The 57671-nt window shown below is 62.8% G+C and carries 48 protein-coding genes and 1 pseudogene (1 of these 49 running past the window's edge); 31 read left to right on the top strand and 18 right to left on the bottom strand.

Annotation, left to right across the window (positions count from 1 at the left end; translation table 11 throughout):
• The 6 genes from AC07SI_RS27290 to pbpC form a co-directional block, all read right to left on the bottom strand.
• A protein-coding gene (locus tag AC07SI_RS27290; protein ID WP_495006899.1) for a pilus assembly protein TadG-related protein crosses the window boundary here: on the bottom strand, positions 1 to 1499 show its 5' portion. The gene continues 460 nt to the left of window position 1, outside the view; only the first 1499 of its 1959 coding nucleotides appear in the window; it begins with the start codon at positions 1497 to 1499; its stop codon lies off the left edge, out of view.
• Between the two features lie 163 nt (positions 1500 to 1662).
• Complete coding sequence (locus AC07SI_RS27285) at positions 1663 to 2220, bottom strand: DUF4136 domain-containing protein (protein WP_315411838.1); 558 nt, start codon at positions 2218 to 2220, stop codon at positions 1663 to 1665.
• A gap of 45 nt (positions 2221 to 2265) precedes the next feature.
• On the bottom strand, positions 2266 to 2868 hold the full coding sequence (locus AC07SI_RS27280; RefSeq protein WP_065900305.1) for a DUF4136 domain-containing protein: 603 nt from the start codon (positions 2866 to 2868) through the stop codon (positions 2266 to 2268).
• A 24-nt stretch (positions 2869 to 2892) separates the two neighbouring features.
• A complete protein-coding gene (locus tag AC07SI_RS27275) occupies positions 2893 to 3642 on the bottom strand; it encodes a methyltransferase (RefSeq protein WP_201143461.1) in 750 nt (249 codons plus the stop codon).
• Positions 3635 to 3943, bottom strand: coding sequence for a MazG-like family protein (locus AC07SI_RS27270; RefSeq protein ID WP_016972502.1), 309 nt, complete (start codon positions 3941 to 3943; stop codon positions 3635 to 3637). Before AC07SI_RS27270 ends, AC07SI_RS27275 begins: the two co-directional genes overlap by 8 nt.
• A 141-nt stretch (positions 3944 to 4084) precedes the next feature.
• Entirely contained in the window at positions 4085 to 6400 is a 2316-nt protein-coding gene (gene pbpC / locus AC07SI_RS27265; protein ID WP_495006898.1) for a peptidoglycan glycosyltransferase PbpC, read from the bottom strand.
• 234 nt (positions 6401 to 6634) lie between these two features.
• Here pbpC and AC07SI_RS27260 point away from each other — a divergent pair, with 234 nt between their 5' ends.
• Complete coding sequence (locus AC07SI_RS27260; RefSeq protein ID WP_065900299.1) at positions 6635 to 6928, top strand: hypothetical protein; 294 nt, start codon at positions 6635 to 6637, stop codon at positions 6926 to 6928.
• A gap of 47 nt (positions 6929 to 6975) precedes the next feature.
• On the opposite strand, the gene AC07SI_RS27255 is transcribed toward AC07SI_RS27260, so the two are convergent.
• Positions 6976 to 11877: an alpha-2-macroglobulin family protein gene (locus AC07SI_RS27255; RefSeq protein WP_495006897.1), complete on the bottom strand. Its 4902-nt coding sequence runs from the start codon at positions 11875 to 11877 to the stop codon at positions 6976 to 6978.
• A 225-nt stretch (positions 11878 to 12102) separates the two neighbouring features.
• Between AC07SI_RS27255 and AC07SI_RS27250 the strand changes: the two genes are divergently transcribed.
• The gene (locus AC07SI_RS27250) at positions 12103 to 13440 is read left to right on the top strand and encodes an MATE family efflux transporter (protein WP_495006896.1); all 1338 of its coding nucleotides are present in this window, start codon (positions 12103 to 12105) and stop codon (positions 13438 to 13440) included.
• On the opposite strand, the gene AC07SI_RS27245 is transcribed toward AC07SI_RS27250, so the two are convergent.
• The 5 genes from AC07SI_RS27245 to AC07SI_RS27225 form a co-directional block, all read right to left on the bottom strand.
• Entirely contained in the window at positions 13385 to 14278 is an 894-nt protein-coding gene (locus AC07SI_RS27245; RefSeq protein WP_495006895.1) for an alpha/beta hydrolase, read from the bottom strand. The genes AC07SI_RS27250 and AC07SI_RS27245 overlap by 56 nt on opposite strands.
• 154 nt (positions 14279 to 14432) lie before the next feature.
• Entirely contained in the window at positions 14433 to 16346 is a 1914-nt protein-coding gene (gene speA / locus AC07SI_RS27240) for an arginine decarboxylase (RefSeq protein ID WP_065900291.1), read from the bottom strand.
• A 211-nt stretch (positions 16347 to 16557) separates the two neighbouring features.
• Positions 16558 to 16929: a translation initiation factor Sui1 gene (locus tag AC07SI_RS27235; RefSeq protein WP_495006894.1), complete on the bottom strand. Its 372-nt coding sequence runs from the start codon at positions 16927 to 16929 to the stop codon at positions 16558 to 16560.
• Between the two features lie 274 nt (positions 16930 to 17203).
• Positions 17204 to 17740: an NUDIX hydrolase gene (locus AC07SI_RS27230; RefSeq protein WP_106805276.1), complete on the bottom strand. Its 537-nt coding sequence runs from the start codon at positions 17738 to 17740 to the stop codon at positions 17204 to 17206.
• Positions 17741 to 17742: 2 nt separating this feature from the next.
• Positions 17743 to 18720 (bottom strand): DUF2333 family protein, encoded by a 978-nt coding sequence (locus AC07SI_RS27225; protein WP_371322043.1) that lies wholly within the window; start codon positions 18718 to 18720, stop codon positions 17743 to 17745.
• Between the two features lie 387 nt (positions 18721 to 19107).
• Here AC07SI_RS27225 and AC07SI_RS27220 point away from each other — a divergent pair, with 387 nt between their 5' ends.
• The 13 genes from AC07SI_RS27220 (at position 19108) to AC07SI_RS27160 (ending at position 36047) form a co-directional block, all read left to right on the top strand.
• A complete protein-coding gene (locus AC07SI_RS27220; RefSeq protein ID WP_065900285.1) occupies positions 19108 to 20778 on the top strand; it encodes a response regulator in 1671 nt (556 codons plus the stop codon).
• 53 nt (positions 20779 to 20831) lie between these two features.
• Positions 20832 to 22793: a methyl-accepting chemotaxis protein gene (locus AC07SI_RS27215; RefSeq protein ID WP_106805277.1), complete on the top strand. Its 1962-nt coding sequence runs from the start codon at positions 20832 to 20834 to the stop codon at positions 22791 to 22793.
• Between the two features lie 264 nt (positions 22794 to 23057).
• Positions 23058 to 23513 carry a type II 3-dehydroquinate dehydratase gene (gene aroQ, locus AC07SI_RS27210; protein ID WP_012721999.1) on the top strand — a complete coding sequence of 152 codons (456 nt, stop codon included), beginning with the start codon at positions 23058 to 23060 and terminating at the stop codon, positions 23511 to 23513.
• Positions 23514 to 23537: 24 nt separating this feature from the next.
• The gene (gene accB, locus AC07SI_RS27205; RefSeq protein ID WP_065900279.1) at positions 23538 to 24002 is read left to right on the top strand and encodes an acetyl-CoA carboxylase biotin carboxyl carrier protein; all 465 of its coding nucleotides are present in this window, start codon (positions 23538 to 23540) and stop codon (positions 24000 to 24002) included.
• Positions 24003 to 24019: 17 nt separating this feature from the next.
• Positions 24020 to 25381 carry an acetyl-CoA carboxylase biotin carboxylase subunit gene (gene accC / locus AC07SI_RS27200; RefSeq protein WP_065900276.1) on the top strand — a complete coding sequence of 454 codons (1362 nt, stop codon included), beginning with the start codon at positions 24020 to 24022 and terminating at the stop codon, positions 25379 to 25381.
• 190 nt (positions 25382 to 25571) lie between these two features.
• On the top strand, positions 25572 to 26450 hold the full coding sequence (prmA, locus tag AC07SI_RS27195; RefSeq protein ID WP_106805278.1) for a 50S ribosomal protein L11 methyltransferase: 879 nt from the start codon (positions 25572 to 25574) through the stop codon (positions 26448 to 26450).
• A 30-nt stretch (positions 26451 to 26480) separates the two neighbouring features.
• Positions 26481 to 27707 (top strand): DUF3426 domain-containing protein, encoded by a 1227-nt coding sequence (locus tag AC07SI_RS27190; RefSeq protein ID WP_065900273.1) that lies wholly within the window; start codon positions 26481 to 26483, stop codon positions 27705 to 27707.
• Between the two features lie 185 nt (positions 27708 to 27892).
• Positions 27893 to 28906, top strand: coding sequence for a tRNA dihydrouridine synthase DusB (gene dusB, locus AC07SI_RS27185; protein ID WP_016976994.1), 1014 nt, complete (start codon positions 27893 to 27895; stop codon positions 28904 to 28906).
• On the top strand, positions 28903 to 29223 hold the full coding sequence (gene fis, locus AC07SI_RS27180) for a DNA-binding transcriptional regulator Fis (RefSeq protein WP_002555375.1): 321 nt from the start codon (positions 28903 to 28905) through the stop codon (positions 29221 to 29223). The genes dusB and fis overlap by 4 nt, the downstream gene beginning before the upstream one ends.
• Before the next feature lie 82 nt (positions 29224 to 29305).
• Positions 29306 to 30913, top strand: a complete 1608-nt coding sequence (gene purH / locus AC07SI_RS27175; protein WP_065900272.1) for a bifunctional phosphoribosylaminoimidazolecarboxamide formyltransferase/IMP cyclohydrolase — start codon at positions 29306 to 29308, stop codon at positions 30911 to 30913.
• 177 nt (positions 30914 to 31090) lie between these two features.
• Positions 31091 to 32383: a phosphoribosylamine--glycine ligase gene (gene purD, locus AC07SI_RS27170; RefSeq protein ID WP_065900269.1), complete on the top strand. Its 1293-nt coding sequence runs from the start codon at positions 31091 to 31093 to the stop codon at positions 32381 to 32383.
• Between the two features lie 101 nt (positions 32384 to 32484).
• Entirely contained in the window at positions 32485 to 35256 is a 2772-nt protein-coding gene (locus tag AC07SI_RS27165; RefSeq protein WP_495006893.1) for a hybrid sensor histidine kinase/response regulator, read from the top strand.
• Between the two features lie 194 nt (positions 35257 to 35450).
• Positions 35451 to 36047 (top strand): MarC family protein, encoded by a 597-nt coding sequence (locus tag AC07SI_RS27160; protein ID WP_003217330.1) that lies wholly within the window; start codon positions 35451 to 35453, stop codon positions 36045 to 36047.
• On the opposite strand, the gene AC07SI_RS27155 is transcribed toward AC07SI_RS27160, so the two are convergent.
• The 5 genes from AC07SI_RS27155 to cobG all read right to left on the bottom strand — a co-directional run bounded on the left by AC07SI_RS27155 (position 36044) and on the right by cobG (position 41392).
• Positions 36044 to 36823 (bottom strand): hypothetical protein, encoded by a 780-nt coding sequence (locus AC07SI_RS27155; protein WP_065900265.1) that lies wholly within the window; start codon positions 36821 to 36823, stop codon positions 36044 to 36046. The genes AC07SI_RS27160 and AC07SI_RS27155 overlap by 4 nt on opposite strands.
• Positions 36824 to 37058: 235 nt before the next feature.
• Positions 37059 to 38696: a precorrin-3B C(17)-methyltransferase gene (gene cobJ / locus AC07SI_RS27150; protein WP_495006892.1), complete on the bottom strand. Its 1638-nt coding sequence runs from the start codon at positions 38694 to 38696 to the stop codon at positions 37059 to 37061.
• Complete coding sequence (locus AC07SI_RS27145; RefSeq protein ID WP_065900262.1) at positions 38696 to 39427, bottom strand: precorrin-2 C(20)-methyltransferase; 732 nt, start codon at positions 39425 to 39427, stop codon at positions 38696 to 38698. Before AC07SI_RS27145 ends, cobJ begins: the two co-directional genes overlap by 1 nt.
• Positions 39427 to 40053: a precorrin-8X methylmutase gene (locus tag AC07SI_RS27140; protein ID WP_495006891.1), complete on the bottom strand. Its 627-nt coding sequence runs from the start codon at positions 40051 to 40053 to the stop codon at positions 39427 to 39429. Before AC07SI_RS27140 ends, AC07SI_RS27145 begins: the two co-directional genes overlap by 1 nt.
• Positions 40046 to 41392: a precorrin-3B synthase gene (gene cobG, locus AC07SI_RS27135; RefSeq protein WP_495006890.1), complete on the bottom strand. Its 1347-nt coding sequence runs from the start codon at positions 41390 to 41392 to the stop codon at positions 40046 to 40048. Before cobG ends, AC07SI_RS27140 begins: the two co-directional genes overlap by 8 nt.
• Before the next feature lie 38 nt (positions 41393 to 41430).
• On the opposite strand from cobG, the gene cbiE reads away from it, so the two are divergent.
• The 4 genes from cbiE (at position 41431) to AC07SI_RS27115 (ending at position 44249) form a co-directional block, all read left to right on the top strand.
• Positions 41431 to 42636, top strand: a complete 1206-nt coding sequence (gene cbiE, locus AC07SI_RS27130) for a precorrin-6y C5,15-methyltransferase (decarboxylating) subunit CbiE (RefSeq protein WP_282397049.1) — start codon at positions 41431 to 41433, stop codon at positions 42634 to 42636.
• Positions 42633 to 43355 carry a cobalt-precorrin-6A reductase gene (locus AC07SI_RS27125; protein WP_495006889.1) on the top strand — a complete coding sequence of 241 codons (723 nt, stop codon included), beginning with the start codon at positions 42633 to 42635 and terminating at the stop codon, positions 43353 to 43355. The genes cbiE and AC07SI_RS27125 overlap by 4 nt, the downstream gene beginning before the upstream one ends.
• A gap of 130 nt (positions 43356 to 43485) precedes the next feature.
• Positions 43486 to 43764, top strand: a complete 279-nt coding sequence (locus tag AC07SI_RS27120) for a hypothetical protein (RefSeq protein ID WP_120447528.1) — start codon at positions 43486 to 43488, stop codon at positions 43762 to 43764.
• Positions 43761 to 44249, top strand: coding sequence for a PIN domain-containing protein (locus AC07SI_RS27115; protein ID WP_495006888.1), 489 nt, complete (start codon positions 43761 to 43763; stop codon positions 44247 to 44249). The genes AC07SI_RS27120 and AC07SI_RS27115 overlap by 4 nt, the downstream gene beginning before the upstream one ends.
• 256 nt (positions 44250 to 44505) lie before the next feature.
• On the opposite strand, the gene AC07SI_RS27110 is transcribed toward AC07SI_RS27115, so the two are convergent.
• Entirely contained in the window at positions 44506 to 44757 is a 252-nt protein-coding gene (locus AC07SI_RS27110; RefSeq protein ID WP_262133156.1) for a DUF6124 family protein, read from the bottom strand.
• Between the two features lie 519 nt (positions 44758 to 45276).
• On the opposite strand from AC07SI_RS27110, the gene AC07SI_RS27105 reads away from it, so the two are divergent.
• The 12 genes and pseudogenes from AC07SI_RS27105 to urtA all read left to right on the top strand — a co-directional run bounded on the left by AC07SI_RS27105 (position 45277) and on the right by urtA (position 57583).
• Positions 45277 to 45579, top strand: coding sequence for a type II toxin-antitoxin system RelE/ParE family toxin (locus tag AC07SI_RS27105; RefSeq protein WP_495006887.1), 303 nt, complete (start codon positions 45277 to 45279; stop codon positions 45577 to 45579).
• A gap of 3 nt (positions 45580 to 45582) precedes the next feature.
• Positions 45583 to 45870, top strand: a complete 288-nt coding sequence (locus tag AC07SI_RS27100) for an addiction module antidote protein (protein ID WP_120447525.1) — start codon at positions 45583 to 45585, stop codon at positions 45868 to 45870.
• Between the two features lie 96 nt (positions 45871 to 45966).
• On the top strand, positions 45967 to 46362 hold the full coding sequence (locus tag AC07SI_RS27095; RefSeq protein WP_065900253.1) for a DUF2946 domain-containing protein: 396 nt from the start codon (positions 45967 to 45969) through the stop codon (positions 46360 to 46362).
• A 47-nt stretch (positions 46363 to 46409) separates the two neighbouring features.
• Positions 46410 to 46892, top strand: a complete 483-nt coding sequence (locus tag AC07SI_RS27090) for a copper chaperone PCu(A)C (RefSeq protein ID WP_120447524.1) — start codon at positions 46410 to 46412, stop codon at positions 46890 to 46892.
• Between the two features lie 11 nt (positions 46893 to 46903).
• On the top strand, positions 46904 to 47293 hold the full coding sequence (locus AC07SI_RS27085; RefSeq protein ID WP_495006886.1) for a DUF2946 domain-containing protein: 390 nt from the start codon (positions 46904 to 46906) through the stop codon (positions 47291 to 47293).
• A 93-nt stretch (positions 47294 to 47386) separates the two neighbouring features.
• Complete coding sequence (locus AC07SI_RS27080; RefSeq protein ID WP_495006885.1) at positions 47387 to 49447, top strand: TonB-dependent copper receptor; 2061 nt, start codon at positions 47387 to 47389, stop codon at positions 49445 to 49447.
• Positions 49448 to 49532: 85 nt separating this feature from the next.
• Positions 49533 to 50915 (top strand): PepSY-associated TM helix domain-containing protein, encoded by a 1383-nt coding sequence (locus AC07SI_RS27075; RefSeq protein ID WP_495006884.1) that lies wholly within the window; start codon positions 49533 to 49535, stop codon positions 50913 to 50915.
• Between the two features lie 152 nt (positions 50916 to 51067).
• Positions 51068 to 53175 (top strand): annotated as a pseudogene (locus tag AC07SI_RS27070) (TonB-dependent receptor).
• A gap of 128 nt (positions 53176 to 53303) precedes the next feature.
• Entirely contained in the window at positions 53304 to 54092 is a 789-nt protein-coding gene (locus tag AC07SI_RS27065; protein ID WP_065900242.1) for an ABC transporter ATP-binding protein, read from the top strand.
• The gene (locus tag AC07SI_RS27060) at positions 54089 to 55036 is read left to right on the top strand and encodes an ABC transporter substrate-binding protein (protein WP_065900240.1); all 948 of its coding nucleotides are present in this window, start codon (positions 54089 to 54091) and stop codon (positions 55034 to 55036) included. The genes AC07SI_RS27065 and AC07SI_RS27060 overlap by 4 nt, the downstream gene beginning before the upstream one ends.
• Entirely contained in the window at positions 55033 to 56043 is a 1011-nt protein-coding gene (locus AC07SI_RS27055; RefSeq protein WP_065900238.1) for a FecCD family ABC transporter permease, read from the top strand. The genes AC07SI_RS27060 and AC07SI_RS27055 overlap by 4 nt, the downstream gene beginning before the upstream one ends.
• A gap of 274 nt (positions 56044 to 56317) precedes the next feature.
• Complete coding sequence (urtA, locus tag AC07SI_RS27050; RefSeq protein WP_065900237.1) at positions 56318 to 57583, top strand: urea ABC transporter substrate-binding protein; 1266 nt, start codon at positions 56318 to 56320, stop codon at positions 57581 to 57583.
• The last annotated feature ends 88 nt before the right edge of the window (positions 57584 to 57671 follow it).

The raw sequence follows: 57671 nt of genomic DNA, 5'->3' as shown, positions 1-57671 counted from the left end.
ACGAGAGCGAGGGGCTGAACAGTGGCCGCCGCTGTCGAGGAGAATGCCTGCACCGGGTCAACTTTCCCCACCGACACATCCGCCAGCGCCGTACTCGCCATCACCGTCAGTGACTTCGTCGCACTGCTCGCACAACTGAAATCCGTGACATAAGACGTAGCGCTCGCCACTTCGATGTTGATGTCCAGGCCATTCAGCAACTGTACATCGGTATGGTCGCAAGGTTTCAACACCAGGCACAAAAGCGGGTCCAGCAGACCGACAAGATTCAGATGCAGCAGGTTATTGACGACGCTCGTCACTGGCGTGGTCAGGGACGAAACCGCCGACGTCAAACTGTTCACCGTGTTGAGCACAGGCAGCTGGATAGACACCAGCGTGCGAACTTGCGCCGTACGCACAAAGATCTGATCTTTTGGCGGGGTTTGCGACAATCCCGCCTTAGCCTTTGCAGGGTTGCCGACGGCCGACAGCTGCGGAGGCTCAATCACTTTGGTTTGCACCGACACATTGCCGATCAGCGGAATATTCAATTGAGTAGCGGCACTCACCGCACTCTTGCTGCTGGACAGTTGTGCCACGGTCTGCAGTAACTGAAACAACTGGACACTGGTATTCAACGCGGCGGCCGGTGTTCCTGTGGCGACTTTGAGCAGATCTCCAACGGTCAACAGCTGGGTATTTGGCGCGATGGCTTTTACTGAGATCACGTCGTTGATGACTGCCGTCGCTACCGAGCCGTTTTTTTGCAACACCTTTACGGCTGCGTCGATTAATTGACTAGCGGATACAGCGGTGCTCAACAGCGCGTCGTAATCACCGGCCTTCACATTCAACTGAATGGCCAGTTGGTCCAAGTAGCTGAGCATATTCAGGTTTGTCGTCAGCAAGCCATTCCAGCTCGCGGCTGTCAGGGACAGGTTGCCACCGAGCAGATTACCGATGACCAGGTTCAGTATCGGCGACTTCGTGGAATCCACCGACGCCAGGCTGCTGCGGATCGTCAGCTGTGCCACCGGCGGTGCATACGCGGCCACGGCGGTCGCGCTCAAGGTCATCTGGGTGGACACCGGCACGCCGCTGAACATGTTCCAGAGACCACTGGCGATACTGGTCACCACGCTGCGCGTGGCGATCACTCGCACGGCATCGTTTTTTGTGGGGTCGGCGCTAAACACGCGGACATTGCTGGCATTGGTCACCAGCGAGCCGCAGGTAACTGCCAAGCCACGACTGGTGTCGCCCGCGACCACTTTGAAACCATTGCGGGTAGCGTTCTGCACCGCATAGTCATTGGCGGTAGTCGAGGGCGTGCACAGGCCGCCACGACCGGCGGCTTCCAGGGCGGCGGTGTCGGCGATGGACTGCAGCCGGCGCTTTTCCATATACAAGCGACCGCTGTCCACTGCCAGCAGCATGAACACCAGGGCTACCGCCAGGGTACCCGCCGCCATCAAGCCAATTGCACCACGCTGCCGGGAACCAAGTCGGGGAGACATCAGGCACTCCTTAGCGCTTACTCTCCGTAGTTGGTGTGAAGTGTAGACAAGGCTTGGAGGGTGCGCTGGCCCGGCGCCACCCGGGTGACTAACGGGAATTCACCGGCTGCAGCAGGCCTCATGTGGGAGCAAGCCTGCTCCCCCATGAGGTAGGTGGTGGTTTTTAGTGAGGGGGATAGCTGGAAAGGACGCGACTTACCGTGGTACGGATGGCTTTGTCGCGGTCCTGCGGGTTGGGCGAGGTGGCCATCATTTGCTCGTCACTGCCGCGCCACACCAGCTTGCCGTCCTTGCCGTCGAGGAGGTCGATCTGGATGGTGGCGACTTTGTAAGTCACGTTGCGGGTTTCGTTGTACATCGGCCCGCCCCAGTAGCCATTCCAGGGGCCACCCCAGGCGCCGCCGTAGTTGGTGGTGACTTGCTGCTGGCGGTCCTCGACGATGAGATAGGCCTGCACGCTCAAGTCAGCCTTGGTGCCGGCCGCAGCCGGGCGCAGGCCGCGCTGGTCGAGTTGCTCACCCACCGCCTGGCGAATGCGTTGCTCGGTAAGGTCGCTCTTGATCCGTGGATCATCCGGGCGGTATTGCAACGCCGGGTCTTTCCAGGCCCAGCTGCGGTAGGCGCCGAAGTCCCGGCTGGCATCAAAATCGTGGTTGACCTGGGTATTCTGGCAACCGCCCAGCAGCACAACAAACGCGAGCGTAGCGATACGACGAAACATGGTTGTTCTCCAAAGAGCGACCTGCACTTGAAATGAGAATAGCTGTTAACTCGGAGGATAGGCCGTCATTGCCTTCTGCACCGCCTGGCGCAAGGCATCTCCCCGCTCACTGAGGCTTCCCTGGCTGCCCGTCTCCGCGCTTGCACTCCACACCGGCTGGCCCGTGCGGGCATCGAACAGATTGACGCGAACCACCACCACCTGGACTTCATAGGTGCGCACGATCGGCACGGAGTTGTACATGCCATAACCATTGCCATAGCGGTTGTAGCCGCCGTAACCATAGCCGTAGTCATCCTGGACTTGCTTGAGGCGCTTCTCCAGGCGCACATCGGCGCTCACGAACAGGTCGGCCGGACGGCTGTCGTGCAAGGGCCGCAGGCCACGCTGGTCAAGGGCACCGCTGACCGCCTCGGCAATTTGCGCCGAATCCGCCCAGGCTGTGCCGGCCGGCAGTTGGCCGTTGCGCCAGGCCCAATTGCGGTAGGCGCCATAGTCACGCACCGGCGCCGGGTAGGCGCTGGCATCGAAGGTGTTGGCGGCCTGCGCGGGGGCGGGCGGGATCGGCGCTGAAGCAGCCACATAAGGGTTGGGACTGGAACAGGCGCCCAGCCCAAGGGACAACAGGATCAAACAGAGACGACGCATTTCGACCTCCGCAGACTGGGCCGCTTATACCGGACGGCAGATCCAGTGCAAATAACGCCCAAGTCCGGCAAAGCTTGGGTGACGACGGTGAGCGAGTTCCATCTCTACAAGGTCCTGTAAATCCGCGCGGGCCTGGAATTCCACCGGCATATAGTCGTGGAAAACCCGCACGCCACTCTGGCTTTCGACCTGCCAAAGCCCCTCGAGTTGCGCCGCCAACTCACGTGGGTCCAGGGGTTGTTGCGGGGTCAGGCTCTGCTTTTCGCCGGCCAGGTCATTCTTGCGCATTTTGCGGAAGTGGCCCTTGAGCAGATTGCGATAAATCAGCGCATCACGGTTGTAGAACGCCAGCGACAGCCAGCCGCCTGGCACCGTGAGCTGGTGCAGCACCGGCAGGATGGCGTGGGGTTCGGCCAACCACTCCAGCACGGCATGGCACAGCACCAGGTCGTAGGGTTCGGTCAGTTGGCCCAGCAGGTCTTGCCAGGGCGCATGGATGAAGGTCGCCGTTTGTCCGGCCTCGGCAAACCGTTGGCGTGCGCCCTCGAGCATCGGCTCGGCGGGTTCGGCCAGGGTCACCTGATGACCGCGCTCGGCCAGCCACAGCGACATGTGCCCAAGGCCCGCGCCGATATCCAGCACACGCAGCGGGCGGTCCGGCAGCGCTTCGGCCAGGTCGGCCTGGAGTACCGCCAGGCGAATCGCGCCTTTGGCGCCGCCGTAGATCTTTTCGGCGAAGCGCGTGGCCAACTGGTCGAAATGGCGGTCACTCATGGGCGAACCGCCGTTCACTGTCGGCCAGCTTGGCGCGCACCACCTCGTTCATGTCCAGGCCCAGCTCACTGCACAGCAACAACAGGTACAACACGATATCGCCGACTTCCTGCCCGGCGTGGGCGAGTGTGTCGGCAGGCAACTGGCGGGACTGGTCTTCGGTCAGCCATTGGAAGATTTCGACCAGTTCGGCCATTTCCACGCTGGCGGCCATGGCCAGGTTTTTCGGGCTGTGGAACTGCTTCCAGTCGTTGGTATCGCGAATGCGGTGCAGGCGTTCGGTGAGGTGTTCGAGGTTCATGCGGGGGCTCCTGAAGGTGGATAGCTTCGGGGGGAATGGCTTTGAAGGCAAGTGAACCTTTGAGGCGCTATCACCGGCAAGCCGGCTCCTACGGTTTGGAATGCATTCCCCTGTAGGAGCCGGCTTACCGGCGATGGCGGTTCAGTCGACGACGCTGAATTCGAGCCGGGCGGTCTGTCCGGCTTCGTCGAGAACGCTGAGCTGGTAGCGGCCCAGGTGCTCGAAGCTGGCATTGATAAATTCCTGGTTGGCGCTGTCACCCAACGGTGCGCCATTGAGGAACCACCAGCGCCGGCCACTGCCGCCCAGGGCGGAGAGTTTCAGGCGCAGGGCTTGTTGGCTGGCGGCCGGCAGGCGCAATTGGTCACCTTCGCGCACGCCGACGATGGACAGCGGCGACGAAGCGGCCAAGGCCGGTGGCGGGCAATCAGGGTCGGCCGGCGGAATCCGCGCTTCACGACGCTCCACCCTGGGCAGCCAGGGTTCCAGCGGCGCCGGCCACAAGGCTATGTTTTTCGCCACCGCGCCAGGGCAATGGGCATCCACTCGCAGGCCCTTGGCATTGACCCAGACGCTTTCCATCAAGCCCACGCTCAACGGTTGATCCAACGCCTGCAAGGTCGGCGGCGTGGTGTTGTCCAGCGTCCAGGCAAACCGCTGGCGACGGCAATTAGGGTCGCTGCGGCTCATGGGCTGGCCCAGTGGCCAACAGATCGCGGCCACGCCGACATTGGCCGGCACCGGTTTGTCCGCTGCGCTGATACCGCGCTGGCTGTCGCGGTTGGTCAGTACATCGTGCACCTGCAGCATCAACGGCGCCGCCGACGCGAGGCCGAACTGCCCCGGCACCGGCGTGCCGTCCGGGCGGCCAATCCACACGCCGATCAAATAGCGCGGCCCGACACCAATCGCCCAGGCATCGCGAAAACCGTAGCTGGTGCCGGTTTTCCAGGCCAATACCGGGCGCTGTACCAGTTCGGCGCGCGGGTCACGGTCGGGCCGTGCCTGGCCGCTGAGGATGCGGCGGATGATCCAGGCGGATCCTGGCGACAACATTGGCCGCTCTCTGAGCGTATCGTCCGGCTGTAAACGGAGAGTGGCGCTCTTGCCATCCCGGGCGAAGGCACTGTAGCCACTGACCAGGTCTTCGAGGCGGCTGCCCGCGCCGCCCAGGATCAACGCCAGGTTGGGCTCGGCCAACGCCGGCAAGGCCAAGGGCACACCGCCGATACGCATTTGCGCGGCAAAGCGCTTGGGCCCGTAGGCTTCCAACAACTGCACCGCGGGCAAATTCAGCGAGCTGGACAGCGCCGTGCTCGCCGGCACCGCGCCGGTGAACCCCATGGAGAAGTTGCCCGGCCGGTAATCGCCGTAACGTCGGGGCACGTCCTGCAACAGGGATTCGGAATGAATCAGCCCGTCGTCCAGGGCCATGCCATACAGGAAGGGTTTCAACGTGGAGCCTGGCGAGCGCAGCGCGCTGATCATGTCCACATGGCCGAAGCGCTTGGTGTCGTTGATATCCACCGAGCCCAGGTAGGCGCGCACGGCCATGGTTTCCTCTTCCACCACCAGGATGGCGGCGGAGGTGTGTTCCGGCAGGCGCGCGCGCCAGCCCAGCAGCAGGTCTTCGAGCCGGCGTTGCAGGGTGGCGTCCAGGGTGGTGCGGATCAGCGGCGGGCTGTCCGGACGGTTCAGGCGCCGAGCGAGCAAGGGCGCCAGGCTCGGTTCCAGGCGCGGGGCGAGCAGCAACGGTTCTTCGAGAGCTTCGTCCACCGCCGGCTGCGGCCATACCTGGAATTCGGCAAGGCGACGCAGCACCTTGTCGCGGGCTTCCTGGGCGCGCTGCGGGTGACGGTCGGGACGCAAGCGGCTGGGTGCCTGGGGCAACACCGCGAGCAGGGCGGCTTCGGCATGCGTCAGTTGCGCCGGCGATTTACCCAGGTACGCCCAACTGGCGGCGGCCACGCCCTGCAACGTGCCGCCAAACGGCGCGCGGTTCAGGTACAGGTTGAGGATCTGTTCCTTGGACAGGTGCCACTCCAACTGCGCCGTGCGCCACAACTGGCGCAGCTTGCCGTGGAAAGTCCGCGAGTGGGGGTCGAGCAGGCGCGCGACCTGCATCGACAAGGTGCTGCCGCCGGACACCACGCGCGCGCCCGTCAGGTTCTGCCACGTCGCCCGCACCAGCGCCAGCGGGTTCACCCCGGGGTGCTGATAAAACCAGCGGTCTTCGTAGGTGAGCAATGCGTCCAGGTAATACGGCGACACTTCGGCGGTCTGCACCGGGTAGCGCCATACACCATTGGCATCGGCAAATCGCCACAACGGCGTGCCATCCTCAGCCAGCACCACCCGCGCCAAGTCATCCTCGGGCAGCGGCAACGGCCAGATCCGATCCGCCAGCCACAGCAGCGCCACCAGCAACACCACGGCGCCCAAGCCCCAACGCAACACCCGTAGGAGCCGGCTTGCCGGCGATAGCGGTGGTTCAGTGGGTAAATGCGTCACAGGCCCACCGCTCTCGCAGCATGGCGGCGACCCGACAAGCCAGCCCCCATACTGAAATGCGTACACCAAAAACAAAGGAAACCCATTATTAAACCTGCAAACCTCTATGCTTCACGGAACTAGCCTGTCGCAATAACAACCAACGCACAGATACGCCCACCTTCTTATCAGGACACACACATGCAGGTAGAAAGCTTCTTCGAATGGTTGGGCCAGGCGCTCGGCTCCGTCATCCGCTTTATCGTCGACGGGCTCAGCGGGTTGTTCGGCGCCTTGACCCACGCGGGCGGCAACTTTATCGAAGGCCTGTCGCGCACGCTGGGCATGGACACGTCGATCATCAGCATCCTCACCCTGATCGTCGGCCTGCTCTTCCTGTACTCAGCCGTACGCGCCTTCATGCGCGCCTCGATCATCTTCGGCATCATTTGGCTGATGCTCGGCCTGTGGCTCCTCAGTTGGGTCGTCCACTAAACCAAAAACCAAAAACCCCTGTGGGAGCGCATTTCAGGTCGAGACCTTCAACGCCCCTTGATCACCAGATCCGCCGGCGTCTCCCCCACCGCCTGCCAGTTCGGCCGGTACATCGACTCCACCTGCGGCGGCGGCACCCGGTAAGTCCCCGGCGTCACTGCCCGTGCCAGGTACAGCAGGTGCGTGGTGCCATACCCGTCGAGGTTCATCGCCGCCACATAGCGGTCATCCCTGAATTCCTGGTGCTTGAGCGATGCATTCTGCATCGACTCACGCCACTCCTTGACCTGGCTGCTGGCGTTTTCCAGGCTCGCCGCGCTTTGCGCCAGGTTCTGGTTTTCCAGCTCCAGTCCCGCGGGCAGCAAGTCCACCACCAACGCGTCCGGCACCCGTTGCTTGGCGCTCACCGCCAGGTGCACCAGCACCAGGTCACCGCTATTCAGCGTACGCAGGTTCAGCGGCTGACCATTCATGCCGAGGTATTCGCGGCGGATGCTCAGGTTGTCGCCACCGGCTGCCGGCGGCACTTGTGGATAACCCGACAGCGTCAGTTGCTGGTAAACCGGCGTGTCACCCTGATTGCTCAAGGTCAGGTCGCTGGACAGCTGCTTGCCGTCCAGCGCCAGGGTCGACTGCTGGTTATTCAACGCCTGCACACCGCCACTGCCGGTAAGCGACACCTGCCAGTTCGCCTCGGGCTGCGCGAACCCAAGACGCCCGGCCAGGAACAGCGAGTTACGTTCCTGGGTCGACAGGTAAGGGCTGGCCGCCAACTGATCCGACAGTGTGAACAGGCGCTCTTCACGCTTGCCCTTGGCCAGGTCATTCTCTTCCAGCAAGGCCAGGATCATCGCCTGGTCGCGCAGCGGGCTGCCGTAATCGGCCAGCCACTCATTGGCACTGCGCTGGGTTGCCAGCCCCGCCTGCAGCGCCTGGTCGGCGCGCGGCTGATCGCCCATCTTCTGCAGGGCGATGGACAGCTGCACCAGCGGCAGCCCCGAACGTGCTTCGCTGCGTCGTTCGAAAATACTCCGCAGCGCGCCCAACGGTGCCTGCTGACTGCGCGCCAGGACCATGCCGGCGTAGGCCTGCACGGCGAAACGCGTGTGGTCGGCGTTGTCGCTGTAATCGACTTCGATCAGGTTACGTTCCTGCACATACCGCAGCAGGCGTTCGCTGGCCTTCTTCAAGGCCTCGGGCGGAACCGCAAAGCCCTGGTCACGGGCGCGCAGCAGGAAGTCGGTGACATACGCGGTCAGCCAATACTCTTCCTCACCATCGGCGCCCCACAGCCCAAAGCTGCCGTTGTAGCGCTGCATGCCCAGCAGGCGCTCGATGCCCAGCTCGATCTTGCGTTTGCGCGCGGCATCCGGCTCGCCTATCACCCCCAGGCGCTTGAGCAAGGCGTCGTCGGCGTAGAGCGAGGGGTACAAGCCACTCGCGGTTTGCTCCAGGCATCCATAGGGGTAGGCCTTGAGCGCACTGATCTGCGCGCCCAGGTTCAACGGCGGTCGGCTCGACAGACTCAGCAACGCCTCGCGTCCCGACGCATCGAACTGCTCCAGCGTGCCAGCGGGCAGGCTCCACGGCTCGCTTTTGAGCACCGCGCGATAATGCTTGAGCAGTGCCGGATACGCCGGGCGCACGCCCAGGGTCCATTCGCGGCTGAACGGCGGCAGGTTTTCGCCGGGCAGGTCCAGGCCATTCACGGTGACCTTGACCTTGCCCTGGCCCAGGCCACCCCAGGCTTTGACCGGGATGCGCAGCGTGGTGCGCTGGCCCTGCTTGAGCTCGACGGATTGCGCGCCGCTGTTGACCAGCTCCAATTGCCCTTCGGCGCTCAGTTGTACATCCAGCTTCTGCGCCTTGCCCGACAGGTTGGACAGGTCCAGCGCCAGCGTGGTCTGGTCACCTCCGGCGAGAAAGCGCGGAGCCGACAGTTCGGCAATCAGCGGTGCGGCAATCACCGTCTTGCCCTCGGCCATGCCGTAGCGGTCATCGCTCCAGGCCTGGGCCATCAGGCGCAACTCGCCGTTGAAGTCGGGGATATTGACGCTGACTTCGCCCTCGCCTTGCTCATTCAGGGTCACCGGTGCGCTTTGCAGCGCAACGATAGTGACGCTGGTATCCGGACGCTTGCCGCCCTTGGCCAGCGCCGCGTCACCACCGAAGGCCAGGCTGGCCAGGCGGCCCTGTCCGGCTTCGATCAACTGGCCGTAGATGTCGAACTGGTCGACACCATAGGCCTTGCGACCGAACAGGCTGGAGTACGGGTCCGGTGTCGGGTATTCGGTGATATTGAGGATGCCCACGTCCACCGCGGCCACCAGCACGTGCACCTGTTTGGGCACGCTGCCGTCCGCATTTTTCGCGGCAATCTTTACCGTCAGCGGTTGTTTGGGACGCATTTTTTCCGGCGCGGTCAGGGTCACGCCGAGCTTGCGCTGGGTGCGGTCCAGCGGCAGGTGCAGCAGGCCCACCGCGCGTTTAGGGGTGATATTGGCTTTGCGCTCGCCGGGGCGAATCACCAGCGCACTCACATACAGATCATGGCGTGACCATTTCGGGTCGAGCTTCACCGCGAAGCTTTTGCCTTCGGCCGGCACGTCGATTTCCTGCCACCACAGCGGCCCTTCGGCGGACTCCACCAGCAGGTAGCCTTTACCGGCAGCCGGCGGCGTGACCGTGACGTTGGCGGTATCGCCGTCGCCATACGCAGGTTTGTCCAACGCCAGCTTGACCTGGTCGGGCCGTACGGCGCCGCCCTCGGTATTGTCCTGGGCCTGGTAACCGGCCCAGAAACGCAGGCTGCTGACCAGGCCGGTCTGCGGGTCTTCGACCTCCACGCGATATGGACCCCACTCCACCTGGAAGCTGACCTTGGCAGTGTCGCCGGCCTTGATGTTCAGGGTCTGTTCGTCGAGGTTGAGGAATTTTTCGTTGTAGTGATAGCTCCAGCCATCGCTGTCGGAGTAGTTCCAGTAGTAGTCACGACGCTCGCGCACCAGGCGCACCTTGAGGTTTTGCGCGGCGAGTTTCTGCCCGTCCTGATTGGCCACCAGCACTTCGAATTCCGCCGGGCCGTCGCCGTTGGTTTCCTTGCCGTCAAACAACCCGCGCAGGCCCGGCAGCTGTTCGGCCGGCCAGATCGGCTGCACCAGGCGCCGGGTGATCGGGCGCCCGCCCGACTCTTGCAGGCTGGCTTGCACGATCAATTGCAGCGGCGACTTGGCGTCGGCCCATTTGCTCTCCAGGGTGAGGTCTTCCTGGCCTTTGGCGTCGAGGACGCTTTCGTCCAACTCGAAGTCCTGGCTCAGCTCTTCCTCGGTGACCGAACCGAACTGGTAGCCCGGCAGTGCCTTGACCGCTTCACGCAGCGGGCGCACATAGACCTGGCCGCTGACCCGGTTGCCCGAGGCCGGCGCGCCGTAGAGGTAGCGACCATTGACGTGAATGACCGGGTTATCCGCCGGGCTCAGGGCCGTGTCGCTGCCCTTGAGCTCTAGGGCCAGGCGCTCGGGCAGGAAGTCTTCGACTAGGAACTCATACAGCTGCGGCTTGCCGTCACCCAGGTCGAATACCAATTGCCAGCGCCCGGTCGGCGCTTCGCCCGCCAGTTGCAGTTGATACTGGTACAGGCCGGACGCATCGGCATCCCACACGAACTTGCGGCTCACCTGCTCATCCGGGCGACGCACTTCGACGCTCACCGGCTGCGGCTTGACCGCGTTGCCATCCTTGTCGCGCAGCAGGGCGTTGAGCAGCACGGTTTCGCCAGGGCGATACAAATCGCGCGGGCCGAACACAAAGAACTGCAACGGGTGGGACGGCTGGCCGCCGATGTCGAACTCGGCCAGATCCAGCGCGGCGCTGTCGAGGCGCAGCAGGCTGGTCTGTTCGCCTTGCTTGGCGAGCAGCACCTGGGCTTTTTTCGGCAGTGGCAACTCGGCGTGACCACCCTTCTCGGTCTTGCCCTGGCCCAGCACCCGGCCATTGGCATCCAGCACTTCGAGGTCGACGCCGTCCAGGGCCTTGCCGCCTTCGAGTGCCTGGGTGAACACATCCAGGCGGTTGGCATAGCGGTGCACCGACAGGCCGATATCACTCAAGGTGAACAACGTGGCCGGCTGCGAATAGTTGTAGGTGCCCGAGGCGCGCATTACCGCCAGGTACACGCCCGGCTGCTGCAATGGCTTGAGGCCGGCGATCGGCAACAACAGGGTTTCGCGGGTATTGCGCGCAGGGTTCAGGTCGAAACGCCCGCCGTAGACCAGGTCGGCCATAGGTAGCAGTTCGCGCGATTCATACCCTTGCAGGCTGGAGTTGCGGCCCCACTGCGCGAGAAACGACGGCAGCGATTCAGGCTTGATCCGGAAGAATTCGACGTCGATCTTGTCGACGTTCAGCGCGATCACCGGCAAGCCTTCGGCCAGGCGCGTCGGCAGTAAGGTGCCACGGCTGGCGAAGCCGACGGTGGCTTGCAGATCACGGGTTTCCAGGCGCGCGCTGTATTCGGCAGCAAGTGTGTTGTCGTTGACCGCCTTCACCCCGGCATCGACCGTGAGCACCAGTTTGCGCTGCGGCTCCAGGTGGCGCAGGCGCAGCTCCATCAGGTTATCGGAGAGTTCCCAGGCACCATCGACCTTGCCGGACTTGGCATCGACCAGGTGCAGTTTGTCAGCGAATTTCTGTTCGGGATCCAGTGGAATCGAAAAGCTCACCGACAGGGTGCTGGCGCCATCCAGCTGCACCTCGGAGACGTCCACCACACTCAACTCACGCCCCGCATAGCGCTGCTTCAATGCCGCCACATCCACCGCCGCCTTGGCCGGCTTCGGTGCGGTACTCGTCGCCGCTGCTGGAGCGGCCGGGGCTGCCGGTTTATCGGAAGAGTCGCAAGCGCTCAGCAGGGCCAGCGCACAGGCCAGGAACAGTCCTTTGTTAAGCATGGGGCACTCGTAGTGAGAGGGATCCGAGGGGTGAACTATATATCAGCGCCAGCCAAGCCGATGTGGCGCTGGTCACATTGACCGACGGAGGGCAGTTTGGTTCTCGAACGGCTCAAGCCCAGCCAAATCCCACAACCAACACCAACCCCCTGTGGGATCCGGCTTGCCGGCACCGACATTCGTCCTGCGGGACAGTTACAATGCCGCTCCCCCGTAGGAGCCTCCATGAATTCCCTGCTCACCGACTGGCGCCACCGCCCCACTCACCGCCGCGTCTGGGCCCTGGCCGCGCCGATGATCCTGTCGAACATTTCGGTGCCGCTGGTGGCACTGGTCGACAGCATGGTGATCGGCCACCTGCCGCACGCCCACCAACTCGGCTCGGTGGCTGTCGGTGCCAGCCTCTACACCTTTCTGGCCTGGGCCATGGGTTTCCTGCGCATGGGTTCCACCGGATTCGCCGCCCAGGCCGCCGGGCGTAATGATGGAGCGGCGCTGCGGCAAATCCTGCTGCAGGGTTTGCTGCTGGCACTGGGGTTGGCGATGCTGCTGGGAACCGTCGGCATCCCCCTGAGCCATCTGGCGCTGGAGTGGATGCAACCGTCGCCCGAACTCAACCAACTGACTCGCGACTTCTTCCACACCCGCCTGTTTGGCCTGCCCGCCGCGCTGGCCAGTTACGCGCTGGTCGGCTGGTTCCTCGGCACGCAAAACGCCCGGGCGCCGCTGGCGATCCTGCTGACCACCAACCTGGTGAATATCGCCTTGAACCTGTGGTTCGTACTCGGCCTGGATTGGGGCGTGGTCGGCTCCGCGCGCGCCTCGGTCATTGCAGAATGGACCGGCGCCCTGCTCGGCCTGGCCCTGACGCAAAAAGCCCTGCGCGCCTACCCCGGGCACATCGCCTGGGCAGCGTTGAAGGTGTGGCAAAGCTGGCGGCCGCTGCTGGCGGTCAACCGCGATATTTTTATCCGCAGCCTGGCGCTGCAATCGGTGTTTTTCATGATTACCGTGCAAGGCGCACGCCTGGGTGACGCCACCGTGGCCGCCAACGCACTGCTGCTCAACGGCCTGCTGCTGACCGCGCATGCCCTCGACGGCCTGGCCCACGCAGTCGAAGCGCTGTGCGGCCACGCCATCGGCGCGCATGATCGCCAGGCCCTGCGCCGTTCATTGGTGGTCGCCTGCGGATGGTCGCTGATCGCCAGCGTCGGCTTCGCCCTGCTGTTCACGTTCGCCGGGCACCTGTTTATCGCAATGCAGACCGACATCCCCAGCGTGCGCGAAACGGCTGACATCTACCTGCCATACCTGGCGGTGCTGCCATTGATTGCGGTGTGGAGTTATTTACTGGACGGCCTTTTCATCGGCGCCACGCGTGCGCGCGAAATGCGCAATGGGATGCTGCTGACCGTGCTGATCCTGCTGCCGTTCGCGTGGCTGTTGCAGGGCTACGGCAACCACGGCCTGTGGATAAGTTTCCTGCTGTTCATGGCATTGCGCAGCCTCACTTTGTGGGCGATTGCCTGGCGCCTGAATCGGCAGAATCAGTGGCTTGGATGAAGTCCACGACCCGGTCCAGCACCGGTGCCAGCCAGCGCAACGGTTTGGAGATGGCCGCCACCAGCGTCTGGTGGTTGGTCCTGCCGAAGTAGAACTCCTCCACCGGCACACCGGCCGCCCGTAACGCGTTAGCCAGCCCGCCGGTGTTGCGCGTGGGGTTGACCAGTGTGTCGGACGAAGAGGCGATCAACAGGCTCGGCGGCGCGCCGGCACTGACATGGTTGATCGGCTGGGAGTCCGGGGGTGAGTGGGGGAAGAAAAACACCGGCTTCACGTCGGGGTTTTCAATCGGCAAAAAGTCATACGGCCCGGCCAGACCGATCCAACCCTTGAGCATCGACGGCGACAGGTTCGCTTCGTTGAGCCAGCGCGCATCCAGCGCCAGCATCGCGGCGTTGTAGGCGCCGGAACTGTGGCCCATTACATACAGCTTGTGGGGATCGCCGCCGTATTCGGCGCTGTGCTGATACGTCCAGGCGACCGCTTGGGCACCGTCCTGAAGAAACAGTGGGTAACGCACTTGCGGGTAAAGCCGATAATCGGCGATCACCACCACAATGCCGCGCGAGGCCAGGGCTTCGCCGACAAAACCGTAATCATCCTTGGAGCCACTGTTCCAGCTGCCGCCATAGAAAAACACCACCACGGGGGCGTTCGGCGAAGCATTGGCCGGGCGGTAGATATCGAGTTTCTGGCGGGGATCATCGCCGTAGGCGACGGAGGAGGTTTTGGTGAAGGTGCTGGAGGGCGTGAGTGCGTTGAGCACCTTGATGGGCGAGCAGGCTGCGAGGAAGGCAGCGAATGCCAGGGTGAAGGCTTGCAGCCATTTGCTCGACATCTTCCAGACCTCACATAGAAGGTACTACCTGATGAAGATCCAAATGTGGGAGCTGGCTTGCCTGCGATAGCGGAGTGTCAGCCCCCACATTGCACACTGACACACCGCCATCGCGGGCAAGCCCGGCTCCTACATTTGAGCCGGGTCACTTCTGTTACGAAGACAGGTACGAAGACCGCGTCAGGCCCAGGCGCAGCGCGTCCAGGAACTGCGTACGCTCATTGGCGCTGATCTTCGCGCTGGCGCACTTGTCACGGTAGTGCGTCATCAACTCCTCCGGCGACAAGTGCACGTAGCGCAGCATGTCTTCGATGGTGTCGTGGGTCTCGATACCGGCGCTGTACACCGAACCGTCTTCGCGCTGGTAGATGTTCACCGAGTCGGTGTCACCGAACAGGTTGTGCATGTCGCCGAGGATTTCCTGGTAGGCCCCCACCAGGAAGATACCCAGCAGGTAGTCCTCGCCTTCGTTCAAGGCGTGCACCGGCAGGCTGGTCTCGATGCTCTGCTCGTCGACGTACTGCTTGATCTTGCCGTCGGAGTCGCAGGTCAAATCCTGCAGGACCGCGCGGCGCAGCGGCTCTTCGTCGAGACGGTGCAGCGGCAGGATCGGCAGTACCTGGCCGATAGCCCAAGTGTCCGGCAGGCTCTGGAACACCGAGAAGTTGCAGATGTACTTGTCGGCCAGCTTGTCGTTGAGTTCGTCCAGCACCTGGCGGTGCGAGCGCTGGCGGGCTTTCAACGAGTTGTGCAGGCGGCGGCAGACGGCGAAGTAGCACTGCTCGGCCAGGGCTTTTTCCGCCAGGGTCAGCTTGCCATCGGCGTACTGGGTGGCCACGTCGCTCATGTAGTGGGTGGCACGCCAGTAGGTCTCGGTGACCATCTCGATGTCGGTCGGGCCCAGCAGGTCCACCAGCCACTGCACGGTTTCCGGCAGGCTTTCCTTGTTTTCGATCTCCGGCACGTCGTCGTTATGCTTCTCGACGTCAGTGACCTGCACCACCAGCATGGCGTGGTGGGCAGTCAGAGAGCGACCGCTTTCGGAGAAGATGTGCGGGTGCGGCAGGCTCTGCGCATCGCAGAATTCCTTGAGCATGCCCACGACCACGCCGGCGTAGTCGTCCATGTCGTAGTTGATCGAGCTGGCGTTACGCGAGTGGGTACCGTCGTAGTCCACACCCAGGCCGCCGCCGACGTCGATGTGGTCCACCGGCAGGCCGAGGTTGCGCAGCTCGCCGTAGTAACGAATGGCTTCCTTGAACCCGTGCTGGTAGTCGGCCAGGTTGGCAATCTGCGAACCCATGTGGAAGTGCAGCAGGCGGATGCCCTGGTCCAGGCCGGCAGCGCGGAAGCGCTCGACCACGGACAGCAGCTGCGCCGCCGACAGGCCGAATTTGGATTTCTCGCCACCGGTGTCCGCCCACTTGCTCGACGCCAGGGACGACAAGCGCACGCGCAGGCCGACCTGCGGCTTGACCTTGAGGCTGGCAGCCTCTTCGATCACCAGCTCAACTTCGGATTCTTTCTCGATCACGATAAACACGTTGTGGCCGAGCTTCTGGCCCATCAGCGCCAGGCGGATGAACTCACGGTCCTTGTAACCGTTGCAGACGATGGTGCCGCCCTTCGGCGCCAGGGCCAGCACGGCCAGCAGCTCGGGCTTGGAGCCGGCTTCGAGGCCAATGGACACGTTCTGGGTTGCGATGATGTTCTCGATCACCGCCTCCTGCTGGTTCACCTTGATCGGGTACAGCGCGGTGTATTGGCTCTGGTATTCCAGGCGCTCGATGTTGGCATCGAAGGCACCGGTCAGCTGGCGCACGCGGTCTTGCAGGATGTCGGGGAAACGCACCAGCAACGGCAAGGACAGGCCGCTTTTGCGCAGCTCGTCTACTTGCTCGTACAGGTCGACGGGCGTGCTGTTCGGGCCGTTCGGACGAACTTCAACGCGACCGGCATCATTGATCGCGAAATACCCGGCCCCCCAATGGCGGATCCCGTAAACACTGCGGCTGTCCGCAACTGTCCATTGGCTGCCATCGTCTTTGCGTGTGCGTCGTACGGACATCGAAGTCCCCTATAAATGAAGTCGAAGACGCCGCCTCTCTCTGAGGCTGGCGCAGTCTAAAGAATGAAAATGACGATTTGCCTGTAAGGAAGGTAGACCCCACTCGCAGGACAGAGTTTAGACACCGGTCAGGAACAGGCTCTGTGAAACCCATGGAGACGACAGTTCGCGTTCAGCGAACCGGCGGTCGGGGTGGGTTTCACAGAGGCTGCTAGCCGCCGGATTTCTTCGCCTTGTAACCCAGCTTGATCAGCTCGGCCAACAGCAACTCGACGTGGTCGCCCTGGATCTCGATGACGCCGTCTTTGAGCGCGCCACCGGTGCCACAGCGCTTTTTCAGCGTCGTGGCCAGCTCCTTCAGGGCATCTTCGGCCAGGGGCACGCCGGTGATGGTCGTCACCGTCTTGCCGCCACGGCCCTTGCTCTCGCGTCGCACGCGGGCAATGCCATCGCCTTCAGGGATCAGGGTCTGTTTGCAGGTACACGAATCCACGGGCTGACGACAGTCCGGGCAGTGTCGACCTGCGTCGGTGGAAAATACCAGGCCACCAGGGGCGGCGAAGGATGCGGCTTTTTTGGCCACCGGCAATCCTCTTGGGAGGACAAAGACTGATCGATCAGACTGACCGACCGCGAAGCCCCACTCAGGCAGGGGCAGCGCTACCGTACCGCCCTGTTTCAACCCCACCGGTAGCCGCCGGCTTGCCAGCGATGGCGTCCTAAAGATAGCCATCGCCGGCAAGCCGGCGCCTACAGTGATACCCGGGTGAAACAATCGTAGTACGGGTGAAAAGTCGCGCAGTGTAACGGCAAAAACGCGACTTGCTAAGGGCCAAATGGCGCCAATTTATGCAACTTTAGCGACGCGAGGCCAGATAGCGGCGCAAGCCCTCCTGGGCATCCGGGCAGTAGGGCTTTTGCTCGGCCTCCTGCAGGACCGTTTCAATCGGTAAAAAGCGTGCTTCCATGACTTCTTCGGGCTGCAGGCTGAGCGGCCCGTCCCACGTCGCCGAGTAGGATTTGCACCAGAGCCGGCTGTCGCCATCTTCGAAATAGAAGTGGTCATGTTCGACCAACTCTACCCCGCCGACGCCCAGCTCTTCTTCCAACTCACGGGCGGCCGACACCGCATACGACTCGCCTGCCGCGACCATCCCGCCGGCTGCCGTGTCCCAGAAACCGGGATACAACGCCTTGCTCAGGGTGCGCCGATGCACGCACAGCTCGCCCTTGGAATTGAACAGGAAGATAAATGTGCACCGGCCAATCAGGCCGCGCTGGCGCAGGTCGGACCGCACCAGGTGGCCGAGCAGGTTGTCCTGCTCGTCGACCCAGCAGATCAGTTCGGCATCGGAGGCCGCACGGTGCGCGGCCTCGTTTTGAGCAGCGTCCATCATCAACCCTGGTTGAGCAGCTGACGCAAGTCGATCACCGCCGCGTTGGCCCGGGAAATGTAGTTGGCCATGACCAGCGAATGGTTGGCCAGCACACCGAAGCCGCTGCCGTTGAGGATCATCGGGCTCCAGACAGGCTCTTGCGAGGCCTCCAGTTCACGAATGATCTGGCGCACGCTGACGGTGGCGTTTTTCTTGGCCAGGACGTCGGCGAAATCGACTTCGATAGCACGCAGCAGGTGGGACAGGGCCCACGCCTGGCCACGCGCCTCGTAGAACACGTTGTCGATCTGCATCCACGGGGTTTCGACCACTTCTTCGTCGACCTGTGGCACTTCACCCGGCGCCAGCGCTTCGGTTTTCAGTGCAGTGTTCAACTTGACCCGGCCGACGCTGGCCGACAGGCGTTGCGACAGCGAGCCCAGGCGGGTAGCGACATCGCCCAGCCAGTTGTTCAGGTTGTCGGCCCGCGCGTAGAACAGCGCGCCTTTCTGGTTAGGGTCCGACAGGCGCGCCTCGTAGCGGCTCAGGGAATTGATGCCTTCCTGGTATTCCGACTCACTGGATGGCAGCACCCAGCTCTTGTTGTCGAAGTTGAAGCGCGGCTCGGCCTTGGCCAAGTCAGCGTCTTCCGCCGATTGCGACTGGGAACGGGCGAAGTCTTTACGCAGGGCTCGGGTCAGGTCACGTACCTGCACCAGCACGCCGTATTCCCAGCTGGGCATGTTGTCCATCCACAGGCCCGGCGGGAAGCGGTCGTTGGAAATGTAGCCACCCGGCTTGTTCAGCAGGGTGCCGACCACGGTCTTGAGGGTTTCGACGGTGGTGAAGCCCACCACCATCTGCTTGCCGTCTTTTTCAGCGGCAATCTGCGCATTTTGCTGGACCGGGAACAGCGCCGGCTCTTCGCTCCAGTACCAACCCAGGGCACCGGTGACCAACAGGTACAGGCCGAGCACGCTCAGCACGGCACGGCTCATCAGCACCGTGCGAAAATAGCTGCGGTTGGCCGACTTGGGCTCAGGGGCGGGGCCTTTGGCACTGCCTGCACGGTTTTTCCAGTCCAGCATGGCGATATCCTTTCAATCACTTGAGTTCATGCACTTCAATGGTCCGGGTGCGTTCAAACACTCCGACCACAACCCTACCCCATCGTGCCCGCCGGTGCGGTGCTTTTAATCAAACGGGGGACGAGGAAGGTTCGACTATAAAGGATGCAGGTTTTTTACGCTGCGCGACCATCGGGTCAATAACTGAATACCCGGGACACGCAGTTAATTGACATATGACACTCATCCCATGGAAAAGAGGTGCTAGCATAGAGCCATCAGTCGACCTCAGCATGCACCCTAACTAGTAGTCAGGATATGACCGAGCCAGAAGACCCCAGCCGTGAGCGTCTCAAGCAGCATTTTGCCCAGCGGGTAATTCATCAGGCACGTCAAATTCTTGAGATCTGGCAGCGCCTGCAACGCAGCGAATGGTCGGGCGCCGACCTGTCCGAACTCAGCGAAGCCAACCTGCGCCTGCTGCGCTTTGCCGAGCGTTTCGAACAGCCGGAACACAGCCAGCTCGCCGTGCACATCGGCGAATCCCTCAAGGCGGTGGACGAAAACCGTGGCCGCCTGAGCAGCCACCTGATCACCGAACTCAACCGCCTGATGCAGCGCCTGTCCCGCACCGGACTGCGCCAGGGCGACCAGCTCGAGCAAACGTTCCTGCCGCCGATGCGCAAGCCGATCTACGTGATGCTCGCCGATCACGACCGCGCCGAACGCCTGGCCAAGCAGCTGGAATTCTTCGGCATGAGCGCGCAGTCGCTGGACAGCGTGGCAGCCTTTCGCGCCGCCATGGCCGAGCGCCTGCCCTCGGCGATCGTGATGGACGTGGACTTCTGCGGCGCCGGCCTGGGCCTCAAGCTCGCCGCCGAAGCCCAGGAAGGCCTGGAGCAAAAGCTGCCGCTGCTGTTTTTCAGCCTGCATGAAACCGACACCCCGACCCGCCTGGCCGCCGTGCGCGCCGGGGGCCAGGAGTTCCTCACCGGAACACTGGAGGCGTCCAGCCTGCTGGAAAAAATCGAAGTGCTCACCTGCGTCGCCCAGTACGAACCGTATAAAGTGCTGATCATCGATGACTCGCGGGCCCAGGCACTGCACACCGAGCGGCTGCTCAACAGTGCCGGCATCGTCACGCGCACCCTGATCGAGCCGATCCAGGCCATGGCCGAGCTGGCGGACTTCCAGCCCGACCTGATCATCCTCGACATGTACATGCCCGCCTGTACCGGCACCGAACTGGCCAAGGTGATTCGCCATAACGACCGCTACGTCAGCGTGCCGATCATCTACCTGTCAGCCGAAGACGACCTCGACAAGCAACTGGACGCCATGAGCGAAGGCGGCGACGACTTCCTCACCAAGCCGATCAAGCCGCGCCACCTGATCACTACCGTGCGCAACCGCGCCGCCCGTGCGCGCAACCTCAAGGCGCGGATGGTGCGCGACAGCCTGACCGGCCTGTACAACCACACTCACATCCTGCAATTGCTCGAAGACTGCAGCTTCCGTGCGCGCCGCGAGAACAAGCCGCTGAGCTTTGCCATGCTGGACATCGACCACTTCAAGCGGGTCAATGACAGCCACGGGCATCCCATGGGCGACCGCGTGATCAAGAGCCTGGCGCTGTTTCTCAAGCAGCGCCTGCGCAAGACCGACTATATCGGGCGCTATGGCGGTGAAGAGTTCGCCATCGTGATGCCCGACACCGACCTGGAGTCGGCCTGCAGGGTGCTGGATGAAATTCGCGGGCGCTTTGCCGAAATCCACTACCCGGCCCAGCCGCAGGATTTGTGGTGCACCTTCAGCGCCGGGCTGGTGGAGCTGTGCGACGGTTCCGACAGCCTGATGATGGCCGCCCAGGCCGACGAGGCGCTGTACCGCGCCAAGGACGCCGGGCGCAACCGCGTACAAGCGGCGCGAACGTCAAAGCAAAGTGCCATCTTTTCACCGGAATCGACTGATTCCGTCATAACTCTGTAATGCAAACGCAATAACTTCAGGCACTTACCTTTTGCTGTCGGTTGAAACCCCGCATGCGCCTGAAGCTGCTGACCAATCTCAATACCCTCCTCTTGGTGGCTGTGTGCCTGGCCCTGGGGGCCACACTCTGGTGGTCGCAACGCGCGCTGGAGCGTCCCTATCTGTTGATGGAGCGCTACCTGGGCCTGTCGCAGACCTTTCAGAATCAGGCCGCGCGCAATATCGACGACTACCTGGCCAGCGGCGATGCCCTGCGCCTGAGCAGCGCCAGCCAGAGCCTGGAAAACCTCCTGCAGCACCTGGATGAACTGCCCGCCGACCTCGCGCAGAACCTGCGCCCCAGCCTGGTGGACCTGGATACCTTCAGCAAGACTGACCTGCTGGCTGCCGGCAAGCTGGCCGGCGACCCGCAAGCGCTGTTACTGCAAGCCGAACGCGAACTGGGCGCGAACCTGGAGCAACTGGGTCAATACGCCCTGAGCGTCAATTCGCCGCAAGCCGCGCGTTACCTGCCGCCGTTGCTGGCCGCGTCCCAGCACTTGGGCAAACTGTCCCTGGCCCGCGACAAGCTGGTGAGCAGCGGGCGCGCGGAACTGGCCGATGATGTGGAGCGTGAAGTCGGCAATATCCGTAGCCAGGCCGACCTGCTGGAGCCGTTGCCATTGCTCGGCGTCAAGGCCAGCGCCGACTCCAGCGCCGACGATTTTTCTGCCTTGATGGGCCTGGAAAACACCGAGAAGACCGAGACCCAGGACACCGGCGTCGACCTCAAGCGCGAACTCAACAGTCTGCTCACCCGCTACCCCGGCGAACTCAAGCGCACCCGCGAGCAGATCCAGCAACGCACCGACCTGGCCGCAAGCACCCACCTGAAAATCGCCGCCGTACAGCAGGCCATTGCCGGCCTGGAACCGGTGGTGCGCGCGCAACATGCCCAGATCCAGGGCGAAGTGCGCCTGATGCAAGGCGTGATGATCGGCCTGATCCTGCTGATTGCCCTGCTGATCGATACCCTGCAACGGCGCTTGGCACGGGTGCTGACCAACCTGGCGCCGGCCCTGTCGACCTGGGCCGAAGGTGACTTCAGCCAGCCGATTGCCTTGGGCAAGACCAACCGCGAGCTGCACGATATCGAAGCCTCCCTCAACCGCTTGCGCGCCTATCTGGTCGACCTGGTGGGCACCATTCGCGGGAATGCCGAAGAGGTCGCCGGCAGCAGCCGTGCCCTCGCCGAGTTGAGCAGCGGCCTGCACGACGGCGCTGAACGCCAGGCCGGGGACACCGCGCAGATCCGCGATTCGCTCGGCGAGCTGGAGGCAACCATCCAGCAAGTCGCCGGGGATGCCAGCCAGGCGGCCGGGGCCAGCCGCAGTGCGGGCCAGGCGGTGGAGCAAGGCCAGCGCGTGATCGGCCTGAGCCTGACCGGGCTGCACGCGCTGGTGGGTGAAGTGCAGCAGAACGCGCAGATGATCGAAAAACTCGCCGAAGAATCCGCCACCATCGGCGGCGTACTCACGGTGATCCGCTCGATTGCCGACCAGACCAACCTGCTGGCGCTCAACGCCGCCATCGAGGCCGCCCGTGCCGGCGAGGCCGGGCGCGGGTTTGCGGTGGTCGCCGACGAAGTGCGCTCCCTGGCCCAGCGTACAGCCGGCGCCACCGCTGAAATCCAGGGCCTGATCGCCGGCCTGCAAAGCGCCGCCCACCAATCGGTGCAAGGCATGCGCGCCCAAGTCGAACACGCCGAAGCCACCGCCCAGCAGGCCCAGGCGGCAGATGGTGCGCTGGATGAAATCGTCGGCGCGATCCAGACCATTGCCGACACCGCCGTGCGCATCGCCGATGTGACCGCGCAGCAAAGTGGCGCTGTCAGTGAGATTCGCGACAACAGCGAGCGGATCCACCAGTTGGGCGAGGACAATCTGCTGCGCATCGGCCAGGGCCGCAGCCAAGGCGAACACCTGCTGGTGCTGGGCGGGCAGCTCAATACGGCGGTCCAGGCGTTTCGCGTCTGACCGGATCTAAACGTGGGTTACGACTAAATGTGGGGAGCTGGCTTGCCTGCGATGGCGGTGAACCAGGCGACATCTCCCTGTGCTGACACACCGATATTGCAGGCAAGCCAGCTCCCACACTGACCGAACTCGCCCTCACAGTCACAAATTTCGCGCTATCCTCGGTAATCGTGCTGGCTACTGCATAGAACTGGACAGTCACAAAGGCTTTGCGGCATAGTCGCCGGGTTCTGCCGTACCCACATCAATAACAAGGAACAGCCGATGGCGACCTTACTGGTTCTTCACGGACCCAACCTGAACCTGCTCGGCACCCGCGAACCGGGCGTCTACGGGGCAGTCACCCTGGACCAGATCAACCTCGACCTGGAACGACGGGCGCGTGAAGCCGGCCACCATTTGCTCTACCTGCAAAGCAATGCCGAGTACGAATTGATTGATCGTATCCATGCCGCGCGCGGCGAAGGCGTGGACTTTATTCTGATCAATCCCGCCGCTTTTACGCATACAAGCGTTGCATTACGTGACGCGCTGCTGGCGGTGAGCATCCCATTCATCGAAGTGCATTTGTCGAACGTGCACAAACGCGAACCTTTCCGCCATCACTCCTACTTCTCCGACGTAGCGGTAGGAGTGATCTGCGGCCTTGGCGCCAGCGGTTACCGACTGGCCCTGGAGGCCGCCCTGGAACAGCTTGAACAACCGGCCAAGCGCCCCTGACCGACCCTTGGGAGTTGATGATTCATGGATATCCGTAAAGTTAAGAAACTGATCGAACTGCTGGAAGAATCCGGTATCGACGAGCTGGAAATCAAGGAAGGCGAAGAGTCCGTACGGATCAGCCGTCACAGCAAGACCCCGGCCCAGCAGTTCTACGCGCCACAAATGCAAGCGCCGGCTCCGGCCGCTGCTGCTCCGGCCGCCGCACCTGCCGCCGCCGCTGCGCCAGCAGCACCTGCTGCGCCAGTGCTGAACGGCTTCGTGGTCAAGTCGCCAATGGTCGGTACCTTCTACCGCACCCCGGCACCGACCTCGCCAGCCTTCGTTGAAGTCGGCGCAACCGTGAAAGTGGGCGACACCATCTGCATCGTCGAAGCGATGAAAATGATGAACCACATCACCGCTGAAAAAGCCGGCGTCATCGAATCCATCCTGGTAGAAAACGGTCAGCCGGTTGAGTACGACCAGCCGCTGTTCACCATCGTTTGAACCGCGGAGCGCCTTCGATGTTGAAACCTGCGAAGAAACTGCAAAAAGTCCTGATCGCCAACCGCGGCGAGATCGCGCTGCGTATCCTGCGCGCCTGTAAGGAAGAGGGCATCAAGACCGTCGCTGTTTACTCGACGGCCGATACCGAATTGATGCACGTGAAACTGGCGGACGAAAGCATCTGCATCGGCCCGCCACTGGCCACGAACTCGTACCTGAAAGTCTCGAACATCATCGCCGCCGCTGAAGTGACCGGCGCCGATGGCATCCACCCAGGCTACGGCTTCCTCGCGGAAAACGCCGATTTCGCCGAACAGGTGGAAAAATCCGGGTTTGCCTTCATCGGCCCGAAAGCCGAAACCATTCGCCTGATGGGCGACAAGGTCTCGGCCAAGGACGCGATGATCGCTGCTGGCGTGCCAACCGTTCCAGGTTCCGACGGCCCACTGCCTGAAGACGAGGCCACCGCCCTGCGCATTGGTCGCGAAGTCGGTTACCCGGTGATCATCAAGGCCGCCGGTGGCGGTGGTGGTCGCGGCATGCGCGTGGTGCACAAGGAAGAAGACCTGATCGAAGCCGCCAAGCAGACCCGCTCCGAAGCGGGCGCCTGGTTCGGCAACCCGATGGTCTACCTGGAGAAGTACCTGACCAACCCACGTCACGTGGAAGTGCAGGTATTGTCCGACGGCCAGGGCCACGCCATCCACCTGGGCGACCGCGATTGCTCGCTGCAGCGCCGTCACCAGAAGGTACTGGAAGAAGCTCCGGCACCGGGCCTGGATGAAAAAGCTCGCCAGGAAGTACTGGCTCGCTGCGTCAAGGCGTGCATCGACATCAACTACCGTGGCGCCGGTACCTTCGAGTTCCTCTACGAGAACGGTCGTTTCTACTTCATCGAGATGAACACTCGCGTGCAGGTAGAGCACCCGGTTTCGGAGATGGTCACCGGTATCGACATCGTCAAGGAGATGCTCAGCATCGCCGCCGGCAACCCGCTGTCCTTTACCCAGGACGACGTGAAGATGCACGGCCACTCCCTGGAGTGCCGCATCAACGCCGAAGACCCGAAGACCTTTATCCCAAGCCCTGGCCTGGTCAAGCATTTCCACGCGCCCGGCGGCAACGGCGTCCGTGTGGATTCGCACCTGTACAGCGGCTACAAGGTTCCGTCCAACTACGACTCGCTGATCGGCAAGCTGATCACCTGGGGCGCGACCCGCGACGAGGCCATGGCCCGTATGCGTAACGCCCTGGACGAAATCGTGGTCGACGGCATCAAGACCAACATCCCGCTGCACCGGGAACTGGTCCGTGATGAAGGCTTCTGCGAAGGTGGTGTGAACATTCACTACCTGGAACACAAGCTGGCCAACCAGTAAGTGCTCCACCCAACAAAGCCGCCTTCGGGCGGCTTTGTTGTTTGTGAGCCCTGTGAAATTGGCTCTTGTGGCGAGGGGGCTTGTCCCCTCGCCACAACAAGCTCCCTCGCCACAGGTCATGCTCTCGCGTAAACTTGCGCGCTTTCGCGACCCAGCAGTCGCACATTCATTTTATTCAAAGGTGCCCGCCATGCCTTGGCTGCAAGTCCGTCTCGCCATCAGCCCAGAACAAGCCGAAACCTACGAAGACGCTTTCCTCGAAGTCGGCGCCGTCTCGGTGACCTTCATGGACGCCGAAGACCAGCCGATCTTCGAACCCGAACTCAATACCACCCCGCTGTGGTCCCACACCCATCTGCTGGCCCTGTTCGAGGACGGCACCGATGCCGCCGCCGTGCTGGCCCATATGGAACTGCTCACCGGCGGCCCGCTGCCCGAGCACCACAGTGAAGTCATCGAAGACCAGGACTGGGAACGCAGCTGGATGGATAACTTCCAGCCGATGCGGTTCGGCCAGCGCCTGTGGATCGTGCCGAGCTGGCACGCCGCGCCGGAGCCGGACGCAGTCAACCTGCTGCTTGATCCGGGCCTGGCCTTCGGCACCGGCACCCACCCCACCACCGCGCTGTGCCTGGAATGGCTGGACGGCCAGGACCTGACCGACAGCCACGTGCTGGACTTCGGCTGCGGCTCGGGGATCCTGGCGATTGCCGCCCTGCTGCTGGGCGCCAAGGAAGCCGTCGGCACCGACATCGACGTGCAGGCCCTGGAAGCTTCGCGCGACAACGCCGGGCGCAACCACATTCCCGAAGATAAATTCCCACTCTATCTGCCCGAGCAATTGCCCCAGGTGCAGGCCGACGTGCTGGTGGCGAACATCCTCGCCGGCCCGCTGGTTTCCCTGGCGCCGCAGCTGTCGAGCCTGGTCAAGCCGGGCGGCCGCCTGGCGCTGTCGGGCATCCTTGCCGAGCAGGGTGAAGACGTGGCCGCTGCCTACGCCAAGGATTTCGAGCTGGATCCGATCGCCAACCGTGATGGCTGGGTACGCATCAGCGGTCGTCGGCGCTAGAATGAGCGCTTGCCTGAATCGGATGGCCGCATGACCGACAGTTTCGTCACCCAGTGCCCGCATTGCCAAGCACGCTTTCGCGTTAACCACGCTCAATTGAGCGTGGCCCGCGGCGTGGTGCGCTGCGGCTCGTGCCTGCAGGTATTCAATGCGGCACGCCAGCTGCTGGAGCAGCGCGCCCAGCAGACGCCGGCACCGGAACCGGTCGAGCCAGCCGCAGAGGCCCCGCGGGCGATCAGCCAGAAACAGTGGACCGCCGAAGAACTGGACCTGGACAACCTCGACCTCGACGTGGAGCTGGCCAAGCTGGAACGCCGCGAGATTCAGCACACGCAGCCCTCGGGCGCGGAGCGTCGCCAGGGCGGTTCCGACCGTCGGCAAAAGGAAGAGGCCCTCAGCGCCAGCCGCGATACGGTCAAGGCCGAGGAAGAAAAGTGGGCAGCCAGCCTGTTCAGCGAACCACCGGAAGAACGCGTCCAGGTCGTCGAAGCCCCTGAACCGACCAAGACACCTGCGACCCGCCAGCGCACTGAACCGTCGATGTCGTTCCACACCGACGATATCGACGACGAACCGCCGCTGCGCTCGACCCTCGAGGATGACGAACTCGATCCCCCTGTCACGCCCGTCATCGAGGCGGTCGAGGAACCGGAACCCGAAGAACGCCCGCAACCTCGACGCAAACGCCCTCGCCCGTCCACCGGCGTTCACGACGATGTCCTGCAGGACCTCGAAGACGACCCGCTGCACCTCTACGCGCAAAAACGTGCGTCGGGTTGGGGCCGCCGCCTGCTCTGGCTGTTGCTGGTGCTGATCGCCGCCGCCGGCCTCGCCGGCCAATACATCGCCTACCAATTCGACGACCTGGCCCGCCAGGACGCCTACCGCCCATGGTTCCAGCAACTGTGCCCTACCCTGGGCTGCACAGTGCCGTCACGGGTCGATATCGCCCACATCAAGAGCAGCAACCTGGTGGTACGCAGCCACCCGGAGTTCGCCGGGGCGCTGGTGGTGGATGCAATCATCTATAACCGCGCGACCTTCTCCCAGCCCTTCCCGCTGCTGGAGCTGCGTTTTGCCGATTTGAACGGCAGCCTGATCGCCAGTCGTCGGTTCAAACCCGCCGAATACCTCAGCGGTGAGTTGGCCGGCGTTAGCGAAATGCCATCACAGACGCCGATCCATATCTCCCTGGATATCCTCGATCCGGGCAATAAAGCCGTGAATTACAGCCTGAGCTTTCATTCGCCCGAGTGAATCGGTTCATGCACCGAGGCTTGACGGCAGATTCTTGACTAGGCGCCGGGCAACCAAACCGGCGGCGATAAAGAAATTGCTGTTCAGATTTTATCCAATTCAGCCTTTATCCAGTCATCGAGAGCGGGTATCATGCCAACCCTTTTTCGAACTCTAATGATCCGGCCCCACAACAGGGAAGTCCTATGTCGGCGGTACGCATCGGCCCATACACATTGCAGAACGGCTTGATCCTCGCTCCTATGGCGGGCGTCACCGACCAGCCCTTTCGTCAGCTGTGCAAGCGTTTGGGCGCGGGTCTAGTAGTCTCGGAAATGGTCACCAGCGACATGAGCTTGTGGAACACCCGCAAATCGCGGATGCGCATGATCCACGAAGGTGATCCCGAGCCCCGCTCGGTACAGATCGCCGGCGGTGATGCGCAGATGCTGGCGGATGCGGCCCGGGCCAACGTGGAGTTGGGCGCACAGATCATTGATATCAACATGGGCTGCCCGGCCAAGAAGGTCTGCAACAAGGCCGCCGGTTCCGCCTTGTTGAAGGATGAGCAGTTGGTCGCCGAGATCCTGCAGGCCGTTGTCGCCGCAGTGGATGTGCCGGTCACCCTGAAGATCCGTACCGGCTGGGACCGGGACAACAAGAATGGCCTGACGGTGGCGAAGATCGCCGAACAGGCGGGCATTACAGCGCTGGCGGTGCATGGCCGCACCCGCGCCGATCTGTACACCGGTGAAGCCGAGTACGACACCATTGCCGCGATCAAGCAGGCGGTGTCGATGCCGGTCTTTGCCAATGGCGATATCGACTCAGCCGAGAAAGCCCGGCGCGTGCTGCACGCTACCGGTGCCGATGGCCTGTTGATTGGCCGGGCCGCCCAGGGGCGGCCGTGGATTTTTCGTGAGATCGAGCATTTTCTGCGTACCGGCGAAGTCTTGCCGGCACCGGAGTTGATCGAGGTGGAACGTATTCTGCTAGAGCATCTGGCCGCCCTGCACGCCTTCTATGGAGACGTGATGGGAGTACGCATTGCTCGCAAGCATGTCGGCTGGTATCTCGCAACCTTGCCGGGCGCCAGGGAGTTTCGCGCCCACTTCAATCGTTTGGATGATACGGAAGCACAGTGCGCCAACGTTCGTGAGTTCTTCAGCGAGCGTTACAAGAGCCTGGGGACAGGGGACGGAGAGGGGGTGGCCGCATGACGATGATGACCGAGACTTTAGTGAGTGGAACAACACCCGTGAGCGACAACGTCAATTTGAAACAGCACCTCAACACGCCGAGCGAAGAAGGCCAGACCCTTCGCGGGAGTGTCGAGAAGGCGCTGCACAATTATTTCGCCCACCTTGAGGGCGCTTCCGTCACGGACGTGTACAACCTGGTGCTCTCCGAAGTCGAGGCGCCCTTGCTCGAAAGCGTGATGAACTACGTCAAGGGCAACCAGACCAAAGCCAGTGAGCTGCTGGGCCTCAACCGTGGCACCTTGCGCAAAAAGCTCAAACAATACGATTTGCTGTAAGCATTCAATCAAACCAGAAAGGCGCCCGCGTAAAAACGGTCGCCTTTTTTGCTGACTTCCTTTGCTTTTGATGGAAATTGAAATGACCGACCAGACTACCCGCCTGCCGATCCGCCGCGCCTTGATCAGTGTCTCCGACAAGACCGGGATCCTCGAATTTGCCCGGGAGCTGGAAGCCCTTGGCGTGGAAATCCTCTCCACGGGCGGGACCTTCAAACTGCTGCAGGACAACGGCGTGGCCGCAGTAGAAGTGGCGGACTACACCGGTTTCGCAGAAATGATGGACGGTCGGGTCAAGACCCTGCACCCGAAAATCCACGGCGGTATCCTCGGCCGTCGCGGTACCGACGACGCCATCATGAGCGAGCACGGCATCAAGCCGATCGATCTGGTAGCCGTCAACCTGTACCCGTTCGAAGCCACCATCAACAAGCCAGGCTGCGACCTGCCGACCGCCATCGAAAACATCGATATCGGCGGCCCGACCATGGTTCGCTCGGCAGCCAAGAACCACAAAGACGTGGCCATCGTGGTCAACGCCAGCGACTACGCCCAAGTGCTCGAAAGCCTGAAAGCCGGCGGCCTGACCTACGCCCAGCGCTTCGACCTGATGCTCAAGGCGTTCGAACACACCGCCGCCTACGACGGCATGATTGCCAACTACATGGGCACCGTGAACCAGGCGGCTGAAACCCTCAGCACCGAAGGCCGCAGCCAGTTCCCGCGCACCTTCAACAGCCAGTTCATCAAGGCCCAGGAAATGCGCTACGGCGAGAACCCGCACCAGAGCGCGGCGTTCTACGTGGAGGCCAAGCCGGCCGAAGTGGGCATCGCCACCGCGACCCAGCTGCAAGGCAAGGAGCTGTCCTACAACAACGTGGCCGACACCGACGCCGCGCTGGAGTGCGTGAAGAGCTTCGTCAAGCCAGCCTGCGTAATCGTCAAGCACGCCAACCCGTGCGGCGTGGCCGTGAGCCCGGACGCTGAAGGCGGCATCCGCCAGGCGTACGAACTGGCCTACGCGACCGACACCGAATCCGCATTCGGCGGCATCATCGCGTTCAACCGCGAACTGGACGCCGAGACCGCTAAAGCCATCGTCGAGCGTCAGTTCGTCGAAGTGATCATCGCCCCTTCCGTCAGCGAAGAAGCCCGCGCCATCGTGGCAGCCAAGGCCAACGTGCGCCTGCTGGCCTGCGGCGAGTGGTCGGCTGAACGTGCCGCTGCCTGGGACTACAAGCGCGTCAACGGCGGCTTGCTGGTACAGAGCCGCGACATCGGCATGATCGGCAGCCAGGACCTGAAAGTGGTGACCAAGCGCGCACCGACCGAGCAAGAGATCAACGACCTGATCTTCGCCTGGAAAGTGGCCAAGTACGTTAAATCCAACGCCATCGTCTACGCCAAGAACCGCCAGACCATCGGTGTCGGCGCTGGCCAGATGAGCCGCGTGAACTCGGCGCGTATCGCCGCGATCAAGGCCGAACACGCCGGTTTGCAGGTGGTCGGTTCGGTGATGGCATCCGACGCGTTCTTCCCGTTCCGCGATGGCCTGGACAACGCCGCGAAAGCCGGTGTGACCGCGGTGATCCAACCGGGCGGTTCGATGCGTGACGCCGAAGTCATCGCGGCGGCAGACGAAGCCGGCATCGCCATGGTCTTCACTGGCATGCGCCACTTCCGCCACTGATCCACTGCCGTGAAGCGGCAAGGTTCAAGCTGCAAGCAGCACGTAAAAGCACAGCTGCCTCGCTTTTGCTGCTGGTTGTAGCCTCTAAAATTCATAGCTGCAGGCTGCCTTCAGAGCGATACAGATTGCTCTCAACGTGCAGCTTGCAGCTTGTAACTTCCTTCGAAGGAGTCTGACTTGAACGTCCTCATCATTGGCAGCGGTGGCCGTGAACACGCCCTGGCCTGGAAAGTTGCCCAGGACCCTCGCGTCCAGAAAGTATTCGTCGCCCCCGGCAACGCCGGCACCGCCATCGAAGCCAAGTGCGAGAACGTCGCTATCGACGTGCTGGCGCTCGAGCAATTGGCGGATTTCGCTGAAAAGAACGTCTCCCTGACCATCGTCGGTCCGGAAGTACCGTTGGTGGCTGGCGTCGTCGACCTGTTCCGCAGCCGTGGCCTGGATTGCTTCGGCCCTACCGCCGGCGCTGCCCAACTGGAAGGTTCCAAGGCGTTCACCAAGGATTTCCTGGCACGCCACAAGATCCCGACCGCCGACTACCAGAACTTCACCGAGATCGAGCCGGCCCTGGCTTACTTGCGTGAAAAAGGTGCGCCGATCGTGATCAAGGCCGACGGCCTGGCCGCTGGCAAAGGCGTGATCGTCGCCATGACCCTGCAGGAAGCCGAAGACGCCGTGCGCGACATGCTCGCCGGCAACGCCTTTGGTGACGCGGGTTCGCGCGTGGTCATCGAGGAATTCCTCGACGGCGAAGAAGCCAGCTTCATCGTGATGGTCGACGGCAAGAACGTGCTGCCGATGGCCACCAGCCAGGACCACAAACGCGTCGGCAACGGCGACAGCGGCCCGAACACGGGCGGCATGGGTGCCTACTCCCCTGCCCCGGTGGTTACCGCCGACGTGCACAAGCGCGTCATGGACCTGGTGATCTGGCCCACCGTGCGCGGCATGGCCGATGAAGGCAATGTGTACACCGGTTTCCTCTACGCCGGCCTGATGATCGACAAAGCCGGCAACCCGAAAGTCATCGAGTTCAACTGCCGCTTCGGTGATCCGGAAACCCAACCGGTGATGCTGCGCCTGCAGTCGAGCCTGGTGCTGCTGGTCGAAGCCGCATTGGCCCAGGCCCTGGACAAGGTCGAAGCGCAATGGGACCCACGCCCGAGCGTCGGCATTGTGCTGGCGGCCGGTGGCTACCCTGCCGACTACGCCAAGGGTGATGTGATTGAAGGCCTGGACGCTGCTGCTACGCTGGAAGGCAAAGTGTTCCACGCGGGCACCGCGCTCAAGGATGGCAAGGTTGTCACTGCGGGTGGCCGCGTGTTGTGCGCCACCGCGATGGGTGCCAGTGTCGACGCCGCGCAGCAACAGGCGTACAAGCTGGCCGCAAAAATCGACTGGAAAGGCTGCTTCTACCGCACTGATATCGGCTATCGCGCCATCGCGCGGGAACGCGGCGAGCACTCGTAAGTCGCTATCCGTTCGGTTAGGTAAGGGCCTCTGGCCCTTGCCGTACTCATGCCACCCCGCGCATAGTTAACCCGTGCATCAACCTACGAAGGGATTTCGCCGTGCGCTGGCTCAGGATCGCCATAGGTTTCACTGTCAGCCTGCTGACACTGCTCTGCTTGTTCCCGGCCCAGGCCGCCGCGCAAGGCAGTGGCTGGGCAGTATTGCTTGATGAACAGGCCGATCTGCAGCTGAGCGACATCCGCTCTTCACGCTACACCAATCAATTCAGCCCCATTGAACTGGACCGCATTACCGCCGCGGAACCGGACGGTGCACTGTGGGTACGTTTCAAGCTGCAACCCGGCAAGCACGAGCAAGTGCTGCGGGTATTCGCGCCAGACTTGTCGCACCTGAGCCTCTACGTGCTGGACGGCGACACACTGGTCGAACAACAAAGCACCGGCACGCGCCAGCCCCAGGCGGAACGCCCGCTGCCCAGCAGTGACTTCATGCTGCCGATGCCCCAGAGCCAGAAGCCTCTGGAGGTGTATCTGCGCCTGGTCTCCGAACACGAACTGCGCCCCTATATCACCCTGGAACCGGCCGTGCTCGCCGCCGCCGACCAGACCCAGACGCTGATCTACGGCCTGCTGTTCGGCTGCCTGCTGATGCTGATCCTGCACAACCTCACGCGCTTCGCCTACCACCGCTCGCGCAGCAGCCTGTGGCTGGCGGCGTGCGAAGTGCTGTTGATGCTCAGCCTGGCGCTGCTGCTCAACCTGGTAGGCCCGTGGCTGCCGAACTGGCATGCGATCCAGACCCCGGGCGCCTACCTCGCGCTGCTGCTGACCGCGCCGTGCGGGTTGATGTTTGCCTACCGTTTCTTCATGCCGCTCGGCCCGCATCCGCTGAACAAACTGTTGATGGCCGACATTCTGTTTATCGTGCTGTGCGGCCTGCTGCTGTTGTTCGTCAACACCCTGCCGCTGAACATCATCACCTACGCCCTGGTCGCCCTGGCCGGCTTGAGCATGCTGTTTGTCTCGGCCTGCCACTGGCAGAAAGGCTACCGCCCCGCACGTTTGTTCGTGGCGGCGATGGTGGTGTTCAACATCGGTACGCTGATCATCCTCCCGGCCTTGCTGGGCCTGACCATGGTCTCGCCGCAAGGCCTGATCGTCACACTGCTGGCATTTATCTGCGTCAGTGGCCTGTTGATGAGCCTGGCCCTGGGCGAACGCCAGCGTGCGATTGTCGAGGCGCGTTTCAGCCTCAGCCGTGACCTGGCCGCCAGCAACGCAGAGATCGCGGCCAAGGCCGAGTTCCTGGCGAAAATAAGCCACGAAATCCGCACCCCCATGAACGGCGTGCTGGGCATGACCGAGCTGCTGCTGGGCACGCCGCTGTCGGTGAAACAGCGCGACTACGTGCAAACCATCCACAGCGCCGGCAATGAACTGCTCACGTTGATCAACGAGATCCTCGATATCTCCAAGCTCGAATCAGGGCAGATCGAACTGGACGACGTGCAATTCGACCTCAATGCGCTGATCGAAGATTGCCTGAGTATCTTCCGCGCCAAGGCCGAGCAGCAGAACGTCGAGTTGATCAGTTTCATCCAGCCCCAGGTACCGCGCGTGATCAGCGGCGACCCGACGCGCCTGCGCCAGGCGATGCTGAGCCTGCTGGAAAACGCCCTGCAGAAAACCGATGAAGGCGAAGTGCTGATCGTGGTCGCCTTGGATGACCGCAGCACCAAGCCGCGCCTGCGCATTGCCGTCCAGGACAGCGGCCTGCCAATGGAAGCCGCCGAGCGCGACGCCCTGCTGCACAGCGAACTGCACAGCAAGAACTTCCTCTCGGCCACGCGCCTGAGCGGCCACCTGGGCCTGGTGATTGCGCGCCAGCTGATCCTGTTGATGAACGGCGAGTTCGGCATCAAGAGCGGCGCCCAGCAAGGCAGCACCCTGTGGCTGACCTTGCCGCTGGACCCGGAACGCCTCGAACACCCGACCTCCGACCTCGATGGCCCGCTCAAGGGCGCGCGCGTGCTGGTGGTGGACGACAACGACACCTGCCGCAAAGTGCTGGTGCAGCAATGCACCGCCTGGGGCCTGAATGTCAGCGCCGTGCCGTCGGGCAAGGAAGCCCTGGCGCTGCTGCGTACCAAGGCACACCTGCGTGATTACTTCGACGTGGTGCTGCTCGACCAGAACATGCCCGGCATGACCGGCATGCAACTGGCGGCGAAGATCAAGGAAGACCCGAGCCTGAACCACGACATTCTGTTGATCATGCTCACCGGCATCAGCAATGCGCCGAGCAAGATCATCGCGCGCAACTGCGGGATCAAGCGCATTCTCGCCAAGCCCGTGGCGGGCTATACGCTCAAGACCACCCTGGCCGACGAATTGACTCAACGCAGCAAGGGCAACGTCCCGGCGCGCGCGCTGCCCACCGCGCCAGCGCCCGTCACCGTGCCCAGCGACTTCCGCATCCTGGTGGCCGAAGACAACAGCATTTCCACCAAAGTGATCCGTGGCATGCTCGGCAAGCTCAACCTCAACCCGGACACCGCCAGCAACGGCGAGGAAGCACTGGAGGCGATGAAGGCCCAGCGTTACGACCTGGTATTGATGGACTGCGAGATGCCGATCCTCGATGGTTTCTCCGCGACCCAGCAACTGCGCGCGTGGGAAGTCAGCCACCAACGCATTCGCACACCGGTGGTGGCGCTCACCGCGCATATCCTCTCGGAGCACAAAGAACGTGCACGCCAGGCCGGAATGGACGGCCACATGGCCAAGCCGGTGGAACTCTCGCAATTGCGCGAGCTGGTGGAGTTCTGGGTCGCGCAGCGTCAACAGCGGCCAGAGCACGCGCCTACCTGACCCCTGCATGGCGCAGATCAAAATGTGTGCGGGCTTGCTCGCGAACGCGCTGTATCAGTCAAACATGTATTGGCTGACACACCGCTTTCGCGCGCAAGCCCGCTCCCACATTGGAGTGTTGTCGCATCACAGATAGCGCTCAGCCACAGGCCTGATAAACTCCCGCTCGCCCTCCTTCGTTGCGAGCTCCCACCATGCTCCACGTGTTGTTCAGCGTTTACCTGAAGATGCTGGTGCTCTACAGCCCGTTCTTCGTGCTGTCCTGCTTTATCAGCCTGACCCGCGGCTATTCCAGCAAGGAGCGCCGACGCCTGGCCTGGAAAGTGGCTCTCGCCACCCTGGTATCGAGCGTGTTGCTGTACTTGTTCGGCCGGGTGATTTTCAGCGTGTTCGGCATCACTGTGGATGCGTTTCGCATCGGCGCCGGCAGTGTGCTGTTCATTTCCGCCTTGGGCATGGCCCAAGGCAAGTCCGCAGTGCAGACCGACAACGTGCAGCAGGACGTGACGATCGTGCCGCTGACCATCCCCCTCACCGTCGGCCCCGGCACCATCGGCGCGCTGTTGGTGATGGGCGTCAGCCAGCCACACTGGGATGACAAGATCACCGCCATCCTCAGCATTGCCCTGGCCAGCCTCACGGTCGGCGTGGTGCTGTACCTGTCCAACCGGATCGAACGCATTCTCGGTGACCAGGGCTTGCAGATTGTCAGTCGGTTGATGGGGTTGTTCGTGTGCGCCTTGGCCGCGCAAATCATCTTCACCGGCGTACGCGGTTACCTGGTGCCCTAGATCCGGTATTGGGCAATTGCCAACTGCACCTTGTCGCCGGCGCTTTCGCGCATCAACTGGATGGTTTTTTCGTTGACCACCGAGGTATTCAGCACCAGGCAGGTTTGCCCGCTGAAAGCCTCGGACGACGTACTGTCCCACTCCAGAAACGGCAGGCCCACCTGCTTGCTTACGCCACGGCTGCTGTAGGTCACCAGCACCATCATCACCTCGCCGTCGTTTTCGGCGCAGGATGCCACGCCGAAATCACCGCCCTGATGCAGCGTAGTGTTGCGCTTGAACAGCTCGAAGGAAGCGGGGTGTTGCTTCATGGCCTCCAATGCATCGGCCGCCAACTTGGGCAGCGACGCCAGCAGTGGCCCGGCCAATGAGGTCGAGGCGAGCATGGCGGCGATCAGGTTCAGCACTGCCAATTGCACGGTCAGGCCCTTGCCGGAACTTGAGACCCGCTCGAAGCTGCTGCGCACCGGCAACCAGCCCAGGCTGATCATGACCTTGATGAATTCGTCGTACCAGGCCTCGGTACCCCGGTGCATTTTCAACACATCGCTGACGTAGCTGCTGGCCAGCAGATAGCTTTTACGGATGTACTCCCGGTTGATCCCGGACAGGCCCTCGGCAAACGAAATCACACTGTTGTTGACCACGGCCGCATTGCATGGATTATTCGGGTCGAGGGGCACGGCAGGCGGCTTGCCAGGTGCCCCCGGCAACTTGTAGGCGGCAATCAACTTGCGCCTTTTGCTGCTGTTGATCCTTGCGTGATGTCGCTCCATTTTCAGTTCTCCACAAGCCCCCACATGGGGCATGTGTTCACACTAATCCAGCGGCTGCGCGGCTTGCCAGACGACAAACATCGCTTGCAAGGGCACCGCGCAAAACGCAGCCCAGCAATTACTGGGCATGCGTGCCAGCCTTCGGGTTTTCATCGATAAAAAAAGAAAAAGCCCCGAGTCACCGCAGGTAATTCCCTGGGTCACTCGGAGCTTTCTGGCGGCCGTCGAGGCGTTTTCAGCCGATGGGTTTTTCGCCGTACCAGCGCGGCGTGTACACCCAATCACCGCCACCGGCACGGGGGAAGGTGCAGGTAGTGGACGAGCCGATCAGCACCATGGTGCGCATGTCCACCTGCTCCGGCGTGAGCTGGCCCAGGGTCGTGGTGCGCAGGGTCTGGCCGGGGCGACCGATGTCACGGCCCAGCACCACCGGCGTTTCGGGGGTGCGGTGCAGCGCAACGATTTCCAGGGCGCGCCCCAACTGCCACGGCCGCGAACGCGAGATCGGGTTGTAGAACGCCAGGGCCAGGTCGGCCTGGGACGCGAGGTCCAGGCGCTTTTCGATGATCGACCAGGGCTTGAGGTTGTCCGACAGCGACATCACGCAGAAGTCATGCCCCAACGGCGCACCCGCCTGGGCGGCGGTCGCCAGCGAGGCCGAAACACCGGGCAGGATCTGCAGGTCGACCTGGTGCCACGCGGGGTCGCTGGACTCGTGCAACGCCTCGATCACCGCCGCCGCCATGGCGAACACACCCGGGTCGCCGGACGATACAACCACCACCGAACGGCCAAGGGCAGCCAGTTGGAAGGCGTGGCGGGCGCGCTGCATTTCTTCACGGTTGTCGGTGCAATGCTGCACCTGATCGTCACGGAACGGCCCGGCCATGCGCACATAGGTTTCATAGCCGAGCACATCGGTGCAGCGCGCGAGTTCGGCCTTCACCGCCGGCACCATCAACTCGGCGGCGCCAGGACCGAGGCCGATGACAGCGAGGCGGCCACGTACACGACCGACCTGCGACACGTCCAGCGGCTGTTCGGCGACGCTGATAGCGATATCCGCGTCTTGCTCCACGGCGGCAAAGCGCAGCGGCACGGCCAATTGCGCCGCCGCTTCGTGCAACGACACGTCGGCCATCTGCGTCTCGCTGGCCAACAGGCAAGCCAGCGATTGCACGGCGATACCCGCTTCGTGCAGCGCGCTGCGCACACGTGCCGCCAGTTGCGGACCCGGTTTGCAGGTGACGCACACGGTCTTCGGATAGATCAGCAATTCATGGGCAGCCGGCACGCGCTCGGCACTGCCGACGTGAATCGCCAGGCGCGCCTGCTGATCCTGTGGCAGGTTGGCCTCATCCAGCCAGGGCGCCGCCCCCTCGATGCGCACGCTTGCGCCGGCCAGCAGGTCGGACACAAAGCGCTTGCCGAGGTCCAGGTCAGCCAACTCATAACCCGCAGGCGGGTTGAGCAGGCAGGTGCCGAAACGCAGCTCGCCACTGGTGGTGATGGCCGCGGACACCTCCAACGCACTGGCAATTTCACGGGCCATGACATTCACGCCGCCCAAGCCTCCGAGCAGCGGCACCACGGCGCTGCCGTCTTCGGCCACCGCCAGCACGGCGGGCTCTTCACCTTTTTCCAGCAGCAGTGGCGCCAGGGTCCGGATCACGATACCGGCCGCGCACAGCGCGATCAGCGGCGTGCCTTGCTGGTACAACTGGCGCAGGGTCGCGCCGAATTCGCTGTAGGCCTGGTCCGCGCCTTCAACCCGTCCGGCCAGGCCGTGGATCAATGCGCCCGGGTAAACCTGCTGGATCCTGCGCGCGGTGGCCAAGCTGCCCTGGCCCAAAATGACAATCGCCGGATTCATCAACCTTGCCACCGTTCACCGGGCACGATGATCAGCGAGAAGTAGGGCGAAGACATCGGCTCTACCTGATCCAGCGGCACGATTTTCTGGTTGGCCATGGTCGCGCGCTCCACATACAGCGCGCGCTCGGCCAGGCCGAGTTCTTCGAGCACCTGGCGCACCTTGGGGAAGTTGCGACCCAGCTTCATGATCACCGCCGCGTCGGCATCTGCCAGGCGGCGCTTGAGGTCATCATGGGGCAACACGCCCGAGAGCACCGACAGGCTCTGGTTGCGATACACCAGCGGCGCGCCGAGTACCGAGGCACCGCCGAGCATCGAGCACACGCCGGGAATGACCTGGGCCTCATACCGCTCGGCCAGGCGGTCGTGCAGGTACATGTAGGAGCCGTAGAAGAACGGGTCGCCTTCGCAGATCACCGCCACGTCGCGGCCGGCATCCAGGTGCGCGGCCACGTCGAGGCTGGCAGCGTCGTAGAAGTCGCTGATGACTTGCTCGTACGACAGCGGCGCCGGGAGTATTTCGGTGGTCACCGGGTACACCAGCGGCATCAGGGTCTGCTGCGCGACCAGGTGGTCTTCGATAATGCCGAAGGCGTTGCCCTTCTTGCCCTTGGCCACGAAGTACGCCACCACCGGCGATTCGCGCAGCAGGCGCAGGGCCTTGAGGGTGATCAACTCGGGGTCACCGGGGCCCACGCCCAGGCCAATCAAACGTCCGCGTACCGGCATTACTCGACCTCCGTGGCCAAGGCGTTCACCGCAGCGGCGGCCATCGCACTGCCGCCCAGGCGGCCTTGCATGATCACGAACGGCACGCCACGGCTGTCGGCGGCCAGCATCGCCTTGGACTCGGCAGCGCCGACAAAACCAACCGGGAAACCAAGGATCAATGCCGGCTTCGGTGCGCCGGCGTCGAGCATTTCCAGCAGGTAGAACAAGGCGGTCGGCGCGTTGCCGATCACCACTACACTGCCTTCCAGGTGTGGACGCCACAGTTCCAGCGCAGCCGCAGAGCGCGTGTTGCCCAGCTCGCGCGCCAACGCCGGCACGCTGTCGTCGCGCAGGGTGCAGATCACGGCATTGTTGGCCGGCAGCCGCGCGCGGGTCACGCCTTCGGAAACCATCCGCGCATCACACAGAATCGGTGCACCGGCGGCCAGTGCATCGCGGCCGGCCTTGCCTGCGCCTTCAGAGAACTGCAGGCCATCGATGGCCTCGACCATGCCGCATGCATGAATCACGCGCACCGCGAGTTTCTCCAGATCAGCCGGGATACGGTCCAATTTGGCTTCCGCGCGAATAATGGCGAAGGAGTTGCGATAGATCTCCTGACCGTCGCGGATGTAATCAATCATCGGTGTTGCTCCGTGGGCGAGCGCGCAGCAGGGCGCCCGCCGCTTCAATAGAAAGAGTGCGCGCGTGCAGCCGGCCGAAACCGGCGTGGGCTGCATCGCGAAAATACAGGTCGTAGTGGCCGGGGCTCACCGCCAGCAAGGTGACCGGCGCCGTGTGCGCGGCGGCGCAGGAACGTGGGCAAGCGGACAGGTGCACGTCATGGCCGGGTTGCAAGGCGGCGAGTTGCACGGCGTCGGCCTTGGTGTCGGCCAAGGCCTTGCCGCAGCCGCTGGAGCCGGTGCAGGCAGTCATGTGCGCCAGCGGTAGGTCGACCGAGCAGAGGAAGCCCAACTGCGCCAGGCGCTCGGTCACCGCGTGGGGCTTTTCGATGTTGGGCAACAGCACACCCTGCCAAGGAGTGAAACGCAGGGTGCCGTCGCCGTACTCGCTGGCGAGTTGTACGGCGCCCTTGAGCATCGTCGCATTCAGGCGCCCCAAGGGGGCGATGGCAGCGACGTAGAACTGGTTTTTCTGCGTCTGTGGATAAGTGCCGAGATGCAGCAAGGCACCACTGGGCGGGCGCTTGAAGCCGTCGATTGGCAGCAGCGGCAGATCCAGACGGCTCATTAAGTTATCCACAGGCAGATGGCGCATGCGCGTCTGTTCTGGCGTGGCGAGGTCCAGAAACGCATCCAGCACGGCCACCACCAGTGCATGGCCTTGCGCCAGAGGCACGGCCGCCAGCGGCGCATCCAGCCCCGGACAGCCTGCCAGGCCGAACGCCAGGAGCGTCTCGCCCTTGCGTACGAACGCCGACAACCACAGGTCATGATGATGCTCGAGCATCGCCAGGGCCTCCCCGCCATCCAGCTGCACGGCGAACTTGGCCGACAACTCATGAAAACGCGGATGGCTTTGCAGGGTGGCCAGGATCTGGTCTGCCAATGGGCGCGTGTCGAACAGCATCTGCGGGTCGATACCCGCGCTGGGGCTGAGCATCAGGTTGCGCACATCGTCGCCGGCGGCATTGCTGGGCCCCAGGCCCGCGGCGAGCAGCAGGGCAATCAAGGCTTGCTGCTCGGCGCCGATCCCACGAATCTGCAGGTTGGCGCGGTTGGTGGCCTCGATCACCCCGCCGGCATAGGCGTGGGCGGCGTCTGCCACAGCGTTGGCCTGGGCCGCCGTGATCGAACCGCCGGCCAGTTTGATCCGGCAAATGCCGCCGTCCAGCGCCTGGACGATACGCAGCAACCCCGGACAAGCCGAGGGGCGCAAGGTATTCAGAGCGGGCGTTGGGTTCACGGGGCTACCGGTTAACGGGTCAAGGCGCGGTATTATGCCTGCTTTGTCCGGCGGCATGAAAAGCCTGCCCGTCGGATGTCGTTCAAGGAATTCATATGTCGCCCTGGCTGACGGTTGTAGGCATCGGTGAAGACGGCTTCAAGGGGCTGGGCAGGAATGCCCGGCACGCCCTGTTGCGCGCCACCCGGATTATAGGCGGCCAACGCCAGCTGGACCTGTTGCCGGTGTGTATTCGCGGCGAGCGACAGTTGTGGCCGAGCCCGTTCTCCCTGGAGCCGGTGCTGGCGCGACGTGGCGAACCGGTGTGCGTGCTGGCCAGCGGCGACCCGATGTTCTACGGCGTGGGCGCCAGTTTGGCGCGGCAGGTGGCGGCTGCCGAGTTGCTGGTTTTGCCGGCGCCTTCATCGGTGTCCCTGGCGGCGGCGCGGTTGGGCTGGCCGTTGCAGGAGGTGGTGACGCTGTCCGTGGTGGCCCGGCCCTTGGCGGCGCTGAATGCACATCTGGCGACCGGCGTGCGGTTGCTGGTATTGAGCAATGACGGCAGCAGTCCTGCATTGATTGCCGCGTCGCTGGCTGAATCCGGGTTCGGGCCCAGCCGGTTGAGTGTGTTTGAACATCTGGGCGGCGTGGATGAAAGGCGCATTGACGGGCTGGCTGGGGATTGGCAACACGCTCGCGTCGCCGATTTGAACCTGGTCGCCATCGATTGCCTGGCCTCCAGCGAAACACCACGCCTGTCACGCCTGGCGGGCCTGCCCGACTCAGCCTTCCAACACGATGGCCAACTGACCAAGCGCGATGTGCGCGCCATGACCCTCGCCCGCCTCGCGCCGATGCCCGGTGAGCTGCTCTGGGATGTGGGCGCGGGCAGCGGCTCCATCGGCATCGAATGGATGCGCGCGCACCCGAGCTGCCGTGCGCTGGCGATTGAAGCCGATGCAGGCCGCCAGGACCTGATCGAACACAACCGCGATGCCCTCGGCGTGCCCGGCCTGCAACTGATCCGCGGCACCGCGCCGCAAGCGCTCAACGGCCTCGAAGCACCGGACGCGATCTTTATCGGCGGCGGCGTCACCCGCGACGGCGTGCTCGACACCTGCTGGCAACACCTGCGTCCTGGCGGTCGGCTGGTGGCCAACGCCGTGACCCTGCAGAGCGAAATGACCCTGATGAACTGGCGCGCGGAGCACGGCGGCGAACTGACCCGCATCCACGTGGCCCAGGCCCAGCCGTTGGGGGCGTTTGATACGTGGCGCCAGGCGCTGCCGATTACCCTGCTGGAAGTGGTCAAGCCGCGATGAAACGCATCTTGCTGTTGGGCGGCGTGACCGAAGCGCTGGCTATCGCACGGACTTTGGGGCCGGAGCATGTCTACAGTTTGGCCGGGGTTGGGCGCGTGCCCACTGACCTGACCTGCCACGTGCGTGTTGGCGGTTACGGCGGCGCTGGGGGCTTGGCCCAGTTTGTCCGGGATGAAGGTATCAGCCTGATCCTTGATGCAACCCACCCGTATGCGGCGCAGATCAGCCGCAATGCTGCCGAGGCCGCGCAGATCAGCGGCATCCCCTGCTGGGCACTGCGACGCCCGGCGTGGCAGCCGCAGTCGGGAGATGACTGGCGCGAGGTCGCTGACTGGGCCGAGCTGATCGACGCTTTGAAACCCTTCAAGCGGCCGCTGTTCACGCTGGGTCGCGAGCCGCTGCAGCACCTCGATGAAATCCCTGCCGACCAATTCTGGACGCTACGCGCGCTCGACGTGTACCCGGGGAATGAACGTTGCGAAGTGATCGGCGCACGTGGGCCGTTTCTGCTCGAAGACGAACGCGCGTTGTTTGCACGGCGCGGGATTGATGTGTTGATCAGCAAGAACAGCGGTAGCACCGCCACCGAGCCGAAACTGGAAGTGGCGCGCGAGCGTGGCGTGCCGGTCTTGGTGTTGAAACGGCCGGTGTTGGTTGCGGTGGACCGGGAGTTTTTGTCGCCCGCAGAAACAATCGATTCATTGGCAGCGTTCATGTGATAGATCAGGATCATCCGCCAACCTCTATCCGATCTATTTTTACCTTCAAGAGACGGCGATGAACCTACAACGCGAAGTGCTAAACTCCAGAAGCAGTTCAGGCCCGGCCCACCGATATTCAGGAGCTGACATGATAGAAGTTAAAGAGGCTGTTAAAGTTGCAAAAGCAGCAGCCAACGATTTCCTCGGGCAGGAAATGGCGCTGAACGATTTAATGCTTGAGGAAGTAGAGCTAGATCCAAACAAAAAAGCCTGGGCAATCACGCTGGGCTTTAACGTCCCAAACCCTAATAAACTCCAGAGAATGGGCGCAGCTCTTTCCGGAGAAATATTTGAACGAAAATACAAGACCTTCATCATTGACGCGGAGACTGGCGAGTTCCGCTCCATGAAGATCCGCGAGATATGATAGATACTTACATCAAGAAGTATCGAAGAAAAGGAATCATCGTTGACACTAATTTGCTACTTCTGGCACTGATAGGAGGAACGCCCAGCATCGGGGAATTCAAGAGAACACGCGGCTACAGCAATGAAGACTATCAACTTCTGCTTAAAGTAATCGATCAATTTGAAAAGCTCGTTTCAACACCCCACATTCTCGCTGAAGTCAGCAACCTGACAAATGGACTTTATGGAAGCAAGTTGCACGACTTCTATGAAACGCTAACGCACTCACTTTCCACACTAATCGAGACGCACATTCCAGCCTTGGCTATAAGTCGCGATTATGAGTTGTCACCCTATGGCCTTACCGATGTCGGTATTGTCGCCGCAGCAAAAGATAATTATCTGGTTTTGACTGACGATCTTAGAGTCGCGGGATTTGCTCATCAGCACTGCGTAGATGTCGTCAACTTCAATCACATACGCGAAGCCAGCTGGGAAGTCTAAGGCCGGCCACACGATCACGCTTGTGTACGGGTACCGCAACTCCCGACTGCTGAGTTTGCAGCGGTGTACGGATATAAGAGGTTTAGCTTCCTACCCCCCCTAATGAGCTGTCGGAAATTTCTGATTGCGTACCTCACCTTTCAGACGCTGCATTCACTGTAGGCGCTGGCTTGCCAGCGATGACGCCCGAAAACCCGCCGTCGACCTCGATGGCCTCATCGCCGGCAAGCCGGCTCCTACAGATTGCAGCGGGTCTTCAGTTCATCGTGGCTGTCGCCTGTCCGACACCATCGTGCACACGGTCAGCGAGCAATTGCGCCAGCTCGATCAACTGCGCAACGCCAAGCAATTCCTCGCGCGGTGCGCCTTCCAGGTTGAAGGCAATGTCGCAACTCAGTGCATTGGCTGAAGCGAGTGTTTCGCTGAGGTTGACCAAAAGGTCTTCAGTGCTGATTCCATCGGCCACGGTGAATAGCCGGATGGGAGGATTGGGGGTGGGTTTGATCATTGTGGAACTCCTAAGGAAATGGAGCTGCCACTGATCGCCGCGACGCGATAGGGGGTGGCAGCTGTACGCAGGTTCGCGGACCGGTCCTCAGGAAACCCGGCATACCCGAAGGTATCCCGCGTACAGCCGCCATAGCGCCGCACAGTAGACGATAAAAAAGCGCCAACTGAAAGCAGACGATGACGCTCAGTGTCCAATAGGAATCCGGGCCGCGACGCCCGTCCGCTGAGTTGTCAGCGGTGTACGGAGACTAGAGATTGAGTGTCCTAGGGACAACCTCAAAGACCTGTCGGAAATTTCTGTTTGTACGCATAACCACCCGGGTGGTCACCGATTTCGCCTCCCCTTAAAAAGCAGAATCTCCCTACAAACACTTCCGAGCCGCCTGGCTGGTTCAGCCCAAAGCCCCCGCCCTAACCTCCCCCCTCGCGGTTTTGCATCAGCCTCCGCGAAGGGGATGCACTGCTTTTGCAGCGCGTCGCATCTTGCCACCTTGTATCCCAAGGAATACGATCCAAGATGATTCAATTTAAGAAGTCAAAACACTTTCTAGAATGGCTTGATTCGTTACGCAGTAAACCCGCGCGAGCACGCGTACTGGCAAGGTTGGACAACGCGCAATGGGGCAACTTTGGAGACTGCGAAGCACTCGGAAATGGTGTTTTGGAAATGCGCATCCACTATGGCCCTGGCTATAGGGTCTATTTCACTCGCAGAGGCGAGGTGGTCTACCTGCTGTTGATCGGCGGCGACAAATCAACTCAGAAACGTGACATTCAGCGCGCAAAACAAATTGCAGAAGACTTTGAAAAAACGGAGTAACTCATGAGTGAATTCACTGACTTCGACGTGGCAGAGCACCTAAAAACCCCAGAGGATATGGCCGAATATCTTGAAGCGTGCTTCGAAGAAGATGCGGGCGACGGGCTTCTGATCCGTTCAGCCCTCAACAACATCGCCCGCGCCCAAGGCATGACCCAAGTAGCCCGCGACGCCGGACTCGGAAGAGAAAGTTTGTACAAAGCCCTTTCCAGCACTGGCAATCCCGAGTTCGCGACTATCATGAAAGTCATGAAAGCGTTGGGCCTCAAGCTTCACGCTACGGCGGTCTGACCCACTGCGACACCAAACCACACCGCCCCTTTTTACTTATCCCCCCCGATCAGGCTAAATACCCCCCTGATCGTTTAACCCTACGGATTGTCCGCCATGGCCCGTCAACGCTTTGCAATTGCCTGGATCGCCTGCCTTGCAGTGCTGTTCAATGCCTTTGCCATGCCGATGGCCAGTGCCATGCAACAATCCCAGGACCCGGTGCAGCAGTTGCTGTGGGGCAGTTTCTGTTCGTCCAACGGCGCCAGCCTGAAGACGATTGCCCTGGGCAAGCTGGAGATTCCAGCGCCGCAGCAGGACGATCACTCAACCATGCAGCATTGCTGGTGTTGCTCGGGCTCGGCGCCGTGGGTGGCGTTGCCGGGGCATGTGCCGCAGTTGTATGTCACGCGGTTCGAGGCGGTGCAGAGCCTGCCGCCGCCGGTATTGCGTAACCCTACCCCGCGCCAGCAATGGCCAAGCCTCAACCCCCGCGCCTCTCCGACGGTCTGATTTTCTTCGCAAGTGAACTGCGTTTAGAACCGTTCTGGAGAACTGCCATGCTCAAATCTTCCCTGCTTCTGGCTGCATTGTTGCTGCCGGTGTGCGTTGCTGCCAATGCCGATGACTACAAGGCCGGCGACCTGTTGGTCAGCGATCCCTGGTCCCAGGAGTTGCCGCCGAATGCGCCGACCGTCGCGGCGTATTTCGTGATTCATAACACCGGCGAGACACCGGACCGCCTGCTCAGCGTCGACACGCCCGTGGCGGAAAAAGCCGAGTTGCACGAGCACGTGATGCAGGGCGATTTGATGAAGATGCAGCAAGTGCCCAGCGTCGCGGTGCCGGCCAAGGGCGACCTGACCTTCGCTCCGATGGCGTATCACGTGATGCTGCTGGGCCTCAAGGACCGCAGCCTGCTGGCCGATGGCAAACAGTTCCCGCTGACCCTGACCTTCGAAAAAGCCGGCAAGGTCGAAGTCGAAGTGTCGGTGCAAAAAGTGCCGCCGACGGCCCCCAACGAGCATAAGCACGCCCAGTAGGCAGACACTCGATGGGCGCCCCTCGCGCCAGGTTGTCCCCCCGCCACCGCGTGATGCGCGGCAGTTGGATCAGCCTGTTCGCCATGCTGATGATCTTTATCGGTCCGCTGATTTCCCAGGCGATGCCGATGGACCATCACGTCGGCATGTCCATGGACATGCCGAGCTGCCATGGCGAGCCGCAACCGAAAAAAACCGCCGACGAACATCACGTCCTCTGGGAAAAATGCGGCTATTGCAGCCTGCTGTTCAGTTGCCCCGCGCTGCCGGGCAGCGTGTCCTACCTCAGCCTCGGTAACCCACCGCCGGCCAACGCCCTCACCCCCGCCCCACGCCTGGGTCATGCCCGGCAGAGCATCTTCCCCGGCGCCCGCAGCCGCGCGCCGCCCATCGTCTCGTAGGCACCGAGCACCGTTACTTCACCCCGGCCGACTTTAGACAGACAGCCGCAGGCTGCTGGCCGTGTTGTTTACGATTGATTGATGGAATTTGTCATGTCCAGGTTTTCTGCTGACACCCGTATGGGATGTACCCCTGTGCTCGCCGTTTTATGCGGCGCACTTCTGGCGCCACAGGCCCAGGCCGACGAGCATGAACTGAGCCCCACCGTGATTACCGCGATTGCCCCCAGCTCGCCGCTGACCGTGGTCACCAACCCCAAGGACCCGCGCCAGCCAGTGCCCGCCAGCGACGGCGGCGACTACCTCAAGACCATCCCCGGCTTCGCCCTGGTGCGCAACGGCGGCACCAATGGCGACCCGGTGCTGCGCGGCATGTTCGGCTCGCGCCTGAATATCCTCACCAACGGCAGCATGATGCTCGGCGCCTGCCCGGGTCGGATGGATGCGCCGACCTCCTACATTTCGCCGGAAACCTACGACAAGCTCACCGTGATCAAGGGCCCGCAAACCGTGCTGTGGGGCCCCGGCGCATCGGCCGGTACCGTGTTGTTCGAGCGCGAGCCGGAGCAGTTCGGCGCACTCGGTACACGCCTCAACGCGAGTGTGCTGGCCGGCTCCAACGGGCGCTTTGACAAGGTCATTGATGCGGCGGCCGGCGGGCCCCTTGGCTATGTGCGGTTGATCGGCAACCAGGCGCATGCCGACGACTACAAGGACGGCAATCACGACACCGTCGCCTCGCGCTACGACAAGTGGAATGGCGACGTCGCGGTCGGCTTCACCCCGGACGCCGACACCCTGCTGGAACTCACCGCCGGTCGCGGCGATGGCGAAGCGCGCTACGCCGGACGCGGCATGGACGGTTCGCAATTCCTGCGCGAAAGCCTGGGGCTGCGCTTCGAGAAGTCCAACATCGGCGCCGTGCTGGACAAGGTCGAGGCCCAGGTCTACTACAACTACGCCGACCATGTGATGGATAACTACAGCCTGCGCGTGCCCTCCGGCACCGGGATGATGGCCGGGCCCATGGCCGCCAACGTCGACCGCCGCACCCTCGGTGCGCGGGTCAAGGCCACCTGGCGCTGGGCCGATGTGCAACTGATCGGCGGCCTGGATGCGCAGACCAACGAGCATCGCCAGCGCAGCAGCATGGGTATCGATACCTACAAGGATTTGCCCAAGGTCAAGGACGCCAACTTCCACAACTACGGCGCATTCGGCGAACTGACCTGGTACGCCGCCGACCGCGACCGCCTGATCACCGGGGCGCGCCTGGACCGCGCCTCAGCCAAGGATTTCCGGCAAACCCTCGATGCGGGCATGATGCCCAGCCCCAACCCGACCGCCGACAAATCCCGCGCCGACACTTTGCCGTCAGGTTTCGTGCGCTTTGAACACGACCTGGCAGACAGCCCGACCACCGTCTACGCAGGCCTGGGCCATGCCGAGCGCTTTGCCGATTACTGGGAACTGTTTTCCCCGGACAACGGCCCGGCCGGTTCAGTCAACGCCTTCGACAGCATAAAGCCGGAGAAGACCACCCAACTCGACGTCGGCGCCCAATATAAAACCGCCGACCTCGAAGCCTGGGCATCGGGATACATCGGCCAGGTCCGCGATTTCATCTTGTTCGACTACCAGCCAGGAATGATGGGCACCACCTCCCAGGCACGCAATGTGGACGCGCGGATCATGGGCGGTGAACTCGGCGCGGTCTACAAGCTGACTCGCCAGTGGAAGGCCGACGCGACCCTGGCCTACGCCTGGGGCAAGAACAGCAGCGACGGAAAGGCCCTGCCGCAAATGCCGCCCCTGGATGCGCGCCTGGGCCTCACTTACAGCGAGGATGACTGGAGCGCCGGTGCCCTGTGGCGCGTGGTTGCGGCGCAGAACCGTATCGACCGGAACAAGGGCAATGTGGTCGGCAAGGACTTCGACAAGAGCGCAGGTTTCGGCGTGTTCTCGCTGAACGCCGCGTACCGCATCAATAAAAACTTCAAGGTCAGTACCGGCGTCGACAACCTGTTTGGCAAGGCCTACGCCGAGCATCTGAACCTGGCGGGCAACGCCGGCTTCGGCTACCCCGCCAACGACCCGCAAGCCATCAAGGAACCGGGGCGCACGCTCTGGACCAAGGTGGACATGAGCTTCTGACGCACACCCTGCAGGAGCCGGTTTGCCGGCGCCTTCAGGTCCTGCGTTTACACCCAATAAACAACGAGCCTGTGCGGAGCACCTGATGACCACTCAAAAGATATCCTTCTACAACCTGGCCTGGCGCTGGCATTTCTACGCCGGCCTGTTTGTCGCCCCATTCATGGTGTTGCTGGCGCTGACCGGCATCATCTACCTGTTCAAACCCCAGCTCGACCCGCTGATGTACGGCGACCTGCTCAAGGTCCAGAGCGCTGAGCACGCGTTGAGCGCAGACGAGCAACTGCAACGCGCCCAGGCCGCTTTCCCCCAGGGCAAGATCAGCAAGTACCTGCCCCCGGCCGACGCCACCAGCAGCGCACAATTCGTGATGCACGACGGTGGGCGTGAAGTCACGGTGTTCGTCGATCCCTATCGCGGCACCGTGCTCGGCGAACAAGATGCAAAAAACAACCTGCAAGCCATCGCCCGCGCGCTGCATGGCGAGTTGATGATCGGCACCGTCGGTGATCGCCTGGTGGAACTCGCTGCCGGCTGGGGCGTGATGCTGGTGGTGTCGGGCCTGTACCTGTGGTGGCCGCGTGGCAAATCATCGGCCGGGGTGCTGTGGCCGCGTTTCAATAGCCGTGGCCGCGTGTTCTGGCGTGACCTGCATGCAGTCGCGGGCTTCTGGGGCGCGGCGTTTTTGCTGGTGATGCTGCTCAGCGGCATGACCTGGACCGGCTTCTGGGGCAAGCAATACGCCGACCTGTGGAACACGTTCCCGGCAGCCATGTGGAACAACGTGCCGCAGTCCGACCAGCAGGCGCGGGTGCTCAACACCGCCAGCCAGCAGACCGTGCCCTGGGCCATGGAAAACACGCCGATGCCGATGTCCGGCGACCATGCCGAACACATGAATCACGCCGGCCTGCACTCAGGCCCTGCCGCGCCGACCCTGCGCCTGCAACAGGTGGTCGACCTCGCCAATGCGCGCCAGGTCGAGCCCGGCTACAGCATTACTTTTCCTACCACCGCCGAGGGTGTGTTCACCGTCGCGGTATTCGCCAACGACCCGCGCAACGACGCCACCCTGCATGTGGACCAGTACACCGGCAAGGTCCTGGCCGATGTGCGCTGGGACCACTACAACGGCGTGGCGCGGGCCACCGAAACCGGGGTGATGCTGCACGAAGGCAAGATGTTCGGCTGGATCAACCAATTGGTGGTCCTGCTGATCTGCCTGATGATCCTGCTCAGCGCCGTGAGCGGCGTGGTGATCTGGTGGAAGCGCAGGCCTGCAGGCGGCCTGGGGGTTCCGCCGTTGCGCCATGACCTGCCGAAGTGGAAAACCGCGATGGTCATCATGCTCGGGCTGGCGATTGTTTTCCCGTTGGTGGGCGCGTCGTTGATCGTCGTGTGGGTGCTGGATCGCCTGGTGCTGTCGCGGCTGTTCGCCCCACATGAATCCGCCTCAGGTTCGGCATGAATTAGGCGAGATGCCCCACTTAGAGGCGTTATGTAGTCTTACGCGGGCTTTCGCCCACGACGCAGTAAGTGTTAACTTATAACACTTACTGCATACCCCGGCTCGCCGTCCCCTACGGCGAGCACCGCCTCGAAGAAGCGATTTTCCGTCTGATGAACAAGTACCTTGCGTCCGGCCTGTGCCTGCTCGCCCTGCACACCAGCGCCCAGGCCCTGACCCTGCCCGCCAGCCCCGTCACCGCGCCTGCGGTGGATGACGAACGCGTCGACCTGAACACGCCGACCACCGCCGGCTCCCGCCTGAACCTCACGGCCCTGCAAACCCCGGGCAGCGTCGAGAGCCAGACCGGCACGCAGATCCGCGAACGCGGCGACGCCAGCGTGCAGGATGCGATTTCCCGCGCCACCGGCATCAGCCGCACCGGCTCGCCGGGTGACGGCGGCACGTCGCTCTCGGCCCGTGGCTTTACCGGCCAGGGTTCGGTGATGCAGCTGTATGACGGCAACCGCATGTACATGGGCATGGGGACCTCGACCTTCCCGGTGGACACCTGGTCGGTGGAGCGCGTGGACGTTTTGCGCGGCCCGGCTTCGGTGCTGTACGGCGAAGGTGCCACCGGTGCGGTGGTCAACACCGTGCCGAAAAACCCTTCAGCGGCGAGATCGAAAACCATATCCGCCTCGGCTACGGCTCCTACGACCGCCAGCAGGAAGCCCTGGACAGCGGCGGCTCGCTGACCGACACCCTGAGCTATCGCTTGAACCTCAATCGCCTGCGCAGCAACGGTTTCATCGATCGTGGCGACTCGAGCAGCGACTTCGTCAGCGGCGCGCTGCGCTGGCAGGCGGCAGACAACCTGAGCTTTACCCTGGCCAGCGACTACGGCGACCAGCGCCCGCAAAACTACTTCGGCACCCCGCTGATCAACGGCCAATTGCACAAGGGCCTGCGCGACAAGAACTACAACGTCAGCAACGACATCCAGCACTACAACGACCAGTGGACGCGCCTGACCAGCGAGTGGCAGATCAACGACCATGTCAGCGCCACCAACGAGCTGTACTACCTGAAGAACCAGCGTCGCTGGCAGAACGCCGAGAACTACAACTTCACCGACGGCCAACTCACCCGCAGCGGCAACTTCGGCATCAAGCACAACCAGGAACAGGTCGGTGATCGCCAGACCTTCACCTTCAAGCACACCCTGTTCGGCCTCGACAGCCAGACCGTGACCGGCGTGGAGTACAACCGCATCCGCTTCCGCCTGGCCAGCAATACCCCGTTTGAAGACACCTTCACCGGTGGCCAACCTATCGACGTGAACCACCCGGCGCCTGGACAGTTCGCCAGTAACTCCCCGTTCAAACCGGTGTTCGCCACCACCACCAAGACCGTCGCCGGCTTCGCTGAAAACCGCCTGCAACTTACCGATAAACTGTCGCTGGTCACCGGCATCCGCCGTGACTACGCGCACATTGATCGCGATGATTTGCGCGACGGCAGCCAGAACGACAAGACCCTCACCGGCAACAATTGGAAGGCCGGCCTGGTGTATGCGATCACCCCGGACACGTCGGTCTACGGCCAGTACGCCACCAGCACCGACGGCGTCGGCGGCTTGATTTCCCTGAGCAAGAGCCAGCAGCAGTTCGACCTGTCGACGGCCAAGCAAAGCGAGATCGGCATCAAGCAAACCTTCTGGGACCAACGCGGTGAATGGACGCTGGCCGCCTACCATATCGTCAAGAAAAAACTGCTCACCGACGTGCCGGGCGACCCGGACCAACAGCAGCAGGTCGGCCAGCAATCGTCCAATGGCCTGGAAGCCAGCCTCGACCTGCAATTGCCGAACGCTTGGCAACTGCAAGCCAATGCCGCCTTCGTGCGGGCGCAGTACGACGACTTCAAACAGGACGTCGACGGCGTACAGGTATCGCGCGACGGCAACCGCCCGGTGGACGTACCGCGCCGCACCGCCAACCTGTGGCTGAGCAAGGCCGTGACCGACGATATCCGCGCCGGCGCCGGTGTGCGTTATGTCGATGCGCGGTATGCCGACATGGCCAACCAGAACGAGTTGCCGAGCTACACCGTGGTCGACGCCAGCGTCTCGTGGAAAGCACTGCGCAACACCACCCTGGGCCTGCAGTTGAACAACCTGTTCGACCGTACCTACGCCGTCAGCCAGTACAACGACGGCCAACAGTGGATCCTCGGTGAACCGCGCTCGTTCTTCGTCACGGCGGACTACACCTTTTAGCGGAACCCCATGTGGGAGCTGGCTTGCCTGCGATGGCGGCGGTTCAGGCAGTGCATCTGGACCAGACAACCTGCTATAGCAGGCAAGCCAGCCCCCACCGTTCAATTGTGTTGATCCAGAGAGTAACGATGACTTCACTCACCCTCGCCCAGCTTGGCTGGACCCCACCGGGTCACGACCGCTGCCATCACCGGTTCCAACTGCGTGACGCCAGCCTGCAGGTCGGTGCGGGGGAATTTGTCGGGCTGATCGGGCCCAACGGCAGCGGCAAGACCAGCCTGTTGCGCTGCGCCTACCGGTTCACCCAACCGGAACACGGTGAAGTGCGGCTCGACCATCGGAACGTGTGGAAGCAAAGCGCCAAGTGGTGCGCGCAACGTATTGCCGTGGTGTTGCAGGAGTTTCCGGATGCCTTCGGCCTACGCGTGGATGAAGTGGTCGCCATGGGCCGCACACCCCACAAGGGTTTGTTTGACAGCGACACGCCGCAGGACCAGCAACTGGTGCAACAGGCGCTGGCGTCGGTGGGCATGCAGGGCTTTGACGACCACGCGTTCGGCACGCTCTCGGGCGGTGAAAAACAGCGCGTCATCCTGGCCCGTGCATTGGCCCAGCAACCGCAACTGCTGATCCTCGACGAGCCGACCAACCACCTCGACCCGCGCTACCAGCTTGAGCTTTTAAGGCTGGTGAAACGCCTGAACATCGGCACCCTGGCCAGCATCCACGACCTGAACCTCGCCGCCGCCTTTTGCGACCGCCTCTATGTGATCGACCACGGGCGCATCGTCGCCAGTGGCACGCCCCATCAAGTACTCACCGCCGAGTTGCTGCGCGACGTGTTCGGCGTCGAGGCGCTGATCGACACCCATCCCTTGTCCGGCTACCCCCGAATCACCTGGATAACTCAACCATGATCCTGCGCTCCCTGCTGTCTCTCGCCCTGCTGCTCGGCACGGCTCAAGCGTTCGCCGAAGCGACCCATTACCCGGTGACCATCAAGAGTTGCAACCGCGACGTGACCTTCCAGGAAGCGCCGCAGCATGCGGTGAGCCACGACATCAACATGACCCAGATGATGCTCGCCCTGGGCCTCAAGCCACGCATGGCCGGCTACAGCGGCGTGACAGGATGGAAGTCGGTCAGCGCGCAAATGGCCCAGACCCTCGATGGCCTGCCGGAGCTGGCTAGCAAATATCCCTCGGTGGAAACCCTGCTCAACGCCAATGTGGATTTCTTCTTCGCCGGCTGGGACTACGGCATGCGCGTGGGCGGCGACCTCACGCCGCAAACCCTGCAACCCTTGGGCATCAACGTGTATGAGCTGACCGAGTCGTGCGCCTTTGTCATGAAGCGCCCGGCCGCGACCCTGGACGACACCTACAATGACCTGCGCAACCTGGGCAAGATCTTCGACGTGCAGGACCGAGCCAACGCCCTGATCGCCCAGATGCAGGCGCAGGTCGCCGAGGTGCGCAAGGACCTGCCCGCCGACACACCCCGCGTGTTCCTCTATGACAGCGGTGAAGACCGCGCCATGACCTCCGGCCGCCTGGGCATGCCCCAGGCACTGATCGAGGCTGCAGGCGGGCGCAATATCCTCGACGACGTCGACGCCAGCTGGACGCGCATCAACTGGGAGACCGTGGTCGAGCGCAACCCGCAGGTCATCGTGATCGTCGACTACAGCGAAGTCAGCGCCGACCAGAAGCAGGCCTTCCTGCTCAATAACCCGGCACTGCAGGCGGTGGATGCGATCAAGAACCAGCGTTTTATCGTGATCCCTTACGTGCAGGCCACGCCCGGCATCGATAACGTGCTGGCCGTCGAAACCCTGGCCAAGGGGTTCCACGGCGAATGATCACCCGTCGCTACGCCTTGCTGCTCGCCGCCCTCGGGGCGGTGTTGCTGGTGTCCTGCGTGCTCTCCCTGGGTTTCGGCCCGGCGCGGGTGCCGGTGGACGTGGTGTGGCGCGTCTTGTTGTACAAGGCCTTCGGACTCGGCGAGGTCAACTGGCCGGTCGGGCAGGAGCACATCGTCTGGCTGATCCGGGTGCCGCGCATGTTGCTCGGGGCGCTGGTGGGCGCCGGCCTGGCGTTGATCGGCGCGGTATTGCAGGCCGTCACCCGCAACCCGCTGGCGGATCCGCACCTGCTGGGCGTCACCTCCGGCGCAACGCTCGGCGCGGTGATCGTGGTGCTGCATGTCGGCGAAATCATCGGCCTGCTGACCCTGCCCATCGCCGCATTTATCGGTGCGTTGGTGAGCATGCTGGTGGTGCTGGCCGTGGCGAGTCGCAATGGCCGGCTGGAGAGTGATCGCCTGTTGCTGTGCGGTGTGGCGGTGTCGTTCGTGATGATGGCGACGGCCAACCTGCTGCTGTTCATGGGCGACCATCGCGCCGCGTCGGCGGTGATGTTCTGGATGCTCGGCGGCCTCGGCCTGGCGCGCTGGGAACTGCTGATGGTGCCTGCCGCCGTGGTGGTGCTGGGGCTGATGCTGCTGGTGGGCATGGCGCGGCCGCTGAATGCGCTGATGGCCGGCGAACAGACCGCCGTGACCCTTGGCCTGAACGCCCGCAACGTGCGCCTGCGGGTATTCCTGATCGCCTCATTGATGACCGGCGTGCTGGTGTCGGTGAGCGGCTCCATCGGTTTTGTCGGGCTGATGGTGCCGCACATCGCCCGGCGCCTGGTAGGCGCCGAGCACCGCCGGTTGCTGCCGGTCTGCGCCTTGCTGGGCAGCCTGTTCCTGGTGTGGGTGGATGTGGCCGCGCGCACGCTGATCGCCCCGCAAGACCTGCCGATCGGCATTGCCACGGCGGCGATCGGCGGGCTGTTCTTTATAGGCCTGATGCGCAAGCGCTAGGGCTCGAGACGCAGCCCTGTCGCGACAGCGGCCTGCAACTCATCGCGAGGGGCGCCGCTTGGTTATCAAGGCGCCTTTGCCACCCGGCACTCTTTAGGCGCATCACCTGCACCGCCACCGCCTGGTCGCTCGTTTTTGGTGCGCACAACCCTCCAGCTGCAGGTATGCCCCCGCAAAACCGGGCGGTGCGTCATCGGGCACAGCCTTTGCTAGTACCGTTTTAACGTTCATATCCGGCCCTCAGAAAAAATCCAACGTTTACGGAGATCGCACCATGAAGCGTCGCAGCTTGATCAAGGCTTTCACCCTGTCGGCATCCATTGCCGCCATGGGCCTGACCTGGACCGTGCAGGCCGCCGAGACCATCAAGGTCGGCATCCTGCATTCGCTGTCCGGGACCATGGCCATCTCCGAAACGTCGCTCAAGGACATGGCGCTGATGACCATCGACGAGATCAACGCCAAGGGCGGGGTGAACGGCAAGATGCTCGAGCCGGTGGTCGTCGACCCCGCCTCCAACTGGCCGCTGTTCGCCGAGAAAGGCCGCCAGCTGCTGACCCAGGACAAGGTCGCCGTGGTGTTCGGCTGCTGGACCTCGGTGTCGCGCAAATCGGTGCTGCCGGTGTTCGAAGAGCTCAATGGCCTGCTGTTCTACCCGGTGCAATACGAGGGTGAGGAGATGTCGCCCAACGTGTTCTACACCGGTGCAGCGCCGAACCAGCAAGCGATCCCGGCGGTGGAATACCTGATGAGCGAAGAAGGCGGCAGCGCCAAGCGTTTCTTCCTGCTCGGCACCGATTACGTGTACCCACGCACCACCAACAAGATCCTGCGCTCGTTCCTGCATTCCAAAGGTGTAGCGGACAAAGACATCGAAGAGGTCTACACCCCGTTCGGCCACGCCGACTACCAGACCATCGTCGCCAACATCAAGAAGTTCTCCGCCGGCGGCAAGACGGCAGTGATCTCCACCGTGAATGGCGACTCCAACGTGCCGTTCTACAAAGAGCTGGCCAACCAGGGCCTGAAGGCCACCGACGTACCGGTGGTGGCGTTCTCGGTGGGTGAAGAAGAGCTGCGCGGCATCGACACCAAGCCGCTGGTGGGCAACCTCGCGGCCTGGAACTACTTCCAGTCGGTGGAGAACCCGGTGAACACCAAATTCGTCGCCGACTGGAAGGCCTACGCCAAGAAACACAACCTGCCGGGCGCGGACAAAGCCGTGACCAACGACCCGATGGAAGCCACCTACGTGGGCATCCATATGTGGGCGCAGGCCGTCGAGAAAGCCAAGTCCACCGATGTCGACAAAGTGCGTGAAGCGCTGGCCGGCCAGACCTTCGCCGCGCCGTCGGGCTTCACCCTGACCATGGACAAGACCAATCACCACCTGCACAAGCCAGTAATGATCGGCGAGATCCAGGCGGACGGGCAATTCTCGGTGGTCTGGCAGACCCAGGAGCCGATCCGCGCGCAACCGTGGAGCCCGTACATCCCTGGCAATGACAAAAAGCCGGATTACGCCGTCAAGAGCAACTAAGCCCGACTCGGTCTAAATGTGGGAGCGGGGGGGGGGGGGGGGGGGGGGGGGGGGGGGGGGGGGGGGGGGGGGGGGGGGGGGGGGGGGG

The sequence above is a fragment of the Pseudomonas sp. GW821-FHT05D12 genome, from assembly GCF_059419825.1.
Note: the sequence above shows the minus strand (reverse complement) of the source record. Positions and strands in the feature narration are given on the sequence as shown.

What these genes read in the sequence shown, in the direction of transcription:
- AC07SI_RS27230 (WP_106805276.1), bottom strand. Translation starts at nt 17,740, where the DNA reads ATGGACGCTGCTCAAAACGAGGCCGCGCACCGTGCGGCCTCCGATGCC.
- AC07SI_RS27255 (WP_495006897.1), bottom strand. Translation starts at nt 11,877, where the DNA reads ATGCTTAACAAAGGACTGTTCCTGGCCTGTGCGCTGGCCCTGCTGAGC.
- AC07SI_RS27080 (WP_495006885.1), top strand. Translation starts at nt 47,387, where the DNA reads ATGTCCAGGTTTTCTGCTGACACCCGTATGGGATGTACCCCTGTGCTC.
- AC07SI_RS27060 (WP_065900240.1), top strand. Translation starts at nt 54,089, where the DNA reads ATGATCCTGCGCTCCCTGCTGTCTCTCGCCCTGCTGCTCGGCACGGCT.
- AC07SI_RS27285 (WP_315411838.1), bottom strand. Translation starts at nt 2,220, where the DNA reads ATGTTTCGTCGTATCGCTACGCTCGCGTTTGTTGTGCTGCTGGGCGGT.
- AC07SI_RS27115 (WP_495006888.1), top strand. Translation starts at nt 43,761, where the DNA reads ATGATAGATACTTACATCAAGAAGTATCGAAGAAAAGGAATCATCGTT.
- AC07SI_RS27220 (WP_065900285.1), top strand. Translation starts at nt 19,108, where the DNA reads ATGACCGAGCCAGAAGACCCCAGCCGTGAGCGTCTCAAGCAGCATTTT.
- AC07SI_RS27075 (WP_495006884.1), top strand. Translation starts at nt 49,533, where the DNA reads ATGACCACTCAAAAGATATCCTTCTACAACCTGGCCTGGCGCTGGCAT.
- AC07SI_RS27245 (WP_495006895.1), bottom strand. Translation starts at nt 14,278, where the DNA reads ATGTCGAGCAAATGGCTGCAAGCCTTCACCCTGGCATTCGCTGCCTTC.
- prmA (WP_106805278.1), top strand. Translation starts at nt 25,572, where the DNA reads ATGCCTTGGCTGCAAGTCCGTCTCGCCATCAGCCCAGAACAAGCCGAA.
- cobG (WP_495006890.1), bottom strand. Translation starts at nt 41,392, where the DNA reads ATGCCGCCGGACAAAGCAGGCATAATACCGCGCCTTGACCCGTTAACC.
- AC07SI_RS27225 (WP_371322043.1), bottom strand. Translation starts at nt 18,720, where the DNA reads ATGAGCCGTGCCGTGCTGAGCGTGCTCGGCCTGTACCTGTTGGTCACC.
- purH (WP_065900272.1), top strand. Translation starts at nt 29,306, where the DNA reads ATGACCGACCAGACTACCCGCCTGCCGATCCGCCGCGCCTTGATCAGT.
- AC07SI_RS27095 (WP_065900253.1), top strand. Translation starts at nt 45,967, where the DNA reads ATGGCCCGTCAACGCTTTGCAATTGCCTGGATCGCCTGCCTTGCAGTG.
- accB (WP_065900279.1), top strand. Translation starts at nt 23,538, where the DNA reads ATGGATATCCGTAAAGTTAAGAAACTGATCGAACTGCTGGAAGAATCC.
- urtA (WP_065900237.1), top strand. Translation starts at nt 56,318, where the DNA reads ATGAAGCGTCGCAGCTTGATCAAGGCTTTCACCCTGTCGGCATCCATT.
- AC07SI_RS27190 (WP_065900273.1), top strand. Translation starts at nt 26,481, where the DNA reads ATGACCGACAGTTTCGTCACCCAGTGCCCGCATTGCCAAGCACGCTTT.
- AC07SI_RS27100 (WP_120447525.1), top strand. Translation starts at nt 45,583, where the DNA reads ATGAGTGAATTCACTGACTTCGACGTGGCAGAGCACCTAAAAACCCCA.
- AC07SI_RS27260 (WP_065900299.1), top strand. Translation starts at nt 6,635, where the DNA reads ATGCAGGTAGAAAGCTTCTTCGAATGGTTGGGCCAGGCGCTCGGCTCC.
- AC07SI_RS27055 (WP_065900238.1), top strand. Translation starts at nt 55,033, where the DNA reads ATGATCACCCGTCGCTACGCCTTGCTGCTCGCCGCCCTCGGGGCGGTG.
- fis (WP_002555375.1), top strand. Translation starts at nt 28,903, where the DNA reads ATGACGATGATGACCGAGACTTTAGTGAGTGGAACAACACCCGTGAGC.
- AC07SI_RS27145 (WP_065900262.1), bottom strand. Translation starts at nt 39,427, where the DNA reads ATGCCGGTACGCGGACGTTTGATTGGCCTGGGCGTGGGCCCCGGTGAC.
- AC07SI_RS27065 (WP_065900242.1), top strand. Translation starts at nt 53,304, where the DNA reads ATGACTTCACTCACCCTCGCCCAGCTTGGCTGGACCCCACCGGGTCAC.
- AC07SI_RS27090 (WP_120447524.1), top strand. Translation starts at nt 46,410, where the DNA reads ATGCTCAAATCTTCCCTGCTTCTGGCTGCATTGTTGCTGCCGGTGTGC.
- AC07SI_RS27160 (WP_003217330.1), top strand. Translation starts at nt 35,451, where the DNA reads ATGCTCCACGTGTTGTTCAGCGTTTACCTGAAGATGCTGGTGCTCTAC.
- AC07SI_RS27085 (WP_495006886.1), top strand. Translation starts at nt 46,904, where the DNA reads ATGGGCGCCCCTCGCGCCAGGTTGTCCCCCCGCCACCGCGTGATGCGC.
- AC07SI_RS27275 (WP_201143461.1), bottom strand. Translation starts at nt 3,642, where the DNA reads ATGAGTGACCGCCATTTCGACCAGTTGGCCACGCGCTTCGCCGAAAAG.
- AC07SI_RS27110 (WP_262133156.1), bottom strand. Translation starts at nt 44,757, where the DNA reads ATGATCAAACCCACCCCCAATCCTCCCATCCGGCTATTCACCGTGGCC.
- AC07SI_RS27140 (WP_495006891.1), bottom strand. Translation starts at nt 40,053, where the DNA reads ATGATTGATTACATCCGCGACGGTCAGGAGATCTATCGCAACTCCTTC.
- AC07SI_RS27215 (WP_106805277.1), top strand. Translation starts at nt 20,832, where the DNA reads ATGCGCCTGAAGCTGCTGACCAATCTCAATACCCTCCTCTTGGTGGCT.
- aroQ (WP_012721999.1), top strand. Translation starts at nt 23,058, where the DNA reads ATGGCGACCTTACTGGTTCTTCACGGACCCAACCTGAACCTGCTCGGC.
- cobJ (WP_495006892.1), bottom strand. Translation starts at nt 38,696, where the DNA reads ATGAATCCGGCGATTGTCATTTTGGGCCAGGGCAGCTTGGCCACCGCG.
- AC07SI_RS27280 (WP_065900305.1), bottom strand. Translation starts at nt 2,868, where the DNA reads ATGCGTCGTCTCTGTTTGATCCTGTTGTCCCTTGGGCTGGGCGCCTGT.
- AC07SI_RS27155 (WP_065900265.1), bottom strand. Translation starts at nt 36,823, where the DNA reads ATGGAGCGACATCACGCAAGGATCAACAGCAGCAAAAGGCGCAAGTTG.
- AC07SI_RS27105 (WP_495006887.1), top strand. Translation starts at nt 45,277, where the DNA reads ATGATTCAATTTAAGAAGTCAAAACACTTTCTAGAATGGCTTGATTCG.
- AC07SI_RS27270 (WP_016972502.1), bottom strand. Translation starts at nt 3,943, where the DNA reads ATGAACCTCGAACACCTCACCGAACGCCTGCACCGCATTCGCGATACC.
- dusB (WP_016976994.1), top strand. Translation starts at nt 27,893, where the DNA reads ATGTCGGCGGTACGCATCGGCCCATACACATTGCAGAACGGCTTGATC.
- cbiE (WP_282397049.1), top strand. Translation starts at nt 41,431, where the DNA reads ATGTCGCCCTGGCTGACGGTTGTAGGCATCGGTGAAGACGGCTTCAAG.
- speA (WP_065900291.1), bottom strand. Translation starts at nt 16,346, where the DNA reads ATGTCCGTACGACGCACACGCAAAGACGATGGCAGCCAATGGACAGTT.
- AC07SI_RS27125 (WP_495006889.1), top strand. Translation starts at nt 42,633, where the DNA reads ATGAAACGCATCTTGCTGTTGGGCGGCGTGACCGAAGCGCTGGCTATC.
- AC07SI_RS27120 (WP_120447528.1), top strand. Translation starts at nt 43,486, where the DNA reads ATGATAGAAGTTAAAGAGGCTGTTAAAGTTGCAAAAGCAGCAGCCAAC.
- AC07SI_RS27250 (WP_495006896.1), top strand. Translation starts at nt 12,103, where the DNA reads ATGAATTCCCTGCTCACCGACTGGCGCCACCGCCCCACTCACCGCCGC.
- accC (WP_065900276.1), top strand. Translation starts at nt 24,020, where the DNA reads ATGTTGAAACCTGCGAAGAAACTGCAAAAAGTCCTGATCGCCAACCGC.